This window comes from Paenibacillus sp. EPM92, assembly GCF_016586185.1.
GTDB classification, from domain to species: Bacteria; Bacillota; Bacilli; order Paenibacillales; family NBRC-103111; genus Paenibacillus_G; species Paenibacillus_G validus.
The window spans coordinates 1-52,487 of record NZ_BCPS01000020.1 but is presented as its reverse complement, the minus strand read 5'-3'; the positions used below and the strand labels follow the sequence as shown (position 1 = coordinate 52,487).

Here is a 52,487-nt window from a genome sequence, read left to right as displayed (position 1 = left end):
AGGCGGACGAAGCGTGGCGGGTACAGTTGGAGTGAGCAAGGCGTCAGGGCGATGCTGAGGACGATGATGAGGATTCAAGAAGCGGGCACGGTGGTAAGAACGGTTGAAGGACAAGCGAGTAAGCAGGCAACGCCGCAGCAGCCGATAAACATGCGGCAATTGCTAAAGAACGTGACGCAACCGGTCAAGGGTTGTATCGCTGGAATGATTCGCATGCTGCAAGGACCGAAGCAAAGCAGCACAACGGGTATGGCACTCAAAGCACTTCGCGGATAACGGCAAAAAATTCTGACAAATCACTTGTATTTGATGAAAGAACGAAGCAAAGCGCTTACAAGGAAGAGGTTCCTTCGGGGTTCGCGTTCCAAGCATCTTAAATGACTGCCCACGCTAGCTTGACACTGACCTGTTGTACCGTGAAGTTTTCGAAGGAAGGGCATCCGGGGTATAATGAGTAACGACGAACATCCGGAAATGGAGATAACGACAGCCTATGCAGGAGCTTTATGAGATTGTTGACCGTCTGGTCAGAGAAAACACGCTAATTCAAGCGACATTGAGCCAGCCCCGCCGCAACGAGCCGGACGGCTGCTCGAAGGTGACGGTGAAGCCCGTCATGCTGAAGGGGGAGCTGCATTACCAGTTCAGCGCCTTCTTCGGGCCGAAGGTGAAGCACGAGAACGTATCCCCGGCGGAAACGACCGGCAAGCTCGTCCAGTGGCTGACGGACGACTTCAGGCAAGGGCTGCTGCAAGCGGTCGAGGCGGATTATCAGGCGCTGCTCAGCAAGAAGGGCAAGCTGGCCGTGCTGCGCAAGCCGCCGACCAAGAAGGCCGATACGGCAAGGCCGCCGGAGCATAATCGCAAGAAAAACTACGTGCTCGAAGAGGGAACGCAGATCCCGTTTCTCGTGGAGCTCGGCATTATGAACGCCGAAGGCAAGGTGCTGGCCAAGAAATACGACAAGTTCCGGCAGATCAACCGGTTTCTCGAGATGATCGCCGACGTGCTGCCTCATCTGCCGCAAGGACGAACCTTGAACATCATCGATTTCGGCTGCGGCAAATCGTATTTGACGTTCGCGCTGTACCACTTCCTGCACGAGATGCGGGGAATGGATTTGCGCATCGTCGGCCTGGATCTGAAAGAGGATGTAATCGCGTTCTGCGGCGCATTGGCGGACAAGCTCGGCTTCGACCGGCTCCGCTTCCTGGTGGGCGATATCGCCCAATATGACGAGCTGCGTCAAGTCGATATGGTCGTTACGCTGCATGCGTGCGATACGGCGACCGATGCCGCGCTCGACAAGGCGGTCCGCTGGGGAGCGTCCGTTATTTTGTCGGTACCCTGCTGCCAGCACGAGCTGTTCCGTCAAGTCAAGAGCGAGGCTCTCGCGCCGCTGCTGCAGCACGGCATCCTGAAGGAGCGTTTCGCTGCGCTGGCGACCGATGCGATGCGCGCCAAGCTGCTGGAGCTGGCCGGTTATAAGACGCAGCTGCTGGAGTTCATCGATCTGGAGCACACGCCCAAAAATTTGCTCATCCGCGCCGTCAAGAACGCCGCCGCGCTCTCGCCGGACGAAGGGGCAAAGCTGGCGGCGGAGTATGCCGGTTTTCGGGATTTTCTGCATGCCGATCCGTATTTGGAGCGCGCTTTGGCGTCGGAGCTGCCTGCGTTGACTAGAAATTCCGGACAAGACGGAGCTTTGTAGGCAAGCAGGCGAGGGGATCTTATTCGTCGACTTTGCGGTTACACATCCAAAGTTTGCAGCGAATAGCGAGCGCTCCGCATGCAGGGGAATTTCATACGGTTGGCCGGAGCCTTGGCGGCTCCTTTTTATTGCGGCGGGCGAAGAAAAGCAGCGGGGTGACCGACGTAAATATGCTACAATGAGGCTGTTGCTTAAAGTGGGAAGAGGTGCTATGGCGTGGGATACGTGCTGCTGCTGCTCGCGACGCTGTCGTGGAGCTTCGTCGGTATACTGGTAAAGACGGCCTCGATGATGCTGGATAGCATGACGATTACGTTCATGCGGTTCGCGTTGGGCGTTGTGTTCCTGGGCGGATTTCTGTGGATCAAAAGGCATCCAATCAAAATTCGTTTCGATATGAAGTGGATTTGGCTGGGGGCGGCGGGGAAGTGCTGCAATTATTTTTTTGAAAATATCGCGTTATCTATCGGGTATTCTTACGGAAATATTTTGGTGACGCCGATACAAACCATCATTCTGCTGGTCGTTTCCGCCGTTTGGCTAAAAGAGAAACTGACGGTCCGGGCTTGGGCGGCAGCGCTTCTGTGTATTGCCGGAGTGCTCCTGATCAGCTGGAACGGGCTGCCGCTCGCGCTTCTGCTGCAGGGAGGGGCGTGGACGACGGTGCTTTACGCGATTTCGGGCTTGGGAACGGCGTTTCACGTGTTAAGCCAGCGGATGCTGATCAAGGAGATGGATGCGGGCAACATGAACTTCTCGGTGTTTCTCTGGTGCTCGCTGCTGATGGCGCTTCCGCTTCCGTTCCAGGCATCCTTAACGGGCCCGGTCGGCATGTACCCCATCTTGGCGCTGGCCTTGCTCGGGGTTATTACGGGCCTCAGCTTTTACTGGTTCTCGCAGGCGCTCCGCGTAGTCTCTTTCCCGGTAGCCGTCATCATTAGCAATTGCGGCGTATTGTTTTCGATCTTATGGTCGTATTTATTTTTTCGGGAGCCGATTACGGAGTACATATTGGGCGGCGCTGCGATTTTTGTAGTCGGGCTGCTGGTGCTGAACTTACCGATGCGGCCGGCTAAAGTGCGTCAAGCGGGCGGGCTGGAAGCATCGGATGGACGATAGGCTTGATGCCGGTTGAAACTCGGATGAAATTCAGATGAAAGTCTGTTGAAATCTGTTGAAAGTCCGATGGAAGGAGGGGATTCGGGTGAAGGATTGCGGAGACGGCGAAGCGGAGAGCGGGATCGGGAAACTGTCACCGGCACGCGGCGAAGCCGGGAGCGGGCAGCCGCGGCAAGGCCCCGCCGGGGACGAGCCCGGAGCCATGGACCGGACGCATGCCCAGTTGGGGAGCCCCCGCCTTACCGGGCTGGCGCCCTTCGCCGACGACGCGTCGAGTCTCCTGATCCTTGGCTCGATGCCTGGCGAAGCTTCGCTGCTGGCAGGCCAGTATTACGGGCATCCGCGCAATCATTTTTGGCGGCTCTTGTATGCGCTGCTGGACGGCGGTGAGCCGGATGCGGACTATAAAGCGCGCGTACAGTTCGCGCTATCGCGCGGCGTGGCGCTGTGGGACGTGCTGCGCACCTGCGAGCGCGAGGGCAGTCTGGACGCGGCGATCCGCCGGCCGGAAGCGAACGATTTCGCCGCGATGTTCGGGATGCATCCGCGCATCCGGCATGTGTTTTTTAACGGCAGCGCGGCGGCCGAGCTGTTCCAGCGGCATGTCCGCCCGAAGCTGCCGGCCGGCGACGGCAGGACGTACCGGACGCTGCCGTCGTCCAGCCCGGCCCGGGCGATGAGCTTCGAAGCGAAGCGAGATGCCTGGCAGCCGGTGCGGGACGCCTGGCTGGAGCTCGGGCGCCCCGGCGGCAGCCGGCGGTGAGCCGGCTGCCTGAAGGCGGCCGCGCAGCCAGCGGGCCATGCCTGCCGCCGAGGCCGGCAAGCACGGCGAACAACCGCAAGACGCCATGCCCCGAGGGGCGGCGTTTTGCGGTTGTTTTCGGTGCAGCCGTCAGAACAGCCGGGCGCGGTTATTTCTTTTCCTTTTGCGTCGCGCCGGGTAAATTTTTCGTGGTTTTCACATTTTCTACGGTATCGTTGACGAACTCCAGATCTTGATTCTCGGCGGACATGGAAGCGGTGCCCTCGTAGTTGCCTTGATGCTTCTTGTTCTCGGACATGGCGTGATCCTCCTTTCTCCCCATAGGATCGGTCTTCGATTATTAACGTGCGCAGCCTGCTTGCAAAATATGCTTCCTGACTGCGGGCAAAGGCGGGGCGGGCCGCGGCTCGGAGGCGAATGCCGGATGCCTGGCATGGTATACTAAACCCAAAAGATCCCCAACGCTCGAAACCCGAGGAGGATGATGGCGATGGCCAAGCAAAACGTGAAGGTGCCTTTCGGTTACGAACCCCCGAAGTCGCGGGAATCGGAGCGCGGCAGCTTGTGGGTGTACGACAGCTTCGCGGACTATTCGCTGCAGGAGCTGCAGCCGCTTCTTCGGTTGGCCGAAGAACGGAGCATCGCGAAGCTGGTGTTTTATCCGCTGCATGAAGAGACCGTGCGCCGCATGGAGAAAGAGCCGGTCGAGCCTTACTACCGGCGTGTGGACGCGCTGGAAGCTTTGCTGGATGAGGCTGAATCGGGCGTGGATTGGACGATTGAGCGGTTCGAAGGCAAGCGGAAGAAATATACGCCGATGGACACGGCCTTCCGGTTTCTGGAGGAAAAGTACGCCTCCCCGTACTTCGTGTATGTGAGCGCAGCGATGGCCGGCAGGCTGGCCGGTTACGAGAGCTTCGAGCCGTGGATCAAAAAAGTGCGCATGTTCATAGCCGGTGGCAGCGGCGAATTTTACTCGGCCCATCCGATGCTGCAGAAGCACTCGAACCGGTGGGAGCGGGTGTAGAAGGCGGCGGGGGACGGGCTAAGCGGCGGCCCGTTTGTCTGCGCCGGGGACGCTTGCACAGAAAGTGGAGGGATGGCGCTTGATCGGGCGAGGGGGAAGGCGTCCTGCGGAGAGAATGGAACGATGTTGCCTTATTCGAACGATGTTCGGATGACAGGCCGGAAGAAGATGTGAATAGCGAGCTATAGTTTCGCTATTTGCGGAATAGGCTCGCTGACGGAGTCAAGCCAAGCTGGCGACAAATACGAGAGCCCGCCCGGGAGTCACCGGGCGGGCTCATTCGGGTAGGCGGTGGCGGGAATTAATCGTCGGGCGTACGGTCCACGAACAGCCTGGTGACCGGCGTTGACTCCCCCTGCCGCACCTCTTGTTCCGTTGCCTTCTCCTCCAGCGGATCGTGCGTGTTCATGCCAGGGGCGACGGTAGGTTCATGCGGATGCGCCGCCGGGGCGTCGTCATGCGTCATGCCGTTCGCCTCCTTCCGCGTGTGCATAAGCGATAAGCGTAATCTCATCGCCGGTCAGCTCGGCGAGCTTCGATTCGGCTTGCCGAATGATACGAACGGCTTCGTCGGTTTGCGGCAGCGAAGCAACTTCGTATCGGTTCGTTTCGATTTTCATACGGGGCCTCCCTCGATTCGTTATTCCGTTCCACAGGGAACGCAAATAGGTTTCCCGCCAGGTGACGGGGGCATACCGAAAGCCCCTCGCCGTAAGGGTAAGGGGCTTTCGGTATGCGGGAGGAAGCGCGGCTTAATCGTCATCGTCGTCGTGCTTGCGGTTTTTTTTCTTGTCCTCTTTGCGGTCGTATTTATTCTCGAAAAACCTGTAGTCACGTTTATCCGGCTTTTCTATATCTTCCTCCGACTTTCTCTGTCTTTCACGCTCTTGATCCTCCGCTTGCTTGCGAGCCTGCTCGATGGCGCGCTGCACTTCTTCCGGTACGGGAAAATCTTTCACCGGCACCCCTTGCAAAGCGCGGGTCATCATTTCCTTGAACAGCGTCGCCGGCACGGCCCCTCCCGACGTCGTCAAGTAATGGTTGCGGTCGGTTTGGTCGTACCCGACCCAGACAGCGGCCGCCAATTCGGGTGTAAACCCGACAAACCATGCATCTTTGGCGCCGTTCTGGCCTACCGCGGCGAACTCCTGCGTCGCCGGCAGCTGGGTCGTTCCCGTCTTGCCGGCGGTTGGCCGCCCGTTCAGCAGCGCGGCCTGGCCTGTGCCGGACGTGACGGCTTCCTGCAGCAGCGTTCGCAGCGTATACGCATGGACCGGCGCGGTCACGTCCGTCCGCTGCGGGTGCGCCTCGATCACGGGCTTGCCGTCCTTGGTGGTGATGCGCGTGATGGCATGCGCTTCCTGCATGACGCCCTGGTTGGCGATGGCGGCGTAGGCCTGCGCCATCTGCAGCGGCGAGACGCCTTCGGACAGCCCGCCGAGCGCCAGGCTGAGATGCTTATCGGCAGCCGGCAGCGTGATGCCCGACCGTCTCAAATAATCGAGCCCGGTATTCAGGCCGATTTCGTTCAGCAGCCAGACGGCGGGAATGTTCCACGAGCGGGTGACGGCTTCGCGCAAGGACACTTCTCCGCGGGTTTGGCCGTCCCAGTCCCGCGGCCGGTAGCCGCCGATATCGAGCTCGCCGTCAAAGAGCATGGAGTCGGGCGTATAGCCGTGTTCCAGCGCGGGTCCGTACACGGCCAGCGGCTTGAACGTCGAGCCCGGCTGGCGCTTGAGCTCGGTGGCGCGGTTGAAGCCGCGGTACGTCTGCTCGCCCCGTCCGCCGATCACAGCCCGCACGGCGCCGCTGGCAGGCTCGAGCACAACGGCGGCCGCCTGGACGAGCTTCTGATCCGGGCTTGCCGGGAATAGCTCTTGCCGGGCGAATACGGCTTCCGCCGACTGCTGCACAGTGAGGTCCATCGTCGTATGGATGCGCAGCCCCATCGTCAGCAATTGCTGCTCGGTGAAGCCGTATTTCGTTTCCGCTTCATCCATCACATAATCGACGAACGCCGGAAATTTCCCCTTCAGCGATTCGCCGCTTTCCGCCTTCAGCCGGATCGGTTCGGCAACCGCTTGCCCGTAATCGGCCGCTTCGATCAGCTGCTGCTCTTTCATTAAGGACAATACGAGATTTCGTCGTGTCAATGCTTCCTCGGGATGCTTGACCGGTGAATACCGGGAAGGGGCTTTCGGAAGCCCGGCGAGCAGCGCGGCTTCGGCCAGCGTCACCTTGTTCACCGGCTTCCCGAAATAATGCTGGGCGGCCCCCTCGACGCCCCACTGTCCTTCACCGAAATAAATGCTGTTCAGATACAGCTCGAGAATCTCGTCCTTGCTGTAGGCGAAGTGTATTTTTATGGCGTAGCCGAGCTCTTTTATTTTACGGGTTAGCGTTTTGTCCGAGGACAAGAACATATTTTTGGCCAGCTGTTGGGTGATGGTGCTGCCGCCTTCGTCGAAAGAGCCGGATTGAAGATCGCGCATCAATGCGCGGGCGATCGATCGCAGATCGTAGCCGCGGTGCTCGTAGAAGCGCCGATCCTCGACCGCGACGATCGCGTGCTGCAAATGCTTCGGCATTTGCGCTAGCGGCACCGGCTCGATTTTGGACGACGAGAGCTCGGAAACCGGCTGGCCGCTTGCGTCGAGCACGAAGCTCGCTTCAGGCAGCGGATGCTCCAGCTTGCTGATATCGAGACCGCTGATCCAGGCCGAAGCGAGCCCCAGACCGAGCGCACCAAGCAGCAGGCCGAACAAGACCGCCCACAACCATGGCCGGTACCGGCTGCGTGGGGCGACAGGGATCGGATGGTATGGGCTGGCGAGCGGCCTCTGCCACCCGGCCATGGAAGCGTCGCCCGCCTCGGCCGGGCCGCTGTCGCGAGGCGCGCCCGCATCCGCCCGGGCCGCCTTGCCGCGCTGCGCCCCGGTTGCAGCCTCGGCCTGCGCCGCGGTACCGGCGTCCTTGTCACGGGCGGAGCGCCAGGTCGCCCGCATCGCTCGCGCCGGCGAGTCATTCCGCAATTGGCCCGTGTGGGGCGTTGAGTCGGGTTGCTGGGGTGGTTTCATAGATCTGCCCCCTATATGTGATGCGCCATACTGGCGTAAAATTGAACTGTTCCACGCACGTTTCAGGCGTCTGTTTAATGTATTCGCAAGCTTCGACACTTTTGTGCAGGTGGACGAACTGCAAAAAGAGCCCCCGAAACCGAATTCCATCCGGCGGAGGCCCTTGGCGTGCGTGTACAACAATGCTTATTACTGAATCGGGTCGGGAATCATACCGTTCTCGCGCACTTGGGCGTTTGTCGGCATCTTGGCCATCACATGGCCCAGTCGCTTGACATCTTCCTCATTGCCTGCCATCTGCCCGTTCATGGCGTGTTCAATCGACGTCGACGCCGACTTCTTCTTGACCGGGCCATTCTCCAAATATTGCGCGAGATCGAGCATAATGTCATCAGCTGCGTCCGCCACGGGATCGGGAACATAGCCCCGGGCCGCAAAGGCCGCTTCGTTCAAATTGATGTGCGTCATCCCGTTCTCCAGGGTATGCGCGTAAACGCGAAACGGATATTCCTTCAATGTCACAGGGTCGCGAAACGACAGTTCGTAGACGGTGCCTTCTTTAGCGGACGATTCGGTAAAGCCTACAACAGCGAGCATGCTGTGCACATGGGCAAACGGTTTGGCGATCGACGGCAGCGTTTTTTTACGGGACATACGGAACACTCCTTCGATAGAAACTTCGGCGCCCTCATTTGATCCCTGAGGACCGCTGTGGAACCGAGTACCCTGTATTTACCCGTCATGGACAAGCATGAAACCAGGTTAGGGGAGAAAGGGGCCAAAATACCTGTATTTTTTCCAAAAACCGGGATTATTCGCGAGTCACTCTTCATTTTATTTCCAAAAAAATTGAATAAGATGACGGAGCGGTGACAACAGTATAAGTAGCGGAGGCCGGTCTGGCGCCTCTTCATTCACGAATAGGGGGGACCTATGCTGCTGCAATTCGACGTGATCGTCCAATGGGGGATCGTGTTGCTATCGGTAGCCTTACTGGCTTCGGTTCTCCGTCGGGGTAACTTTCGCAAGGCGGCTGTCGCATTCCTGGCGTACCAAACGCTTTCGTGGGGGATCGACTTTCTGATCGTTCTGTTCAAGCTGGCGGAGTATCCGGTTCACTTTTTTTCCCGGGCGACGGACAACGGCTTTGAATTCAGTTATTTGTTCAGCCCGGCGGCTTTTACCGTTTTTTATATGACTTATCCTCACAAGAGGGAACGAAGCCGCAAATGGATGCACTACGCGATATTCGCGGTAACCATGGGGCTTTTTAAATCGATGCTTTCCCGGTATACGAATACCGTGGAGTTTTTGTCGACCAACGCCCTGACGGTGACGCTAATCGTAGGGCTGGAATATGCGCTCGTCTATCGGTACGTGAATTGGTTTAACGGGAAAATTGAAGCGTTGAGAAGCTAGGTGTCCTATGTATTGGCTGGAACGTTTATTATTAATTACCGTCGTCATGATCTCATTTGGCATCATTTGGCTTATTCCGAAGGAACAGCGATTAAAGGCGAATTTCGTATTTCTATTTGCGGGTCTGCCGGTTTGGATTTTGGGGCTGCTGGTGGTTGAGCTCGGGCTCATCGAATACCCGGTGCGGGAATTGCATCAAGTTAACCGAACGAGCTTTATCTTCGAATACTTGGCGCTGCCGGTCCTGTGCGCGTTGTTTACTGCGCGGTATCCGGAAGGCGCACCGGTCTGGAAGCGAATCGGCTACTATGTGCTGTTCTGTTCCGCATTGACGATAGCCGAATATATGATCCAAAAATATACGCTGTTGATTCGGTACGTCCGTCTGTGGGACTGGTATTGGACCTTTGTCTCCGAAGCGTTCGTGTTCTGGCTTACGCGACGGGCCGCCGTTCTTTTTTTCAAAGACAGGAAACCGGTCAAACCGGTGAAATAAGCTTGGATGTACAGGTACAGGTAAGGCCGCTGCGTCAGCCCGATGGTTCGGTTGCTGCTGCAGCGGCCTCTTTCGGTCAACCGACCGGCCGTCGGTGCTGCGGTCGCGTACGATTGAACGGCGGGCCGGACAGCAGGTATAATGATGATGAACAATCAGATTAAACCGACTTGCTTTAACCCGTGCCAAATGCCGTCTTCGGAACTGGTAGCGGTGACACGGTCGGCGACGGCCTTCACTTCGTCGGAGGCGTTGCCCATGGCGATGCCGGTGCCTACCCAAGCAAGCATTTCCTTATCGTTCAAGCCGTCGCCGAAGGCGTAACATTGGGCTGGCGCAGTGCCGACCGCTTCCAGCAGCTTCTGAATGCCCACTGCTTTCGAGCCGCCTGCGGGCATGACGTCGGCTGCTAACCGGTGCCAGCGGTGATACCGGTATTCGGGGAAGCGGGCCGTATAAAGCGGCTCTTCCTCCACCGGGCAGAACAGGTACGCTTGATATACGGGCGAATGGGTATAAAAGAGCGGATCGACAGGCGGGTATTCCAAGCTGAGCGCCCCGAAGCTGGCGTCGATCAGCGGATGAGCCGCATGGGATGCGCACAGCATCGCATGACTGCTGAACGCCAGACAGTGTCCGCGTTCCTCCGCGAATTCGCACATGTCGCGAAGCCGATCCGGCGGCAACCGGTGGGCGTATATCTCACGGCCTTCGTACACGACGTATTGGCCGTTGGCCGACACGTAGGTGTCGATGTTCAGCTCCTCGCGGATCCACTCGAATTGACTGGGCGTCCGGCCGGTTGCGATAGCGGTTCGGATACCGCTGCGCTGCAGCAGCCCGATGGCCTGTTTGGTCGTTTGGGGCAGACGGTTGCGCTCGTCAAGCAGCGTGCCGTCGATATCGAAAAATACGATGGTCTCGTTCATGGTTTATACACCTCCGGGTGATGGCATTGTGCGGCAGCCGTCCCGCCTGGCCTCGGAAGCGGGCATCCTGAAAATGCTCCCCCATCGTCTATAGGCCGAGCGTTGTCCCGCTGTCCCGCCGCCTGGCGAAGCGCATCCGCGAGCCTGGCGACCGCCCGGAGCGCCCGGCAAGCCGGGCCGCTTTGCGCTTCGAAAATCAGCTTATCTTGTGAAATGCATTTCATGTCAAGCGATTTTTTCGCAGAACGGCTCTGCAGGGGGCTTGGCAATGGCCAACATCAAACAGATCGCCCGCACGGCCGGCGTGTCCGTCACGACCGTACCCGCGGCTGCTGTACGATCGCGTCACCGGCCGCACGGACCAAGCCGAAACACACGGGCTTCTTACCGGCTGATGGAGCGGAGGACGGTGTAGCGGGCGGCCGCCAGCGAGCTCGCCTTATGCGCCATCTGCGGTCCTGACGGGTTCAGACGGGCGAGAGCGATGACGTTCCGTTCGTTTCAAGGCTCTCCACGTCCAGACCGCTCCGCTGAAGTCGATCAGGCTAAGCGCAACGAAAATCGGCTTCAGCCAGCCGAATGACACGAAGACGATCATGAACAACAGGATCGAAGCCCGCGTGTACACGGTCAGGTAGAAGAAGCCGCGCATGTTCTCCCGCGCCGCCTGGAAATAATCGAACGCCAGGTACAGCAGGAACAGGCCGATCAGCCGGAGCCAAATATAGCTCTCCGCCGTATAGCCGAGCAGACCGGACAACAGGCCCGGGGCCAAGAGCAGCGTCAAGCTGAGCGCAAACATGTAAAAGCTGAAGTAAAATACGGTTTTGGCCGGATACGTCATTCCATCATTCCCCCACAACCATGGTATGATAGATAAATAGATCATCGATCGAAAACGGAAAGCGAGAGTACGGTATGCGAATCAATAAATATATTAGCGAAACCGGGCTTTGTTCCAGACGAGAAGTGGACAAGCTGGTCGAGGCCGGGCGCATCACGATCAACGGCGTTAAGGCGGAGCTGGGCAGCCAGGTGGGCGAGGGCGACGATGTGCGCATCGACGGCAGGCCGATCCGTGCTAAGAAGCCGGCCGTGTATATAGCGCTGCACAAGCCGGTAGGCATCACGAGTACGACGGAGCGCCACGTACGCGGCAATATCGTCGATTTTGTCGGACACCGCGAACGGATCTTCCCGATCGGCCGTCTGGACAAGGACTCGGAAGGTCTGATCTTGATGACGAACGACGGCGACATCGTCAACAAAATTTTGCGCGCGGAGAACGAGCACGAGAAGGAATACATCGTCACGGTCGATCGGCCGATTACGGCTTCGTTCCTGCAAGGGATGGCCGGCGGGGTCCATATCTTAGGCACCGTTACCAAGCCGTGCGTCGTTCACCGGATGGACGAGCGGACGTTCCGCATCATCTTGACGCAGGGGCTCAACCGCCAAATTCGCCGCATGTGCGCCGCCTTCGGGTACGAGGTGCGCCGGTTGAAGCGGACGCGCATCATGAACATTAAACTTGGCGGCCTGCCGGTAGGCAAGTGGCGCGATCTGGCGCCGGACGAATTGGCCGAATTACTGCGCCGCATTGATCATGAGCCTTCGCGGTGATTGGCGGCAAGCCGGTCGCCGTAATCCCCGACTGCCGGGCATTCCGCATCAGTGGTTGAATTTGTAGCCGATCCCGCGAACGGTCAAAATATATTGGGGATCGGCCGGATTCGGCTCGATCTTCTTGCGCAGGTTGCTGATATGGACAAGCAGGGTGCGCGTATCGCCGTTGCTGTCGACGCCCCAGGTCATTTTGTACAGCTGCTCCAGCGACAGCACTTTGCCCGGCGTGCGGGCCAGATGCAGGAGCAGGTCGAACTCCTTCGACGAGAGCGGCGCAAGCTGGCCGTTCACGCGGACCGTCCGGCTGAGCAAGTCCATCTCAAGGCCGGGGAACGAGAGAAATTGGGCTTCTTCCTTGTGCTGCTCTAACAGATGGCTGCGGCGCAGGTGCGCCTTCACCCGGGCGACCAATTGACCCGGGCTGAACGGCTTCGTCATGTAATCGTCGCCGCCGATGCTGAAGCCGAGAATGATGTCCATGTCTTCGCTCTTGCAGCTCAGGAACAAAATCGGCGTCGTGTAGTGCTTCCGGATTTGCCGGCATACTTCAATGCCGTCCAGCTCGGGCAGCAAGATGTCGAGGATGACCAGATCGGGCCGGTGCTCCTGCACCATCTCGACCGCTTCCGCTCCGTTCGAAGAGCTTAATACTTCGTAGCCCTCTTTTTCCAAATAAAGTGTAATTAATTCGACAATTTCCGTTTCGTCGTCTACGATTAATATTTTTTCTCCAGACATCGAGTTTCTCCTCCAAATAGCCGTCCGCTGTTGAATTCCCCATTCCCAAAACTTGTGGTTTCATATACGATAATAGACAGAATTGGCAATAACCAACAAGAAAGAAAGTGGTATCGATTTCCAGAAACATCTTTTATTATAAATGGTTTCGGGTGTTTATTTCCATACTTTTGTTTGCCCTGCTCACGTCGGTATCCGGCTATCGGCCTATGGCCGCGTCCAACGAGTATGCGGGACAGGCGAATCGCGGCGAATTATCGCTGAGCGGCTACGACTGGGCAGGCGGGCCGTACGTTCGGCTGGAGGGCGAGTGGGAGTTCTATTGGGGGGCTCTGCTGACGCCTGATCAGCTTCACGCCGGGGAACGGCCGGAGTCTTCTTATATCCGGGTGCCTGGCGCCTGGAACGGTGCAGCCGTGAACGGAGGGAAAGCAAGCGGCAGCGGGTACGGCACGTATAGGCTGATGGTCGCACTGGATGGGCAACCGAGAACGTATGCGTTGAAAATGCCTTATGTCGAAACGGCCTATACCGTATGGGTGAACGGCGAGCTGTTGGGGCAGGTCGGTCAGGTCGGCAAGGATGCGAACGGCTCGCAGCCAAAGTTTTCGCCGCGGACGCTGCTGATCGGCTCCCCGGGTCCGACGCTGGAGCTGGTCGTACAGGTGTCCAATTTCCATTGCTTCAGCGGGGGCATGCAGGATTCCCCTATATTAGGGCTTCCTGAGCGGATCGATGCGGAGCTGCAGACGAATTTGTCGATTGAGACGATCATGGTCGGCGGGCTGCTCGCCATGGGCATTCACTACATGGTGTTGTATCTGCTGCGAAGGAAGGAAAGGGAATCGTTTTATTTCGGATTGTTTTGCCTGCTTGTAGGCATTCGAGCGCCATTCCTGGAGGCAGGCGTCATTTATTACTGGATGCCGAATCTGGATTGGCTCGTCGGGAAGAAGATCGAATCGGTTTGCTTTTTCCTCAGCATTCCGGCGATCGTCATGTTCGTGCACCTGCTCTATCCGCAGGAAGTGAAACGCGCCGCCGTTCGGCTGATGTTCGGACTCGGCATGACGTGCACGGTACTTGTCATCGTACTGCCCGTCCCTTGGATGACCTATATGGTGCCGTATTTCGAGTTGGCGACGATGGTCTCCGGCGTGTATATCGTCTTCTGCTTAGCTGTAGCGCTCTATCGCGGGCGGGAAGGGGCGACCTTCGTTATCCTCGGTACCGCCGCATATATCGCGGCGGTGTCCGTCAAAAAGTGGTTCGATCCTCAATACCTCCATACCGGGGAAGTGGCGTTCATCGGCTTATTCGCCGGCGCGATGCTGGCTTCGTTCGTGCTTAGCGTCCGGTCGACGAAGGCTATCGCCTCGGTGGAGTCGTTGTCCCGGCAGATGCGCGAGATGAACGTGGGCCTGGAGCAGAAGATTCGCGACCGCACGGCTGAGCTGGAACGGATCAACCGCAGCCTGGGGCAGGTGAACGAGGATTTGGCCCGGATGGAGACATCCCGGCGGCATCTGCTCAGCAACATCTCGCACGACCTCGGCACTCCGATGACGCTCATTCAAGGATATGTCGAAGCGTTGATGGACGGTGTCGTACAGCAGGAGCAGCAGCAGAAATATTTGAAGCTGATCCACAACCGCATTACCGGATTGAATCGGCTGATCCAGGATTTGTTCCAGCTGTCGAAGCTTGAAGCGCGTCAGATGGAATTCGACATTCATACGGTCAGCACGGACGAGCTGTTCCGCTTTTTCGACGAGCGGTACGAGCTGGAGTTGGCCGGAGGCGGGCTTCGCTTCGAGACCGCTTCGTATATCCTGCACCCGGGAGACGGCCGGCCGGCACTTGTCAAGGTCGACACCAACCGGATCGATCAGGTGCTGACCAACATCATCTACAACGCGGTGAAGCATACGCCGCAGGGCGGGCTGATCCAGCTGCATTTTATCGTGGACGAGCATTCGCTCGTGGTGCAGGTGCAGGATAACGGAACGGGCATTGCGCCCGAGGATTTGCCGTACATCTTCGACCGTTTCTATAAAAAGGACAAGTCGCGCAATACGTCCGGCGGCGGCAGCGGTCTCGGTCTTGCGATCGCCAAGGAAATCGTCGATTTCCACGGCGGACGCATCTGGGCTCAAAGCCGGCTCGGTCAAGGGGCGTGCATCGCTTTCATGCTGCCGCTGGTCAAGTGAACCGCTTGATCGGCGGCTGCTTCGCGCGGAGGCCCCGGGCGCGCTGATCGGCAGGAAGCGCAGATGTCCGCGATGATCCGGGCCGCCGACTAAAGGAGCGAGCGGCGGTACTCGGAAGGAGACGTCTGGTACTGGCGCTTGAACTGTTTAGAGAAGTGAAGCGGATCTTGGAAGCCTACCGAGGAGGCGATTTGCTCTACGGTGAGCTCGGGCCGCTCGCGCAGCAGGCGGCGCGCTTTGTCAAGCCGCAGACGGAGCAGGAACGTGACGGGGCTGACGCCGGTATGCTCCTTGAACAAGGTGGACAAGTAGGCCCGATTGTAGCCGAGCGTCTCGGCCATCAGCTCGATGGTAATCGGCTCCGCGTATTGGGCCGACAAGTACTGCAGCGCCTGCCGCACCGTTCGTTCGCCGCCTGTCGCCGTGTCCGGGAGACGCGGCTCCGCGGGCTGCAGCGTCTCGGCGAATTCGGCCAGCAGCAGATGCAGGCAGCCCGTGGCTTTCAGTCCAGCCCCGGGGGTCCGCGCCTGGAACGCTTCCTGCGCTTGCTGGAACAAGGCCGCGATGCCGCGGTTGCCGCCCGTCCGCACAATCGGCTGCAGCGAGCTGAGGCCGATCCCGGCAAGCATCCGCGCCGCTTCCGGGCCATCGAAGGCCATCCAGCGATAATGCCACGGGCGATCGTAGTCTGCCATATATTGGATCAGTGTCCCGGGCTCGATCAGGAACGTGTCGCCTGCGCCGAGTTCATGTGTTTGCCCCGCGCACATATATGTTCCGCGCCCGGACAGCACGTGATGAAACAAATAGTAATCGACGACCTTCGGCCCGGGCCTGTGCCCGGGCTTTGTCTGGCTGTTGCCGGCGAATAGGACGACGAGACCGCCGTGTTCCTGAGACGCATTCGGGTTGGATACGACGTAGTAGCTATCGGCGCGTTTGTCGTAAGCGGCCACCGCGATCCCTCCTTCAGGGTAGTCGGACAAGGGCCGACTTCCGATGTCGCCGTAAGTATACCATGGGAATCTAACATTTTTCCATATCCAGCTGACATCATTCCATAGTTTCCCGCGTCCGGCCTGGCTATACTAAAAGCAATGAATGCAAGATTGTATGCCGCGATTCGGCGAAATTTGCACAGCAACCCTATTCTAATCGCCTGAGGTGAGCCGCGATGGCCGATATTGAAGCGTTAAAAGAACGGTTTGTAGCTTTATACGGGGCGGAAAATCCGCACCCGATCCGTGTGTTTCACGCGCCGGGGCGCGTTAATTTGATCGGGGAGCACACCGATTATAACGGAGGGTACGTGTTTCCGGCGGCGCTGACGTTCGGCACGACGATGCTGCTCCGCAAACGGGACGACGAGCTTGTCGGATTCGCCTCGACCAACTTTGAACGACACCAACATATTTCCATTCAATCGCTGGAGAACAACCCGGAGGACGGCTGGATGAACTACCCGAAAGGCGTGATCCGGGAGCTGCAGCAGCGCGGCGTTGCGGTCGGCGGCTACGACATCCTGTTCAGCGGAGCGATTCCGAACGGGGCCGGTCTTTCCTCCTCGGCTTCGATCGAGGTCGTCACGGCTTTCGGTCTGCTGACGATGGAGGGGCAGCCGACGGATCAGGTACAGATCGCCCGGCTCGCTCAGAAGGCGGAGAACGACTTCATCGGCGTGAAGTGCGGCATTATGGACCAATTCGCGGTAGCGATGGGGAAGAAGGATCATGCGGTGCTGTTGATGTGCGATACGCTGGAATATAAGCACGTTCCTTTCCAAAGCGGTGCGTATAGGCTGGTGATCGGCAATACGAATAAAAAGCGCGGGTTGGTCGATTCGGCCTACAACGAGCGCCGTTCGCAGTGCGAGCAAGCGGTGCGCGACCTGCAGGCGAGGTATCCCGAGCTCACGCTGCTCGGACAGCTCACGCTCGCGCAGTTCAACGAAGCGCAGCACTTGATTGCGGACGAAGTTGTGAAGAGGCGCGCCCGCCACGTGGCGGAAGAGATCGATCGCGTGCTGCAATCGATCGAAGTGCTGGAGCGTGGGGATTTGGCGGCGTTCGGCCGACTGATGAACGGTTCCCACGAATCGCTGCGCGATTTGTATGAAGTGACAGGCTTCGAGCTCGACTCGATGGTCGAGGCGGCTTGGCAGGTGCCCGGCGTGCTTGGCGCACGGATGACCGGCGCGGGCTTCGGCGGCTGCACGGTATCGCTGGTCCACGAGGACAGCATTGACCGGTTTATCGATGAAGTAGGCCGTGTGTATGAAGACAAGACCGGTTTGAAAGCCAGCTTTTACGTAGGTGACATCGGGGACGGCGTGAAAGAAATCGAATAAGCAGGAGGCAAAGGGGACCATGGCTGTATTGGTGACAGGCGGCGCGGGCTACATCGGTTCGCATACGGTGGCAGAGCTGCTGGCGAAGAACGAGGAGGTTGTGATCGTCGACAACCTGGAACAGGGCCATCGCGAGGCGGTGCTCGGAGGTAAGCTGTACGTCGGGGATATCCGGGATAAAGACTTCTTGGACACGGTGTTCCGGGAGAACGCGATCGACGCGGTCATTCATTTTGCGGCGAACTCGCTCGTTGGGGAAAGTATGCAGAACCCGGCCAAGTATTATCACAATAACGTATACGGCACTTTGTGTCTGCTGGAGAAGATGAACGAGCACGGCGTGAACAAAATCGTTTTCTCCTCTACGGCGGCGGCCTACGGCGAGCCGGAGAACATTCCGATTCTCGAGACGGACCGCACGCTGCCGACGAACGCTTACGGCGAAACGAAGCTGGCGATGGAGAACATGATGAAGTGGTTTGACGCCGCACACGGCATCAAGTACGTATCGCTGCGTTATTTTAACGCGGCCGGCGCGCATGAAAGCGGGCGGATCGGGGAAGATCACGATCCCGAGACGCATCTGGTGCCGATCATCCTTCAGGTGGCGCTCGGCCAGCGCCCGCACATCTCGGTGTTCGGCGAAGATTACGCGACGCCGGACGGCACGTGCATCCGTGATTATATCCACGTGTCCGATCTTGCAGACGCGCATATCTTGGCGGTGAAGAAGCTGCTCAGGGGCGGCGAGAGCCGCATATACAACCTCGGCAACGGCATAGGCTTCTCGGTCAAGGAAGTGATTGAGATTGCCCGGCAGGTGACCGGCCATCCGATCCCGGCGGTCGTGGAGGCGCGCCGCGCCGGAGATCCGGCGGTGCTTGTGGCCTCGTCCGAACGGACGCGCGAGGAGCTCGGCTGGCGGCCAAAGCGCGACCGGCTGGAGCGCATCATCGCTTCGGCGTGGGCATGGCACCAAAGCCGCCCGACCGGCTACGAGGCGTAGACGTCCGGACGCGGGGAGCGCTGGAAATGCGCCCGGGGGCGGGCAAGCTGTAAACCCGGAAATACCGTGCCGTGCCGGAGTTAATCGGAGCTCCGCTATTTCGCCAGGAGGCCGTGAAGCGATGGGCTTTAAGACTTTACCTAGGGGTGTAGAGCACATGCAAAACGAACGCGAACAAGAGATCGAAGCGCTGCGCCGGAAGGCATCCTGCGATGTGGAACGGCTTCTGCAGTTCGGCCTCCGGCGCAAGCTGCTGGAGCCGCCGGACTTGTATGCGGCGCGCAACGGGCTGCTCGACTTGCTGCGTCTTGACGAGCCGTATGCGGGGGAGCTGCCGGCTGCGCCCGGCGAAGACGTCAGCGAGCTGCTGGAGCCGCTGCTCGACTACGCAGCCGCAGCCGGTATGCTCGAGGACGACAACACGACGCTGCGCGATTTGCTGGACGCCCGCATCATGGGCGTTATCATGCCGCGCCCGTCCGAGCTGATTCATCGCTTCTGGGCAACGGCCGAGCGGGACGGAATCGAGCGCGCGACGGCCGATTTCTACCGGCTGAGCATCGACTCGAACTATATTCGTATGGACCGCATTCGCAGGAATCTGTACTGGCTCGCCTCGACCGATTTCGGCAGCCTGGAAATTACGGTAAACTTGTCCAAGCCGGAGAAGGACCCGAAGGAAATCGCAATGCTCAAAAATGCGAAGCAAAGCCGCTATCCGAAGTGCTTGCTCTGTGTCGAGAACATCGGGTATGCCGGCCGGCTCAATCACCCCGCTCGGCAAAACCTGCGCGTCATTCCGCTTGAGCTGACCGGGGAACCATGGTGTTTTCAATATTCGCCTTACGTCTACTACAACGAACACAGCATCATTTTCGATAAAGAGCATCGTCCGATGATCATCTCGAGGCATACGTTCGAGCGGCTGCTCGATTTCGTGGAGCGGTTCCCGCATTATTTTGTCGGGTCCAATGCGGATTTGCCGATCGTCGGCGGGTCGATCTTGAGCCACGATCACTTTCAGGGCGGGCGGCACCGGTTTCCGATGGAGTTGGCCCCGGTGGAAGAGCGGTTCCGGCATCCGTCCTACGGCGGGGTGAAGCTTGGCGTGGTGAAGTGGCCGATGTCGGTCCTCCGCATATCAAGCCGTGACCGGGTGCAGCTGCTGGAACTGGCCGGTGCGATTCTGGACGCATGGCGCGTTTACAGCGATCCGGACTGTGACATTCTCGCTTTCAGCGATGCGCCGGACGGGACGCGGGTGCCGCACAACACGATTACGCCGATCGCGCGCAACAACGAAGCGGGGGAGTACGAGCTGGACTTGGTGCTTCGCAATAACCGGACCAGCGAAGCGCATCCTGACGGCATTTTCCATCCGCATCGGGAGCTGCACCATATCAAGAAGGAGAACATCGGGCTGATCGAAGTGATGGGGCTCGCCGTACTGCCGGGACGCCTCAAGGACGAGCTTGAGCAAGCGGCGGCTCTATTCACCGGCGAAGCGGAGCTGGATGAGCGGATCCTGGGGGATGAAAGCCATCCGCTGCATAAGCATGCGCCGTGGCTGGCCGAATTGGCGGCGAAATACGGGAAAGGCCTGTCCCGCGGGCAAGCGGAGCAGGCGCTGCGCGAGGAAGTCGGCCGCAAGTTCGAGGCTGTGCTTCGCGACGCGGGCGTGTACAAGTACGGCGAACGGGGCCGGGAAGGGTTCCGACGATTTATTCGGCACCTCGGCTTTGAGGCTTAAACAGCGAAAACAAACAGGGAACAGGACTTGGTCGTGCACGGCAACATGCACCGCCGGGTCCTGTTCTTTGTATGCAGCGGGCTCTTGGTTCCAAGGCACTATGCGTGTAGGGGCGGCAGAGTCAAAGGTCTGGGTAGGGGGGAGAAAACACAAAATTTTATGTATAAATTTCACATATAATGCGACGAAAGTTATATTATTTATGTTATGATATATGACATAAAGAGAAAAGCATTCTAGTTGAGGATTTGGAGGGTGCATATGTTTGATTGGCTTGGTTTTCAAAAAGGGCTTCCGCTTTGGTGGTCGTATCGTCTGAATCGCGGGTTAAAGAAAGATGTCGAGGACATTTTCGAGGGCATCGCTTCTACCCGCAAAGAGTTGTTGATTGATTGGGCTAATGAATATTGGGGACATTTGGACCGCTTGCTTGCTTTGCTGCAGGGTTCCGCAGCGTCGGAGACGCCGCTGTGGCGGCAGCCGGAGCCGGAGCAATGGGAAGGTCACTGCACCTCGATGCGTCAGCGGGCTCCGGATTTTTCTGAAATTTTTCTGTTAAATGATCAAAATGAAGTGGTCTTCTCCACGTATCCGGCACATCGTACCACGGTCTATGGCGAGCAAAGCGTGATTGGTCTGGGGCTCAGTTATGCCGGATCCGGAGTGGAAGGGCGCAAATGCTTATTCGGCCCTTACAGCGACCCGACGACGCTGAAGATCGGACCGAGCACCTCGTCGTTTCACGATGCCATGACCCTGCTGTTTATCGTGCCGATCGTCGAGTCGGGCGTATGGCGAGGCGCCTTGTGCGGACGCGTGCCTAACGACGTGATCGGCGATTTGATTCAACGCGAATCCGGGCACGTGTACCCCGACTCGGGCGATAACTATTTGTTCATGGCTTCCGCCGGGCTGCAGACGCACATCGCTCCCGGCACGGCGCTTTCGCGCAGCCGGTTCGAGGACCGGACGTTTACGCACGGGGAAAATTTGAAGGACGGCGTCACCACGGATTGGGGCCAAGTGACGGTGAAGGAGCATACCGAGCTGGAGCTGCGGTTTACCGATCCGGCGACCGGCGATCTTCATCCCGGCGTAGCGAACACGATTAAGAACGGCAGCAATTTATTCGTTGAATTTCCCGGTTATTCGGACTATCGGCACATTCCGGTTATCGGTAAAGGCGTCACGTTCCGGCTGCCGCATTGCCCGGACCTCTGGGGGATGATGTGCGAAGGCGATTTGGAGGAAGTATACCGGGTTCGGGGCACGAACTGGCGGATGTTCCGTCTTCAACTGCCTTGGATCGTGTCGGGCTGTGTGGCCGCCGCAGGGCTGATCGGTTGGCTGGCGGCAAGCGCGGACGTCCCGTACTGGCTTGCGGGAGCGGCCGCAGGGCTTCTGCAGCTGGCGATCGGTTTGGTGACGGCCTGGGTGATCTATGGCAAAGGAAGCGCGCCGCTTGCGAGGCATTTACATCAGATTCAGCGGTTTATCCGCATGAACGCCGAAGGGAAGGGCGACTTGACGCAGCGTCTGAAGCCGGAGATGTTCCAAGGCGACGAATCCCGGGAGCTGGCCAAGTGGATCAACAACATGATCGACTCGCTCGAGGGGGTCATGCTTCAAGTGAAACGGGCGGCGGCCGACGTGCTGTCGAGCCAGCGGCTGCTGAACGAATCGACGGATACGACGGCGGAATCGACGGATCGAATGAGCGGCAAGATTAATGATATGATCGGCAGCCTTCGCAAGCAGCTGCGCGATATCGACCAAGCAAAAGATGCGGTTGAAGAGATGAAGGAGACGCTGCGCGTCATCGAGGCTAACGCTTCGGGTCAAATCGCCGTCGCGCAGAACGAGGTCGAGCGGATCGGGGACAAGATGGCGCACATTTCCGCCAAGGTCGAAGAGACGAATCGGACGATCTCGACGTTCATGGAAACGACCCAGCAAATTAAAAACGTACTGCAGGTTATTGAGGAAATTTCATCCAGGACGAACCTGCTGGCGTTGAACGCCGCCATTGAAGCCGCCCGCGTCGGCGAGCACGGCAAAGGTTTTGCCGTCGTCGCTACCGAGATCCGCAAGCTGGCCGACTTGACCCGGCGTTCAACGGAAGAAATCCATGAGACGGTACAGCATATTTACACCAATGCGGAGCAGGCGTTTATTTCGATGGGGGAAGGCACCAAGGTGGTGGAAGAAGGGAGTCTGCTCGTGGCGGCCGCTTCCGAGCTGCTGAACAGCGCCTCCAGCAACGATTCGTTGAAAACGCAGGTTATCGACGAAGTGGTGAAGCTGATGGAGCGGATCGCCGAAATCAGCAAAGACAACCGCGTCATCTCCCGGGAAGTCGAGGGGAATGTCCAGGAGCTGATTACGGACACGGTGCAGGTGAAGCTGACGTCCAAACGTGTCGAAGCGATTACGGCGTTCTTGGAGCACCTCGTCAATCAGTTCCGGCTTAACGATACGCGCATCCGCTAGCGCGAAGACATTTACGGCAGCACTAGGCAAAGGCGTCCGGCTCTTATGAGCCGGACGCCTTTTTTGGGGGGGGTCAATCGAGCGCTGCGCAGTAGAGCTCCGTACATCTTCCTGACCGTTGTTGTGGCCGATTAGGTAGAAGGCCCGAGGCCTGTGACGGCCCGAACCGCATTTATCAATATAAAAACGCGCGGCTGACGATGACCAGCAGAATGAAGAGTACCAGAATTACGCCCGTGGAAGTGAAACCGTGACCTACATGTGACATTGTTGTTTCCTCCTTAAGGTGGTTTTGTGCTTTCACACCATACATCTTATGTCGGGGGTGCAGGAGCGGATTGGGCCAATGTCACCGTCCCTGATTTTTCAGCGGATGCCTATAGCGGTTCTAAAAACTGGGGAAATATCGCATATTAGAGGCATATCGATGAAAGGGAGGGATGAGCTGTGAGTTTTCTTGGGAGCTTGCTTCGCGCGGCCGTCTGCGTCTGGCTGTTGGGCGCACAGCCCGCAGCCGGAAGCATGGCGGCCGGCCGCTCAGGCGAGCTTTGGGAGGCTGCGGGGCCGGTTGGGGCTGCGGGCCCGAATGCGCATTCTGCTGCACCCGGATCTCTCACGCCGCCCGCGGCCGGCCGCTCATCGCCGCTGACCTTCGCGGTGCTAAGCGACATTCACGTGCAGAGCTGGGATCGCCAGGCGATCCGGAAATTTGAGCGGGCGCTCGACGACTTGCACGGTGCGGCGCCTGAAGCAGAGGCGCTCGTGCTGAACGGTGATTTGGGCGACGGCGACCCGGAGGACTATAGGACGCTGCAGCGGCTGTTATCCGAACGTCCGCATCCGGGCGAAATTCACTTCACGCTCGGCAATCACGAGTTTTACCGGATGTGGCACGGGGCCAATCGGCAATGGCGGCCGAAAGGATTCCCGAACGGAGAGACGGAAGCGGCGGCCATCGGACGGTTTCTGCGCTTCACCGGCCAACCGAAGGTGTACCGGGAACGGAGCCTGCACGATCGCTTGTTTCTATTCCTGGGTTCGGAGCGATACCGGCTATCCGATCCGTCTTACGGTGAAGATGCGTTCCTTAGCGAGGAGCAGCTTCGTTGGCTGGAGCGGCGGCTGCAGGCGGAGGAGCCTTCCGGACAGCCGATCTTCGTGTTTCTGCATCAACCGCTGCCGAATACGGTAGCCGGAAGCGGACGCGGGCGCGGTGTCGTGCAGCACCGCGAGCTTCGGGACATACTGTCGCGGCATCCGCGGGTGATTGTGTTCTCCGGCCATACGCATGCGGGGCTTGGGCAGTCCGGGACTGTCGTCGCGGACCGGCTATTGTCCGTAGCCGGGTCATCGGTCAGCCGCCCGGAATATGAGGGACCGGCTGAAGCTTCCGGAGGCGCCGACGACCGAAGCGAGGGGCTGGTCGTACGTGTGGAGCAGGACCACGTTGTCATTCGCGGCCGCGATTTCCGGCAGGGGCGTTGGATAACCCGGACGGAGTGCCGCTTTGAGCGAGGCATGTGGCGAGCCGCCGCACCGGACATGCCCAAATAGACGGTACGAACATGCGTACCGTCTATTTGACCTGCGCGTCAAACCGTGCCTTGCTTCAGCGTCGGTTCAATCTGGATATGATCGCTGCCTGTCGTAATCGATTCAATCTCGATGCCGCTCTGGGCCAGCCGGGTGCGAATAAGGCTTTCGTCCTGCGGCGGGAAAATATATGCCGGGCGGCGATCGTTATGAAACATGAGATGCTCGGCGACCTGAAGCAGTTTATTTACGGTAAACGGCTTGCGCAAATATTTCTCCGAATCCTTCTCGTAATAGTCGTGCGGCGGCTCGAGCGCCGTGGAGACGATAACCGGCGTGCGGTGAAACTTGGGATGCCTGTACAGCTCGGTCAGGAAATCCCACCCCGATTGGGGCCCCTTTAAATGAATGTCCACGATGCACAGCCGCGGCGGATATTGATCGACGCGTTCCAGCGCAAGAAGCCCTTCTTCGGCGGAGCGCACGTGAATCGTCGGGATTTGCAGCTTCATCAAAGCGACTTGAATCAGCTTGGCGGCATTGTCATCGTCTTCCAGCAGCAGAATACTGCCTTCGGCATTTCCGACCTGATAAGCGTTCAAGGTAACGGTGAACACGCTGCCCTCTCCCATCGTCGACTCGAAATGGATGGAGCCTTGATGGGCGTCCATAATCTCGCGGACGATAGACAGACCGAGGCCGGTACCGCCGATCTGCCGCCGGTCGGAGTTATCTACGCGGAAAAATTTGGTAAACATGCTGCCCTTCGCTTCTTCCGGTATGCCAAGCCCGTAGTCCTGTACCTCGAAGCTGACGGTACTCCCGTTCTCGCGTATCGTGATGTCAACACGGTTCGCTTGGGGAGAATACTTGACGGCGTTGCTGATCAGATTGTGCGCCACCTGCATCAGCCGGTCGGCGTCGCCCCGCACCCACACCTCCCGTTCGGGTCTGTGCAGCCGGATTTCATGCGTTTGCTCCGCCTTCCATGGCTCGGCGACCTCCCGCAGCAGCGCGCCCAATTCGACGGGAACGAAATGATAGGCCTGTTTGCCGGATTCCATCCGCTGCAAATCCAGGAAGTCGTTAATAAGCGTGGACAAACGGCCCGCTTCCTTGTACACGGTTTGCAAATATTTGCGCTGCTTCTCCGGCGTCAGCTGGCGATGCAGCATAATTTCGATGAAGCCCAGCACGCTGGAAAGCGGCGTTCGCAGTTCATGCGAGACGGTGCTTATAAATTCGTTCTTCATCTCGTCGATTTTCTCTTCCTCCGTACGATCGCGTACGACGAAGAGGAAGCCGGAGTCGGGCCGTTTGGACGAATCGCCCATCTTCGTGGCGTACAATTCGACGTGGCGCATCTGGCCATCGTCGGTCGTATAGAAGAAGCGTTCTGTAATATTATCCGTTCTGCCCCTCAGCAATCCTTCCACGGAAGACAAGATTTGGCCGCTCGTCGGGGTGTCGTTCCAAATTCGAATGGCCGTGACGATGGATTCCCCGACCTCATGCGAGATGTCGAGGAAGTTTTTCATGCGCTGATTAAGAAATAGGATATGACCATGCCTGTCGCACATGATCATGCCTTCGTGCGCGGATTCCAAAATGTTCTCGATCAAGTCGCGCTGCTCCTCGATCATCCGCTTCTCTTGCTGCAGCTGTTCGTTTAATTGCTCCAGCTTCACACTCTGCCGCCGGCGCGCCTCATTCGTTTGCTGCGCCATAAAGGCGAGCCCGAACTGGCGGATTAAGCCCTGAGCGAGGCGTACCTTCTGGTTGGAGGAGGACGTAAGGTAGCCGGTCAACAGCAGAAATCCGAGGCTTTCCTGCCGGTCGTTCAGGAGCGGGAAATAATAATCGGCAGCTTGCCGAATGCCAAGGTGGAACCCGCGTTCCTGCTCGGACACGTTGCGGACCGATTCCAGCATCCGCTTCTCCAGCAGAACGCGCCGAGCGGTGCCGTATAATTCGCTTTGACGCGAAGCGGGAAGGCTGGACGGATAGCCGATGGCGTAAATCGTTTCAAATAAAGGATTGCCCGCCGTATCGCTAGGATTATCGCTGTCGCTGTGGCCGCCTCGAGCTTCGTCCAAAGCCGCTTTATTGACGACGAGCATGGCGGCATCGAGCTGCAGCGTTTCGAGCAGGGCGGGCACGGAGGTGTTCAGGAACGCGTCCAAATGTGTAGCTCCGGTCAGCTTTTCCTGATATCCGGTAATGGCTTCCAGCTCGCGTTCGCGCTCGGACAGCTTCTCCAGCGTCGACTCTTGCTCTTCCTGCTGCGCGATGATTTCCTCGTTCTGCGTCTCCAGGCTCTCCGCCATGAAGCGGTACGTCTCCTCGCTGTGGCGCAGCGCCTTCTCGGCCCGGGCGGCGCGTCTGAAGATAATGACGGAGAGGATGACGGCAATAGCGTCGGCCGCGCCTCCGATCACAAGGATAATGCGCGCCAGACGTTTGGCGTTATGGGCCGATTGATGCGCGTCGAGGGCGATTTGATCGATTTCGTCCATCACCTTACCATGTGCGGCCCGAAACCGGTCCATATACGTCTTGCCGATCGATACGCTCTGTAGAGCGGTGTCTCTCCGGCCGTCTCTTATCAAATCAAGTTGCCCGGCGTAATAATCTTGCAGCTGCCGGATCGACGGAAGCGCCTCGACGGTCATCACAGTATCGAGACGATCGTATTGTTGTTGATAATCGGACAGCGCGCGGAGATCGAGCTCAAGTTGCGCCTTACCGGCATGATAAGGCTCCAAGAACTTGTCGTCGCCCGATATTTCGTACCCGCGCAAGCCCGTCTCCATATGAATGAAGTCGACCAGCAGATGTTCAGCCAGATTGTTCAGGGGAATGACTCCGCTGACGAGGTTCTCCAGCTTGGCTTCGGTATTGGCGGAGGCAATGAAGCTGGATACGCTGACCATCGTAACGAGGCAGACGATGATAGCCGAATAAACAATAGGCATCTTGGAGCGGAGTATATTCATTGCATAACCACCCCTGAGGTAAAATAAAAAGTCATCTCCCATTATTCGACAATTGTACAGCGAATTCCTCTCGGGTAGCGATTGCTTCATTTTGGAGCAACGCGCAGCTCCTGATTGCACGACGGCCGCCGCTGCTTTAGAATTAGTAATCATCATTGCATGTTATATTCTCTATCATAATTTGGTGAAATAAAATAACACATTCAGAGGGTGATGGAGGATGAAGAGTATGATCGACCCGGATCTGCGAGCAACGTTACCTCCTGCTGCCGAAACGTTTCCTTATTTCCAGCCGGTCTTGTCTTTACAGACGCAGCGCATTATCGGATATGAGGCGCTCGGGCGCCGGGTCAGTCCCGGCATAGTACGCAGCCTGGGCCCCTTTTTTCAGAACACGTCGTACAGTGAAGCCGAGCATTTGCGGATCGATCGGATTATTCGGTCGCGGGCTATCGGGCGCATGGCGAATGCGGATTCCGATGCCAAGCTGTTTATCAATCTTAAGCCGTCCTGGATCCATCGCATATACCGGGAGAAGCGAGAGCTGCCGACCTTGCAGATGATGAGGCGTCACGGGCTGGATCCTTCGCGCATCGTGATCGAAATTACGGAGGAGGATTTCACGGGCGGACTCGACGAGCTGTCGGAGATGATCGGGCAGTACCGCGAGGCCGGCTGTCTGATTGCAGTCGATGACATCGGCAGCGGTTACAGCAATTACGATCGGATCGCCAGTGTGAAGCCGCACATTCTGAAAATCGATTTAAAATTGTTGAAAAAAAGCGCCGTAGACCACGGATACAACGCCGTCTTGAACTCATTCTCCATTCTGGCCGCGCAAATGGGCGCTTCGCTGCTCGTGGAGGGGGTGGAAACGAAGGGAGATTTGAATCATGCCCTGCAGGTGGGGGCGCGCTACGTGCAAGGGTATCTGTTCTCGCAGGCTGAGGCGGACCTGCAGCAGGAAGATGCTTACGAAGGGCTGCTTCGGGAGAGTATCGCCGTGTTTACGCATAGCGAGCTGGACCGCCAGCACCGCTTGTTCGCGGCAACGGAAAGGTTGAGCGGCCTGGTGCCGTCTTCCGTAGAAATCCGTTCATCGGCAGACGCCGATGCGCTGATCGGCAAGCTGCTGCCGCACGTCGGTGCGAACGTGGTCCGTATATACATCTGCAAGGAAGAGGGGTTTCAGGTGTCCTCGAACTTCTCGCGCGAAGCGGACGGGAGCTGGAGCCGAGATGTTCGTTATCAAGAATCCAACTGGATCTGGCGGCCGTACTTCATCCCTACCGTGCTGCAAATGAAACACCAACGGCAGGGATGTCTGTCACAGCCTTATACCGATCTTGACAGCTCTCTGACCATGCAGACCTATTCGTGTCCGCTGGGCGGAGCCTGTTATTTGTTTTTTGATTTGACGATTTAACTGGGCGCACCAGGCGAAGGTACAGTCCCGTGCCCGGTCGCTGCCATTTTAATCGACCCATTCGCTCCGCAAAGCGAACAGCTCCTTCAGATCATCCGTCGACAGCTCGGTAATCCACTGCTCGCCGGTGCCTACGATTTGCTGGCTTAACCCGAGCTTCTTGTCGATCATCTCGTCGATCCGCTCCTCCAGCGTGCCCAGCGTTACAAATTTGTGCACCTGCACGTGGCGGGTTTGGCCAATCCGGAACGCCCGGTCGGTCGCCTGATTCTCGACGGCGGGGTTCCACCACCGGTCAAAATGAAAGACGTGATTGGCTGCAGTCAAGTTCAGCCCCGTCCCGCCCGCCTTCAGCGAAAGCAGGAAGATTCCCGCGTCGTCCGGATGGTCCGCCTCGCTCTCTTGGAACGCCTCGATCATCCGATCACGGTCGGCTTTGGCGGTACCGCCGTGCAGGAACGGAATCGGCCGCCCGAATTCTTCCCCAAGCGCCTGCTGCAGCAAGTACCCCGTTTCGACAAACTGTGTAAAAAATCAAACATTTATCGCCTTCCTGCCTCAGCTCGTGCACCATCTCGATCAACCGCTCGACCTTGTTCGAACGGTGTCTCCATGACAAGCGGGCCGCTTTCCCCGATTCGATCAGCCCGGGATGGTTGCAAATTTGCTTCAGCTTCGTCAAGGCGGCCAAGATCAGCCCCCGGCGTTCCATGGCCGTCAGCTTGTCGAGCCGCTCGAACATGTCGCGGATGTAGTTCTCGTAAACGCTCGCTTGCTCCGTCGTCAACGATACGTACGACTTGTATTCGTATTTATCCGGCAGATCGAGCTGGATGGATGGATCCTTCTTGACCCTGCGCAGCAGGAACGGACGAATAAGCCGCTGCACTTTAGCGATCAGCTCGGCGTCCTGCGTCCGCTCGATGGCGTTCACGTACCGATGGGTGAATTCCCGAAGCGTGCCGAGATAACCGGGGTTCAAAAAGTCGAATATCGACCACAGCTCGGTCAACCGGTTCTCGATCGGCGTCCCGGTTAACGCGATCCGGTGCCGCCCTTGCAGCGTACGGATGGAGGACGCCTGCTTCGTGTAGGCGTTCTTGATGTTCTGGGCTTCATCCAGGCAAATCGATTCCCATTCGATGGCGGCAAGCTCCGTTTCATCCAGGTGTGACAAGGTATACGTCGTCAGCACGATGTCGCAATCCAGGCACGCCTCCATGAACGCGTCGCCCTTGGCGCGGTTCGGACCGTAGTGCAGGTGAACCCGCAGGTCCGGCGCAAAGCGCTGCAGCTCTTTCTGCCAATTCCCGAGCACCGAGGTAGGACAGATGAGCAGGGTGGGCGTCGTGGCCGCTGCCGGCGTATGGCCGTTCGCTTCGGCGGCGATGCGCTGCTCGCGCAGATGGAGCAGGTACGTGATCATTTGGATCGTTTTCCCGAGCCCCATATCGTCGGCCAGGCAGCCGCCAAGGCCGCATTGCCGCAGGAAGAGCAGCCAGGAGATGCCTTCGATCTGATAAGGCCGCAGCGTGCCGCGAAACGAAAGCGGCGGTTCTTGCAGCGGCGGGCGCTTCGTATGATTCAGCAGATCGACCAGCTCCTGCAGCTGCTCGTTGAGCTCCACTTCCATATTCAGCGAGCGATGAAAATCGAGGTCCTCTTCGCCTTCGGAGGACCCTAGCAGATGCAGTTCCAGCACGTCCCGCAGAGAGAGGCCCTGCTTCTTCTGCACCTGATTCATGACCTGCTGCAGCTGCGCCAGATGAACCGGGTCAAGCTGCACCCATTGCCCGTTAATTTGCACGAGCTTGCGGTTTTGAGCGAGCAGCTCGCGGAATTCGTCCTCGGTCAGTTCGAGATCCCCCAGCGCGATTTTCCAGTCGAACTGCATGAGCTGGTTCAACCCGAGCATCGATTGCGGGCCGCTGCCGACCGACGATTTGATCTTCGCCTTGAGGCGCGGACGCCATTTGCGAATCCGGTCCCACCAGGCCGGCAGGAAGACGGAATAACCGGCTTCCATCAAGCGCAGGCTGCCTTGTGACAGCAGCTCCCACGCCTCGTCCGGCGTCAGCGTGCTGCGCAGCGTCTGGCCTTCTGCGGCCAGCCACGGCACCATCCGCGTCCACTTGGACGCATCGCGCACGGCGCGGCCGATATGCGGCCGCCACGCCTCCGGCAGCGCGCTTGCCGCCGCATCGGTTGGCGGCCACGCAGCCGCCCGGGCGGGCTCGGCCGCTGCTGCGCTTGCGGACGCGCCGTCAGTCGCGCCTGCCGTCGCGGCGGTGTCTGCGGCTGCGCTTGCGGCCGTCCAGGTATGGATCGCGCTCGGCTCGAGCTCGATCACGTTCTCCTTGGCGCCGCGATCCTGCAGCACGACGCGCAGCGGCCAGTCGCCGCCCGCCTTGGCCGGCTCCTCAAGCTTCAGGCACGTGCGGAACGGCGTGCCGTCCGACTGCCAGCCGATGGACACGAGCCAGTCTTCTTCGTCCATCCAGACGTCGACGGACTCTTGGCCCCGCCGGAACAGCGGGAACGAACGTTCGAGGCGGTTGAGATGCTCGCGCATGACGCCGTCGGCTTCGATCCAGAGCGGAATGAGCCGTTCCATCCAATGCTGGGCGAGCGGAGAGGCCGCCCAAGCGGCGGCGTGTTCCGGCAGCTCGAGCTTCCAGCCGAGCTCGCCGCTCTTCCATTTGGCGAAATCCGGCATAAAGCGTCCGGCGCGGAGCGCGTCCTTGACATAAGGAGCGAGCTTGGACAGCTCCGACAGCTCGGGGGTAAACGTTAGCCGCTGGTGCTGCACCACAGCCGGCGCGGCCAAATAGTCGAGCGCCTCTAAGGCGGGCAGCAGCAGGCCTTCCATTTGGGCCGACTCCGTCACCTCGATGAAGGTACCGTAGAATGATGGCTCATGCCAGGCGAAGAGCCAATCCCGCAAGTCGTAAGCATCGTAGATGCCGCCGTTGTAACGCGTGCCCCAGATGAAGAAATCGTCCTGCTGCGCCCAACGTATATGTACGCGGATCTCGGTCGTGTCGGTCATGGGATCCATTTTCCTTTCCGCAGTTCTTCCTGCAGCGCCCGCAGCCGCGAGTATTTCACGGCCAGGCGATAAATATATTCCTCCCAGACCGCGGGTCGCTCCAGTTTTTTATAGAGGGCGTTCAATTTTTTCAGCAGCCTCATGGCGTTCTGGTAGGCCGTTCGATTTTTCTCTGCGATACAACGCTCGACCGCCTGATGATAAAGCGGCAGCACAAGCGCCGGATCGTGATTCTCCACCGTTTGCAGGTCGGGCGAGTACAAGTTGAGCGGCGATACCCGGTTGGCCAGCTGCAGGTCGATCCATGCCCGATAGCGCCCGGCTTTCATCAGATAGGTCGTGTAGAACGTGTAGGTTCGCGGCAGAAGCGCCACCATCACGTGCACCCACTCGGCGTCGTTCGTCTGCCGCTGCACGGCCTCGATCCAGTAGTGGCAAAACTGCCGCAAGTCCTCCTGCTGCGCCTTCTGCATGACAGGCAGGAGCCAGCGCAGCCAAGCGAGCATCCGCTCCCAGGCTTCCTCTTGATAACAAGCGTGCAGGTACATGAAGAAGTCGCGCGGTTCCCGGCGGACGAGCCGATCCATCCGTTCGCGCGCGGCCCCGTCTCCTTCTTCCATGAGGGTAAAATGAGCCTCCGCCAGCACCAGCGCATCTTTGCGGCGTGCCGGCAGATCGGAGGCGGTGAGCAGCTTCTGCAGCCGTGCCCGTTCCTCCCGCAGCCACTCGCGCTCATCGGCCATCCGCCACCAGAGGCCGCGATAGACCGTCGACCACGACAACGGCGAATCTTTGCCGGTCAGCGCGGCCTCGGCGATCATCGCAAGCGTCTCTTTCCAGTAGGCCGGATATTTCTTGGCGATCCCGGCGATGTCCATCTCCGGAATAAGCTGCTGCATGTCCTCGTGGCATTGGCGCGCTACGGCTTTACAGCCGGTCTCGATATAGTAGGAGAGATAGGATGTCTTGGTATCCATATAAAATTGCTCGATCTTCCGCATGATGAACACAATCAGATGAAGCGCGTACAGCTCCCGAAGCGGACGTTCCCAGGACTTCCCGTATGGCCTGAGCGATTCTTTCGCCGCGCTGTGAAACAACTCGATCGATTGCTGCTGGTTCAGCGAAAATCCGTAAAATTGCTGGTCGAAAAACCGCTGCCAGTACCCCGGCGGTTGGTCCGGAGTCGGCGGATCGAGCCGATCCTGCCGCTTCTCGGCGGCCCGGGCGTTCGTTTGCTGTTTGGATTGCTGCTGCCTTGTGCGAACGTGAATCGCCTGCTTCAATTGCTGCAGCAGCAGCTCCGGGCGGCCGTGAGGCGCGAACAGCGCAAAGACGACCGCGGCTATATGCTTGCAATGATCGCCATCCGAGCAGCTGCACTCGCTTTTGTCGATCGCCTCGAGGTTTAAAATCACTTCATGCGCCTTCGTCTCGCGCACCAGCGCATGAATTTCGATGCCGTGTTTAAGTTCCGCATCCTCGACGCGGCGCTTGTGGAAATCTTCCCAGCCGCCGTCGAGCCGCTCGACGGTAAAATGATCGCGCAGATACCGGGCCAACGCGTTTATTCGATTTTTCGGAATCTGCAGCTTGAGCATCTGTTGCCCTCCGCTCGTTTTGTCTATCCTTATAGTGTACCAGATTTTGCATGCAAATGCGCGGGGGCCGCCTTTTCTCGGGAAGGGCGCATTCGGTTCTCGCCCGTTGCGGCGATATCCGCTTTACAGGTACAATATGTACAAGGAGTCCGCGGAATCGTCTGCGGTTCGGCAAGGAAAGGATGAAGCGGCATGGGAGTTAAGTTCGGCAGAGAATACAAGGATATCATCACTGATTTTACGGATGCGCTGCAGTCGGCCTCCGGCTGTCACGATTTTCTCGAGATGTCGGCGGAGGATTGGGGAGAACTGGAGGCGGAGGAACGCGAGGCTTGCATGAAAACGCTTGCCGACGATTTGTTCTACGGTCTTGGCACGGAGGGTTCCATGCATGTCGGCAATTGTGTCGTCACTCACGATGCGAAGCGGCATATCATTCGCGTCGCTACCGGCGATTCGTTTACGCGTATTATTCATTTGGTGTGAGGGGGCGAAGGATGATGAAGCCGAAGCTTGCGGATGAGGCCTTTGTGAAAGCGCGGCTTGGCGAACTGCCCGGCTGGGGGCTGGAGGAGACGAAGTGGATCGTGAAGCGGTACCGGTTCCGGGCTTTCCTGGACGGGATCGCGTTCGTGCAGGAGGTGGCGCGGATCGCCGAGGAGGCGAATCATCATCCGCTGATCGCCATCGATTATAAAGTCGTCACGCTCAAGCTGACGACGTGGAGCGCCGGCGGTTTGACCGAGCTCGACCTGGAGTCGGCCGGTCGCTTCGATGCGGCATATGCGGCCGTACGCGGCGAGGCGCAAGAGGGAGAGTAGGGCGGCTGTTGCCTGCTCTTTTTTTATATGCTGCCCTTTCCATGAACGATGGATAATGGGCATAGGAACGCCGAATTTGCTCGGGCCGGAGCGGGGGCTCCGGGACTTTCGGGCCGAAGAGTGGGACAGCCGGGCAAGGGAGTGGAGACGGTGGAGCTGGAGCGCGCCGAGTCTGAGCTGATCCCTGTCTGTGCCGCCAAACACGTCCTCCGCCGCAAGCGGCGTTGGCAGAGCCTCCCCCTCATCCCCGGTCTAGAACGCGAGCGATCCGCTCGCGTACGGGCATCGGCAGCTCCCGGCTTAACGCCTGGCGCAGTCGATGAGGGCGGAGACGGCCCTCTTGAAGCCAATGCTGCTCGATGCGATCGGCCTTGGGGCTTTTGCCCGGAATCAGCAAGTAGACGACGAACCATTCCTCCAGAGGCGTAAGCGGAATGGGGGAGGAGACCTCGGGGAGGCTGATGCTGCGGTCATCCTCGTTCCTGCGCCAATCGAGGCGGTACGTGCCGCTCTCATGCCGGATGCCGAACAGCCCCATCACGTCGACTTCGGCGCCGCAGATCGTGTAGTGGTAAAAGTACGTCGTGCAGAACGGCTCCTTCGGCGCGAACGCCGCGAAGCTGCCCTGCTGCCGAAGCAGTTCATGCGCCCGCTCGGCATCGTTCGCGGCTACGAGCAGGTCAATGTCGTTCGGCCGCTCGTCCAAGCCGCAGACGGCCAGTAAGGAGGAGCCGCCGAGACCCCATTCGATGCGGTGTTCGTTCAGAACACCGGCGATCCGGTTTAACGCTTCCGTGTGCAAGATCAGCCCTCCCTTTCGTCAGCGTTCGTGCCAAACCATGCAGTAAAAGGCAGCCGGGCCGTTCGGCGTCATACGCTCATACGTGTCTGTAATTTCAAAACCGGCGCTTCGATAAGCGCGAATCGCCCGCTCGTTCCACGTGAGCACCTCCAGATCGATCTCGTGCTCCGGTTGAAGACGTCGCGCTTCTTCGGCGATCGCCCTGACGAATGCCGCCCCGTTGCCGCCGCCGCATCGGTCCGGATGCAAGCCCAGACCTAGACGCGTAACCCCGACGATGGGGAACAATTGAGCGAACCCGCACAGCTCTCCTTCCCGGTCCAGCACAGCGCGGTATTGTTCGTCGCGCAGCCGGAGGTCGGCGAACTCTTCCTGCAGCGAAACCATCAGCTCCCACGGCCGCCATTCGTAGATGTCGTAAGGGGCGGGATACCGCCAGGTGCAGATTTCGCGGCAATGTTCCGGCAGCAGGGGGGCGATCCGGTATAGGGGTTCAGACATGGCAAACAGCCGGCCTCCTTCGTACGAAACGGCGGTCTGCCGGTTTCCGCTATCGGCTTGTTCGGCCGCAAGATCGGCGCTTCGCAGCCCGTTCCGCTTTCGCCGGAGATCCGTTCCGTTGTATACTGATATCATACAGGAAATCATCCCTATAAAGGAAGTGATTGGCATGCAGCATGTGGTGAGCCAGGAGTGGTTGTTCGAACACGGTACAGACGATCAAGTGGTTATTGTGGATTGCCGATTCATATTGGGGAATCCGGAGGCCGGACGCAAAGCCTATGCGGCCGATCATATTCCCGGGGCCTTTTATTTGGATTTGGAGCAGGATTTATCGGGGCCGAAAGACGTACACGGCGGGCGGCATCCGCTGCCGGACCCGGATCAATTGGCAGTCAAGCTCGGCCAAATCGGGATCGACCGGAACACCCTCGTTATCGCTTACGACGATCAAGGAGGGGCGATGGCATCGCGGTTATGGTGGCTGCTCACCTACTTGGGGCATGACCGGGTGAGCCTGCTGGATGGCGGTTATACGCGGTGGAAGGAAGCGGGCTATCCGGTTACGGATGAGCCGCCGGTAGAGCATCCGACAGTATTCGAGCCGCAGCTTCGCCCGGAGCTGGTGCTGTCGATGGAGCAGGTGAAGGAGCGGATCGGACGTCCCGGCACCGTGCTGATCGATTCCCGCGAAAGCAGGCGGTATGAAGGAATCGAGGAAACGATCGATCCGGTGGCCGGCCATATTCCGGGCGCGAAGCAGCGCTTCTGGAAAGACAGCCTGGACTCCGCCGGACTGTGGAAGTCGGAGGCTGAGCAGGCGGAACGTTTCAGTGACCTGCGCGAAGCGCAGGAAGTGGTTGTGTACTGCGGCTCCGGCGTAACGGCGTGCCCGAACATCATTGCGCTGCAGCAGGCGGGCATCAAGAATGTGAAGCTGTACGCGGGCAGCTGGAGCGATTGGTGCTCGTACCCGGACAATCCGGTTGCGACGGGGAGAGAGTAGGAACGGAGAGGCCGCGCTGGATGCGGATTTGGGGGCTGTGACAGGTGGTGAACGAGTGACCTGTTGCGGCCCTTTTTGGAGCTTTCCGTTCAACAGCTTGCAAACAAGAACCCGAAGAAAGCAGTTGCAAGAACCCCGGAGCCAGCCACAGCAGGGCGGTCGAGTCAGGTGGCTGTTGAATGAGTGGAAAGATCAAAAGCATGATCCAGCCACAATCCCGGTAGGATGGTGCAAGGTGATAGCAGCGGGAGTCAGTCGCAGGCGTGCTGCTGTTAACATACAAATCGCTCCTCTCAAAATGGGTGCAAAAAAGCCGCCAAAGCTGAACTGGTCAAGTCTTTGTAGACAGAGATATTAAAGCCGCTAAGCGCACTCATTCCTGTAGGAATGGGTGCGTTGTTTTTTAATCTAGATTGAGGCCTTTCGTTATTGTGAAAGAGCGCATGAACATACACAGCCTCCCGTAGTTCCTCTGGACTCCTAGGGCGGTAGTCTACGTACAGCTCATTCTTAAACCAACCAAAGAAGCTTTCGACGGGGGCATTATCTAAAGGAGTCCCTTTACGAGACATACTCTGTGTAATTCCATGTTGCTCGAGCAAGCGCCCGTAGGCTATAAAAGTGTATTGATTTCCTTGGTATGATTGCGTCAGGGGCCAAATCGCTCTTTTTGGTGGAAAGCAGTCTTTGGAGTGGACGTATGACAAGCTCAAGATCGTTCCTGTCGCTGACTTCAAGTTCCAAAATCTCATTGTTGTAGAGATCAAGGAAGACAGACAAGTATTGAACGGTACCGCGACTATACAAGTATGTAACATCGGTAACGATCTTTTCCATGGGGCGTGTAGCAGTAAAGTTCCGATTCAGGACATTACCGACGGAATGATGCTCCGTTCCTACTCTGTGGTTTTGCTTTTTTCGAAGCCTTGCCTGAATTCCTAGCCGCTGCATGGCCTTGAGTACACGTTATTTACTTGTCCACCAGCCATCCTTGCGAAGTCGATCCGTGACACGCCTGTAGCCAAAGCTTGGTCGGATGGAGTGAACCGCCTCGATTCTTTTCATAAGCGACTGCTCCTCCACCTGCCAACGATTTGGTTTTCCCCTTCGAGCAAGCCACTTGTAATAACCCGACTTGGAGACACACGCCATGTTACAAAGCATGTTTATGCTCAATTCGGAGGACAGTTCCCGGATGGATTCATACGCAATTCTTGTGATGACTTGAACTGGAACTAGACATCCCCCCTTAGATAATTTTGGAGCTTTTTTAATTGTGCGATCTCCAATTTTAGTTTCGCGTTCTCGTACTGTAATCGTTCCATCTCGGAAGTGAAGGTCGTTTTAGGTCTGCCAATAGCAGGCGTTCCCTTGGGTCTGCCCTTCGCTTTAGGCTGTAAGCCGCTCGCACCATGCTCGATATAGATTGTCCTCCAATTACGGATAAGCCTTGGTTCTAATTGGTGCTGGACAGCCAGTATTTCTATGGATATGCCTTCTTTAAGATGCTGCTCCACAAGGCTTACTTTAAACTCCTGCGAATGTTTACGATGGATGGATCCTTTTTTGGACATGAAAAAACAACCCCCTATGTAGACTTTTTCGGCTTTTTAATGCCATGTCTACGTAGAGGGTAGCAGTTCAAGCTAGGCGGCTGTTAATTCTGTGCATTTATAATAATTATAAATTTGGGTAATCCAAGCGGACAAGGTAATCTACGTATTGTTTGAAGAAAGGTACTAAGCTATACGGGTGGGAGAATGGATGATGTCTTTGTAAGAAGGAAGGTCTGAATTATGGCAACAACAGCATTGTTATTGAAAATCGTTGGAGCAATTATTCAAGTGAGCAGCATTGTCTATACGATCACTGCAATATCGAAAAAGAGGGGAAAACATATCTGGATCGGCGTTGCTTTGTTCATTGTCACATGTCTGTTATTGACTCAGGCTACGCACATGGAAGACCGTATTCGCGGAGGATACGGATACTGAAGTTACCGAAAGAAACATCGCGGCGGAGAGGATGAACCTGTTCTTTCCGCTTTTGTCTGCATTTAAGGACTTAGCCGGGAGGCAGGATATACATTGGATAAGCTCATCGAATTGTTTTTAGGGGAAGCATTAAAAGCGGGATTGCATAAGTTGTTCGGTCATAAGCCTGAGCGGCCCAAGGATACTGCCGGAAGTATCGGATGTCTGATCATTATCTTGATGATTGCTCTCTATCCTATCGGTATCTATTGGCTGAAGCCACGGCTGGAGGTCGGATCGTTTTGGTAAGAACACATCTATACATGGCCGCTGTACATCATTGGCTTATGGATCGGATACCACCTTCTTAGGTTTGTTCTCTACTGTCTAAAGGAAATTCCGTTCCTCACTATAATGCTTGCCGGAATCATCTTGTTCGGATGGTATGCACATAAAAGAGGATGGTTGTAGATAGTTGTAGATGATTCTGAATGTTAGCTGCCAGTTCTTTGATTCGGCTTGTTATATTCATGCTACGTTACAATTCTTCTATTTTTTAACGATATATAGAATATTGACTTGCCAGTATAAGGGCATCATCAGTATAAAGCAGGGGTTCCCGACTGATTTATCGGGAATTATGCCAGTATTAAATGGTACCGAGCCGGAGAACGGACATTTAATTAAATTCACTCCCAATTCACGTTACATTTTGAAATTGCATTCTATAATATAACTACGAAGCCAACCTGAGTATATCAGGCTGGCTTGTCTTGAAAAGGGACTTATAATAATGCAATTCCAATCTTCAGCAAGGTATCAATGTCATTACTCGTAACTTCTTTGTTCTCCAGATTAACTGACTTATATTCAGTGCTAACATGGTTAACCCCAAAAAGAAATTTCAATTTTTCGCAAAACTCGCTTTCTCTATTTGCAATGACGACCAGAACAGTATTGTCGCTTCTTAATCCAACGACCATTAAGTCATTCTCTTGAGCGAAAATAATAGCATTAGATTCAGTATAGTATAAGCGGTGTTCTGTTCTGTAAGGGTCATATTCCCTCGCATCATACCAAGTTAAACTTCCTGTATCCTGAATCATTTTTCCCTGTTTGTCTACATAAATGAATCTCGCATTAAAATACTGTCTTTTTAACCCGAAGATATTTTTAAAACTCTAACCCCATGAAACTCATGCTGATTGCTATTCCACTTATTGATTTCAACGGAATTTAGTATTTTTGCGGCAACACCTTTGAAATACAGAGATAAAAAGTCCATTTAATAGCCCCCTTGCTAACCGATAGTAATCTGGTTTTGTTTTTCGTATAACTCTATCTGCCAGCCAGTTTTTCTTGGAAGTGTGCTTATTATATATATTCGGTTCAAAATTCCAGAATTTTGATACTGAACAAGGTGAAAAGTCATGTTTATCCTGTTGCAAGAAGGTCTTAAGACCTGCGTTCAAAATATAGTTTGCGAAAATGTGTTCGTTTATGATATTCTTATGTCAAAAACGTTCCCCCTGGGAATATTTTTGACAGGGAGGCCTATTAAATTATGAAAACATTCAAGGATACGGAATTTGCTTACATAAGAGAGAAGACAGGATTCTCAGTAAAGGAAGTTTCTGAATTACTCGGAAAAAGTGAACGAACAATTTATCGCTGGGAGAAGGGTGAGTCACTGCCTGATGAAAATCTGCTTAGAGAACTAAAAAGCATCTATAATGTACGTTCAGGACGTCAGCCGGATAATGATTTCAACTTCAGATTTATTGATCTGTTTGCAGGTATTGGCGGTTTGCGAAAGGCTTTTGAATCAATCGGTGGCAAGTGTGTATTTACCAGTGAGTGGGACTTGGCATGCAGAAAAACCTATCAAGCCAACTACAACTGCGATCATCCGATAAATGGTGATATTCGCGATGTTGACCTGGACAACATGCCCCAATATGACGTGCTCGTTGCAGGGTTCCCGTGTCAACCTTTCTCCATTGCCGGAGTGTCAAAGAAAAAGTCTTTGGGTCGTCCTCACGGGTTTCATGATGCTACACAGGGTACGCTTTTTTTTGACGTAGCACAAATGATAGAACGCCACAGACCCAAGGCATTTCTGCTTGAGAATGTAAAGAATCTGGTTAGCCATGACAAGGGTAATACCTTCAAGGTAATCATGGCTACATTAAAAGAAGAACTTGGATATCATGTAGACTTTCGGGTGATCGATGCGAAACATTTTGTTCCCCAGCATCGGGAACGTATCTTTATTGTAGGATTTCGGGATGATGTCGGGTTTGCTTTTGATAACATGAAGCTCCCTCAATCGGGGCCAAAACTCGGCTCGATTTTGCATAAGGAAAACGGATCAGAGGCACCTGAATCTCCGTATACTGAAGCTCCTGAAGGCAGGGTTGCTGACAAGTATACGCTGAGTGACAGGCTGTGGGAATATCTTCAGAACTATGCGGAGAAGCACAGAGCAAAAGGAAATGGCTTTGGATATGGATTATTCGGTCCAGATGACGTAGCCCGCACCCTGTCTGCACGTTATTACAAGGACGGTTCGGAAATACTGATCAGACAGGAAGGCAAGAATCCGCGGCGGTTAACTCCCCGCGAATGTGCAAGGTTGATGGGATTTGACAAACCGGGTCATAAACCATTTGTAATCCCTGTTTCGGACACACAGTCATACAAGCAATTCGGCAACTCTGTTGCAGTGCCCGTTGTTGAGGCTGTGGCTTCGCATATGCTTCCGTACATCTTTAAAGCAATGAGAACAACCAAGGATGCAGATCAGGTTCAAATGCTTTTTGAAAAGGTCGAAGCATATGTCTGACATCGTTTCACCTGAAACCAGAAGCCGGATGATGGCCGGGATCAAGAGTAAGGATACGAAGCCGGAAATGATTCTGAGAAAAGGACTTCACAAGCTGGGATTCAGATATCGACTTCATGACCGAAGCTTGCCGGGGAAGCCAGACATGGTCTTTCCCCGGTACAAGGCGGTCATTTTTGCTAACGGCTGTTTCTGGCACGGCCATTCCTGTCATCTGTTCAAGTGGCCATCATCAAATGAGGAGTTCTGGCACAACAAGATCAAACGAAACATGGAAGTGGACAGGGAGAACTTGGCTCGGCTTCGGGAGATGGGCTGGAGAGTCGGAATTGTATGGGAATGTTCATTAAAAGGAAAATACTGCATCAATAGCGAAGAAGTAATAGAACTATGTGCCCAGTGGTTGCAGACGACGGATATGACATCTATAGAGATTGGTGGGCAATGCTGACAAACCATGATTTGTGAGGGTGTTATCGAATGAAGAGAGGCTTTCTTTCGCAATATTTTGAAGGGGTGGCAATAAAGCGGCTCACTGCCGTAGAGGCCAATCGTTCCAAATCCAACCAGCATGAGTTCAACGGTGTCAGGCTTTTGAGGAATCTGTTGGGTGATGGGGAAAGAACGAGCACGGCCCGATTTTTGTGGTTATCCGGTGAAAACGAGGGTATTACTTCTGAAGGAAGAGTAACATGGTACGATTCAAGAAAGAGGCAAACACATCGATCTGCCGAGTACAGGCTTTATTTTAATAGCAACCCTGTAATGGATGTGGCCAAAGAAGGCGACCTTCTTATTGTTGCTAAAAGACCCGATGACGAGATTTATATAATTGTAGTACCTGAAGAGAGCACATTCGAGAATCAATTGTTGTGGCTATTCGACGTTCAATTGATAGACAAACAATTCACGTATCAATCCTTTGAAGAGGATAATGACCCAGAAGTTGATTTTGTTGTTCGCTATATCTTAGAGGAACTGGGTATTGAAGTTTCAGACCCGGATGGTAGTTATCTGGACAGTATAATTGAACCGTTCATAGATTCAGGGTTCCCAAGCACATCAGTATTCTCGACGCTGGCTCGAAAGACGCTCAAGGATGTCTCCCCGATTGAGGAGCCAGATCAAACATTATTAAAGTGGATTGAACAGGAAGAAAAGCTTTTTAAGCGTCTTGAACGGCATATGGTCGCAAGGCGGCTCGAAGCCGGATTTCGGGATGATGGTACTACTGATGTTGAGGGCTTTATCCAATTTTCCCTCAGTGTTCATAACCGGAGAAAATCCCGGGTTGGTTATGCACTTGAAAACCACTTGGAGGAGATTTTCAAGGCCCATAATCTCACTTACTCACGAACACAGGTGACGGAATATAAATCCAAGCCGGATTTCTTGTTCCCGCATATAGATTACTACCGCGACCTGACGTTTCCCGAGTCCAGATTAACCATGCTGGGAGTCAAGTCAACATGTAAAGACAGATGGCGTCAGGTTCTGGCTGAAGCTCATCGGATTCAAAACAAGCATCTCTTTACGCTCGAACCCGGCATCAGCGAAAACCAGACAGACGAGATGCAGGCCAATCACTTGCAACTGGTGTTGCCGAAGCGTTTACACGACACATATAAACCTCGTCAGCAAAGCTGGCTGATGGATTTGAGCTCGTTTATACAATTGGCGAAGGAACGGCAATAATAAATTAAAAGTGGGTACTCAACATGAAGTTAGTTTGAGTACCCACTTTCTGTTTGTATTGAGTTTGAATTAGAACTCATAGAGAATTTTACTGACGTTGACTTGTTTCATAATTTTAATGTCGAATACTTTTGGATCAAAAACAACAATATTGTACCCGTCATCATTCACAGAACTACTGTACTTAATCCCGGCGATCCCTTTATTTTTAATATACTCAGCAATAATTTGAGTAAGGAGATAATCTGACTCAGAAGTATTTGGATTAATTGGTTTTGAAAATTCGTTATCAAGCGTTGTTCTATAGTCCATATCGGAGTTTTCAAGTTTTTCATTTCTGCGTGTGAAATCAAGCAAGGTCAGCTCTGTTTTAGCCTTGCATTCGGCTATTGTCACAATAGTTTGCCATGGCCTGACCTCCGCCACTGCTGTTTTAATCTCACTGGCCGCGTACAGATAAGAGAAGCCTTTAGGATGAAACCTGCCGAAGTGATTTTTTTCTTTTGGAGCGGCATGCAAATCTTTAACCTCTTTGTAATCTCCGACCCTAGCCCTATAAAAGCAATCCTCCTGATTTATAGTCGCTGTGTATAGGCCATCAATATATTTGAAAATTTCCAGTTCCGGATTAATGAAGAAACGTTTATTATTCAGAGTATCTTGGAGCTTATCAAGCTGGCTTGAAAATCCTGTAGGTGTCGTTACATAAATGCTTCCTGCTGTATCGGAATTCATTTGTTGTTGCCTCCCAAGTTTAAATGATTTTACAGATTACTTGTGATAAGGATGGTTATTAATTATTCGATAGGCCCGATAAATCTGCTCAAACACAATTAAGGTTTGTAGTCCAAAATCCATCTCCATTTGGCTGAAAGTAAGAGATTCATTACATTTTGGTCGGGTTGCACCGATAAGAACAGAAACATCAGACAACCCTGAGGACGCCCAATGATCTATTGTTGATGCAAGTTCTTCAGAAGTAATAGTTTCTCCAGCGATGGAGACAAAGATCACCTAGGAACTTGGATTGAGTTTCTTTTGAAGTTGATCTTCTTTCTTCAAATAAATCAGTTCAATATTGCAGTATCGGCTCAACCGTTTCTCATATTCTTTAATAGCTTCGAGATAAAACTTTTCCAATTTCTCACCAATGGCGTACACTTTGATTTTCATTGGTATACCTCAATATTCAAGATAAAAGCAATAAAAGAGTGAGCCAGCTTTTGACTGGCTCTCAATATTTTAAAGTATATCATGGGAGACAAGACAATGAAAAATTGAAACAAAAGATACCGTCTAACTACCTCGGCTTTGCTTGTTACTCTGAAGATACAACGGATTCATCAGAGTTTACCCTATCAATAGATACGGTGAACCGTATCATAAGTAACGGCTAAAGACCCCCTCGATAAAGAGGCCACTGAAAAAGTCCATCTTTTAGAAAAGGGTACAGACCTTCAAGAAAATTGAAGAGGCTGTGCCTTTTTTGCCGTATAATGGAGTCATCACGAAAAGCAGGTGAGTGCGGATGATTCGACAACAACAAACTTTAGTTCTGAGTCCTTATGCGGCGCTGTATGACATTGTCGTGCCGAAGAACAATATGCTCCGTCAAATAACGATCTGGTGGATTTCACCTTCATATACGAGGAACTGGAAGCAAAATATTGTTTGAACAATGGACGGAACGCAATTGACCCAGTTCGCATGTTTAAGTATTTGTTGCTGAAGGCCATTTTTGAGCTATCTGACGTAGATATTGTCGAGCGTTCTAAGTACGACTTGTCGTTTAAATATTTCCTCGGCATGGCGCCGGAAGATCCGGTAATCGATCCGAGTTCCCTGACGAAATTCCGTAAGCTTCGGTTAAAGGACATTAGCCTATTGGACATGCTTATTGGCAAGACGGTGGAACTCGCCATCGAAAAGAACATCTTGAAGAGCACATCCATTATTGTGGATGCCACGCATACGAAAGCACGTTACAACCAGAAGTCGCCGCGAGAGATCCTGCAAGATCAAGCGCGTAAACTGCGGAAAGCCGTTTACTCCATAAACGAAACGGTCAAAGCTACAATGCCGGCAAAGAACACAAACGACACGCTCGAGGACGAGATCACGTATTGCCAGAAGCTCATCGCATTCATCGAGACGGAGTCCGGAATCGCACAAGTGCCGAAAGTATTGGAGCCGCTTAACCTGCTGAAGGAAACGGTCGAGGATGACGTCGAGCAGCTTCGTTTAACGTCCGATCCGGATGCACAACTAGGACACAAAAGTGCAGACTCTGCCTTCTTTGGATACAAGACGCATCTGGCCATGACCGAGGAACGTATCATAACGGCAGCCGTGATCACCACAGGTGAGAAAAATGACGGCAAGCAATTGCAGACTCTAATCGAGAAAAGCCAGGCGGCCGGCATGCAAGTCCAAACAGTCATCGGCGATACCGCCTATTCCGAAAAAGATAATCTCGCATACGCGAAAAAGAATGAAATTGAGCTTGTAGCGAAACTCAACCCACTCATTACGCAAGGCAACCGGAAGAAAGAAGACGAATTTCTATTCAACAAGGATGCAGGCATGTACGTGTGTAAGGCGGGTCATATGGCTATCCGAAAAGCCCGTCAGGGAAAGAAGGGCGAAGGTAAGAACCAGCAAGATACCTACTATTTTGATGTAGAGAAATGCAAGCATTGCCCGCTTAAAGAAGGCTGCTACAAAGAGGGAGCCAAAACCAGGACCTACTCCGTGACCATTAAATCCGAAGAACACTCGGAACAAATGTTATTCCAGGAAACGGAGTATTTCAAGGCAAAATCCAAGGAACGGTACAAAATTGAAGCGAAGAACAGTGAACTCAAACATGGACACGGGTATGATGTCGCCACATCCTCGGGTCTGCTTGGAATGCAGTTGCAAGGTGCGATGGCCATATTTGCCGTGAACCTAAAACGAATATTGAAGATAGCTGAGTAAAGATAAAGGGGAACATAATCGAATAACTTTTTGATTGGATCTTTCCGGCCATTTGAAAAAAACACAAGTTCTTCAGTGGCCTCTCGATAAAGGGGGTCGTTGTGCTTGGATGGCATTTAGGAATTGAATCAGAATGAGTTGATGCGCAGCAAAATTCTTCCGCGGCCATGTCTTGCTTCGCTTTTCTCTAGTGGTTTGTTAGTTTGGCTTAGCGGGAATATGGAATCGATCTCTGCTTTGATCGTACCGTCTGCAATCAATTGTGCTATTGTCTGCAGATTCTCGTAAGTTGGGAACTTGGTGTTGAATTTAGCTGTAATGCCATGCTTTTGAGCGTTCTCTTGGGACGGAGGCTGCGTCAAAGAAACGAGAATCCCGCCTTGTTTCAGAACGGCCCATGACCTGTTCTCGGTATCTCCTCCAACGGAATTGACGACCAGATCTACTTCTTTGACGACATCTTCGAAAGCCGTTGTGGTATAATCGATGACTTGATCCGCTCCCAAAGACTTGACGAAATCCAGGTTAGCGGTTGAAGCAGTACCAATTACATTGGCTCCCTTCCATTTGGCCAACTGAACGGCGAATTGTCCCACGCCGCCAGCGGCGGCATGAATGAGGACAGTTTGACCGGCTTCCAGCTCTCCTTCGGTAAACAAGGCTTTCCACGCTGTATCCGCGCCGGCCCTGATCGAGGCTGCATCCTCGAAAGACAGACCGTCCGGCATTTTCACCAGTTCATTCACCGGTGCAATGCCATACTCCGCATAGGCTCCATTTACGATTCCGAAGACGCGAGCGCCAACAGTAAATTCAGTCACTCCCGGGCCTGCCGATTCGACAATTCCGAATGCGTAAAACCCTGGAATGTAGGGAATTGACTTTGGGAATACGTCCTGCATCCATCCGTTGCGAATTTTCCAGTCAAGAGGGATGACAGCTGCATAATGGATTTTGACAAGAACTTCTCTTGCCAATGGGTTAGGGCGGTCGACTTCTTCGAGTTTCAATACATCCGGACCGCCATATTCATGAACAACAATTGCTTGCATCCTAGATTCGGACACCTTATTCGCCTCCATCATATTTCATCGTCTCGTGCGTTACTTTGTTCAACAACTCTATCAGCAACGTTTTTTCGTGTTGTGTGAGGGCATTCGACGTAATGCTCTCCAGCTTGTTCCAGGCGTCTAACACGCGGGACTCTAGTTCGCGTCCGTCTTCGGGTGAGCGGCTGCGAGCGACCAAACCCGTGTCTTCCAGTCGCTTAACCGATTTGGCGATAGTCGAGTGATCCAGACGCAAGTTTTGGGAGAGACGGTTCTGTGACTGCCGATCCTGCTTCCACAGTTGCATAAGTATGAGTTCTTGCCCAGGGAATAGGTCTATCTCACGAAGCAACTGTGCCGCCAATGCGCGGTGCGAACGCGCAAGAGCGAAAATTGAAAAGCTAAGTGGGAATTGTTTTTGGGTTGCGTTATGGTCGTCCTCGTGAATTTCGGTACCTGAAGTGCTGTTCACTCGCTCCATGTCATAACCTCGGCTTTATGTGTTTTTATTACCGAATATAGCGTAATCCGTGTAACCTCTGCTATCTCCTCCAAAGATCAAATCAAATGAAAGATTTTCGCCCCGCCCGAAAAACTTATGACGGAGGGCGGGCCGGGAGGAGCGGCGGAGCTCATATGCCCATCGCCAGTCAGGCATTGTAGGAGTCGGGATTGTCATTCAAGGCTATTACAATATAAGAACGGATGCCGTGGATTACAGCGCAAACTTGCAGGAATGGATTGATTTTCCGTTACTGAGTGAGCTTACGAAACAGATTCCTGATATTCCGATTTATATTAACCCTGCGCCATATGCCGGAGCTTTGGGAGAAGTTCATTTCGGACGTTCCAAATCGGTGGACCATTTGGTTTACGTGACCAGCTCGTGGGGCTTGTCCGTTGGCGTATACAACAATGGAGAGCTGTTTACTGGAACGACTGGCACCGCGGGAAGACTAGGACATTCCACCATCCATATGAACGGTAAAAAGTGCTCCTGCGGCAGCAGAGGATGTTGGGAAATGTATGCTTCTATTAAAGCGCTATACGACTTGCTGGAATCAACCCCCCAGCAGTTGTCTTTCACTGAAATTGTTGATTCCCTCCATGCCGGGGATTCCAAAGTAACGAGCGCCGTCCACGAGCTTGGCCATTATCAAGGCATCGGTCTAGCCAATGTCATCAATGCTTATAATCCAAGGGTGATCTGTATCGGTGGACTTCTTGCTCTGCTTGGTCCTAAGCTTATCAACTCGATATGGAATACGCTGAATGAAATGATTCCAGAGCGTTTTTTGAGAAATGTGGAAATTTACTGCTCGGATTTGGGGGAGCTCGGAGTTGCCCACGGTGGAGTTTCGATGGTGATTGGCCAGCTTTCGAATACGATTATCCATTATTCCTTACTGGAGTAATATCGTTGTCCTTTAGAAAGAATTCTGGGCTATTTAATGAATGTAAGGGTTGTGGCAGGTCGCCGGCGGGCGCCCTGTCACAACCCTCTTTGTTTTGCAGCAGCATTGCCCCAATTGCACAATTCCAGTTTTAGCGCTCCGTTCAGGAGCTTTTGAGATTCGTCAACAGGCAAGGTACTACACAAAGTTAGTACTCCCCGAAGGCCGGATTCCTTTTTATAATCAATTCATGGAAAGGTTACGAATAAAAGGAGGGCCGTCATGACGCCGGGGGCTGCCATTGCTTATTTGCTGCTCAGCTACGGCCTGGGCGGCGTGTTAACGGGATATTGGATCGCACGTCTGAAGGACGGAGGCGATTTGCGGTCGCTCGGCAGCGGGAATCCGGGCGCGCGAAATGCCGGTCGCATTTACGGGAAGGGGGCCTTTATCGCCACCTTCGCCGGAGATGCGCTCAAGGGAGCGTGGGTGGTCGGCTGCGCGAAGTGGATCGAACCGTCAAGCGTGTTCATCCTTGCGGCGCTGCTGGCCGTGGTGCTTGGGCATATGTACCCGGTGTGGTTGTCCTTTCGCGGAGGGAAGGGGATGTCGGTCTTTTGCGGAGGGGCCGTGCTGCTTGATTGGAGAATTTGGCTCGTGATGCTTGCAGTGGCGGCCGTGCTGGTCGTTGTCCTGCGTTCCTGGACGCCAGCCGGTCTTATTGGAGTAAGCGCGTTTCCTTTATTATGGCTGCTCTTCCACTGGGAGACGGGACCGATGCTGCTCGGAGCGGCGGTTGCGGCAGTCATCGTGAACGCCCATCGGGACAATGTGAGACAACTATGGATGAAACGGAGCTGATCCGGATGCCGATCCTTTATAAAATCGCGGAAACGGAACGAGAGCGGGAGCTTGTCGCTCATCTCAACTATAGAACGTTCGTGGAAGAAATTCCGCAGCATGAAGCCAACGAGGCGCGACGATTAATCGACAGATACGATGCAGAGAATACGTATCTTCTCGCAATGGACGGAGAACGGTTGGCCGGGATGCTGGCGGTGCGGGACCGGAGACCCTTCTCGATGGATGCGAAAATCGAGCGGTTCGAACGGTTTTTGCCCGTTCAGCCGAAGCGGATGGTCGAGATCCGGCTGTTGGCCGTCGACCCGGCATATCGACGCAGCCGGGTGTTGTTCGGCCTGATCCGCTTCTTAGACCGCTACTTGGAGCGGGGGGACTACGATATGGGCATCATCTCGGGAACGACCCGCGAGCTGCACTTGTACCGGCATCTCGGCTTCCTGCCGTTCGCCGAGCTGGTAGGGCGGGAGGGCGCTTGGTACCAGCCTATGTATTTGACCAGGGCGTCCTATGAGGCGTCGCGGGCTTACAGGTATATGAAGCGGGACGTCCAGTTTCTGGCCGGTCCCGTCGAGGTGGCGCCGGAGGTAGAGCGGGCGATGCAGGCCAGGCCGTTGTCTCACCGCTCGCAGGCGTTCATGCGTATGCACGGGGAGGTGCGCCGCAAGCTGTGCGCCATGTCGAACGCCGCATCCGTGCACCTGATGCTCGGCAGCGGGACGCTGGCGAACGATGCGGTCGCCGGGCAGCTGAAGCGGTACGGCGGCCGCGGGCTGGTGCTCGTCAACGGCGAATTCGGCCGGCGTCTCACCGTGCATGCGCGCCGGTGGGCGCTGCCGTTCGATACGCTGGAGAGCGAGTATGGACAGCCGCTTCATTATGAAGGCGTGCGCGCTGCGGCGGCTGGCGGGAAGTACGCGTGGCTGTGGGCGGTGCACGGCGAAACATCGACCGGCGTGTTGAATGACTTAGCGCAGCTGAAGCAGGTTTGCCGGGAGTACGGAATGCGTCTGGCGGTGGACGGCGTCAGCAGCCTGGGCGCGGTGCCGACCGACTTGTCGGGTGTGAGCTGGGCCAGCGGAGTGAGCGGGAAAGCGCTGGGTGCTTATACGGGACTATGTTTTGTTTTCCAGGGGGATGAACCGCGGGTCTCCGGCGATGCCCAGGATCTGCTGCCTGTGTATATGGATGTGGCCGCGTACGAGCAGAGCGCAGGCATCCCGTTCTCACAGTCATCGAACCTGCTGGCCGCGCTGGACGCAGCGCTCCGCGCCTTCGAAACGGACGCGCCTTATGCGCATACGGCAAGTCGGTACCGCTTGATCCGTTCCGCCGTCGAGGAGATGGGGTTACGTGTGCTCACCCCGAGGGAGCATCAGGCGCCCTACATTCTGACGATAGCGCTGCCCAAGGAGTTGTCGTCCAGGGAGCTCGGGCAGCGGATGCTCGATCAAGGCTTCGCGCTGCAGTTCGAAAGCGGCTATCTGTTGGAGCGTAATTGGCTGCAGATCGCTTCGCTCGGCCATTTGAAGGAGAAGGACATCGTACGGATGCTGGACGTGCTGCGCCTATTCGTTGAGACGATGGGCAAGCGCCGGCAGCTGCCGCTTACGAAGGAAGCCGGGCCGCAGGCCGTAGCGGCGAACCGATAACGCAGGTACAAGCTCTCCGCAGCTCAGCTCGAGCGGCCGGGGGGCTTTTCCTGTTAGGGAACCGCGGTTGCAGCATGTTCTACTGTAACTTTTATACAACAGAAAGCGTTAATTGATTAAAGTAGAAGTTATGCCTTTCGTCGATCGAAAGTAGGTGCCGATTTGAAGAGGAGGAACAGCTTCTTATTGTGGCTGCTCGCCGTTCTGGCAACCGCCTGCGTATGGGTGGGCAATTATGGGTACTATTTGGCGCATAAGCTGCCGGATATCGTTTTTTTGAACCATTATTATGCGTTCACGCCTTCTCCAGGGCGGCCTATGGACTTATACTACGTCACGCATCGCGCTTCGCGCAGGCAATTGGTGACCGTGCAAATCTCGGAACAAGTCCATTGGTATGTTCGCGGCACATCGACCTACGGGGATTACGGACCTTACCGGCTGCATAAGGCCAGTCTCGAGCTCATCCCGCAGGAAGGCCAACTGCCGACCGAAGCGCTTGGAACGTTCCGTGAATTTCGCGTCTGGTATAGCGACGGACCGAGTGAAACGGTGCCGATCGGGGAAATTACATTTACGCCTGCCGAGGATCTTCAAGGTCTCCCGCTCGAAACGGTGCAGGCGTCCTCCAGCAGCACGGGCGAGCATCACCATACGCTCGCAGCGAAGCAGGATGTGCGGCTGCAGTCCGTGGCCTTCAGCTTACATTCGAGAATCGCCGACGCATTTGACATGTCGGTGCATCGGACGATGCACGAAGAGGTAACGGTTCCGTTTGAGCTGAAGACCGGGGAGACGGTTACCATTGACGGATGGTTCCGCTTCGAGCCGAATGATCCCCGGCGGATGGAGGCGTATATGCCTGAGATGAGGTTGGGGCTGGAACCCGCGGAAGGCTCGGCATCATCCGGCATCCGTTACTGGACGCAGACGTTCTACAAGGCGCCTGAACCCGATAAGCAGGGGATCCGCCGTCTGATCGAAGACCGGAAGGGGGCTGAGCGTCTTGGCGAATAGCTTTCGCAAGCTGTCATGGGGATTGCTGCTTGTGCTGCTGGATATCCGCATCGCCTACTTCGATGTATGGCCCGATGTGATCGGGTATGGAATGATGTACTTCGCCTTGCAGCGGTTGGGCGCGGTGCGCCCCGCTTATGGCAAAGCCGCCGGTTGGGCCGCTGCGATGGCTGTCGTTTCGTTGGCCGAGATTTGGCCGGGCCCGTCCGGATTTCACGCCGATGCCCCGCCCTCCCCGGGCTGGATCGCGTTCGGCGGTATGCTGCTGCTGCTGAAGCTGCTGTTCATGCATCAAACCTTCGCGGTCATGGAAAGACATGCCTTCGATGGCGCCCTTCCTGCAGAAGCGCACGTCTTGCGTTTCCGCAGGCGGCTGTATACGGGCGGACAGTGGCTGATGCTGCTCGCGCTTCCTTTCGCTCTGAACGCCCCCGATGAATCCCGGATGTTCGCCTTTGTCGCGGTGATCCCGATGTTCTTGCTGGAGCTGATGGCGGTGTTTACGTTCCGCAGGGCGGCCCATTGGCAGGGCCGGCTGTCCTCTTAATTACAGGTTCCCTCTTGCAGAGGGAGCCTTTC

General features: G+C 55.5%; 48 protein-coding genes and 6 pseudogenes. 31 read left to right on the top strand and 23 right to left on the bottom strand.

What is annotated here, in order from left to right; genetic code table 11:
- The 4 genes and pseudogenes from JMF85_RS03475 to JMF85_RS03460 form a co-directional block, all read left to right on the top strand.
- Window positions 1-276, top strand: a pseudogene (locus JMF85_RS03475) (ISLre2 family transposase); the annotation flags it as partial.
- 217 nt (window positions 277-493) lie between these two features.
- Window positions 494-1,711 (top strand): class I SAM-dependent methyltransferase, encoded by a 1,218-nt coding sequence (locus JMF85_RS03470; RefSeq protein ID WP_127605106.1) that lies wholly within the window; start codon window positions 494-496, stop codon window positions 1,709-1,711.
- Between the two features lie 216 nt (window positions 1,712-1,927).
- On the top strand, window positions 1,928-2,830 hold the full coding sequence (locus JMF85_RS03465) for a DMT family transporter (protein WP_201317728.1): 903 nt from the start codon (window positions 1,928-1,930) through the stop codon (window positions 2,828-2,830).
- 85 nt (window positions 2,831-2,915) lie between these two features.
- Complete coding sequence (locus JMF85_RS03460; protein ID WP_236595720.1) at window positions 2,916-3,593, top strand: DNA-deoxyinosine glycosylase; 678 nt, start codon at window positions 2,916-2,918, stop codon at window positions 3,591-3,593.
- A gap of 148 nt (window positions 3,594-3,741) precedes the next feature.
- On the opposite strand, the gene JMF85_RS03455 is transcribed toward JMF85_RS03460, so the two are convergent.
- Window positions 3,742-3,891, bottom strand: coding sequence for a hypothetical protein (locus JMF85_RS03455; RefSeq protein WP_164751720.1), 150 nt, complete (start codon window positions 3,889-3,891; stop codon window positions 3,742-3,744).
- Window positions 3,892-4,083: 192 nt separating this feature from the next.
- Here JMF85_RS03455 and JMF85_RS03450 point away from each other — a divergent pair, with 192 nt between their 5' ends.
- Entirely contained in the window at window positions 4,084-4,620 is a 537-nt protein-coding gene (locus tag JMF85_RS03450; RefSeq protein WP_127605102.1) for a hypothetical protein, read from the top strand.
- A 301-nt stretch (window positions 4,621-4,921) separates the two neighbouring features.
- Here the strand turns inward: JMF85_RS03450 and JMF85_RS03445 are convergent, their stop codons facing one another.
- From JMF85_RS03445 to JMF85_RS03430, 4 genes are all read right to left on the bottom strand, one after another.
- Window positions 4,922-5,086, bottom strand: a complete 165-nt coding sequence (locus tag JMF85_RS03445; protein ID WP_164751719.1) for a hypothetical protein — start codon at window positions 5,084-5,086, stop codon at window positions 4,922-4,924.
- Complete coding sequence (locus JMF85_RS03440; protein ID WP_164751718.1) at window positions 5,076-5,240, bottom strand: hypothetical protein; 165 nt, start codon at window positions 5,238-5,240, stop codon at window positions 5,076-5,078. The genes JMF85_RS03445 and JMF85_RS03440 overlap by 11 nt, the downstream gene beginning before the upstream one ends.
- A 132-nt stretch (window positions 5,241-5,372) precedes the next feature.
- Window positions 5,373-7,697, bottom strand: coding sequence for a transglycosylase domain-containing protein (locus JMF85_RS03435; protein WP_236595719.1), 2,325 nt, complete (start codon window positions 7,695-7,697; stop codon window positions 5,373-5,375).
- A gap of 189 nt (window positions 7,698-7,886) precedes the next feature.
- Window positions 7,887-8,351, bottom strand: a complete 465-nt coding sequence (locus tag JMF85_RS03430) for a hypothetical protein (RefSeq protein ID WP_141336669.1) — start codon at window positions 8,349-8,351, stop codon at window positions 7,887-7,889.
- A 279-nt stretch (window positions 8,352-8,630) separates the two neighbouring features.
- On the opposite strand from JMF85_RS03430, the gene JMF85_RS03425 reads away from it, so the two are divergent.
- Together JMF85_RS03425 and JMF85_RS03420 are read left to right on the top strand one after the other, a co-directional pair.
- Window positions 8,631-9,116: a CBO0543 family protein gene (locus JMF85_RS03425; RefSeq protein WP_141336668.1), complete on the top strand. Its 486-nt coding sequence runs from the start codon at window positions 8,631-8,633 to the stop codon at window positions 9,114-9,116.
- Between the two features lie 7 nt (window positions 9,117-9,123).
- The gene (locus JMF85_RS03420; protein ID WP_141336667.1) at window positions 9,124-9,612 is read left to right on the top strand and encodes a CBO0543 family protein; all 489 of its coding nucleotides are present in this window, start codon (window positions 9,124-9,126) and stop codon (window positions 9,610-9,612) included.
- 155 nt (window positions 9,613-9,767) lie between these two features.
- On the opposite strand, the gene JMF85_RS03415 is transcribed toward JMF85_RS03420, so the two are convergent.
- Window positions 9,768-10,541, bottom strand: a complete 774-nt coding sequence (locus tag JMF85_RS03415; protein ID WP_201317726.1) for a Cof-type HAD-IIB family hydrolase — start codon at window positions 10,539-10,541, stop codon at window positions 9,768-9,770.
- 268 nt (window positions 10,542-10,809) lie between these two features.
- Here JMF85_RS03415 and JMF85_RS03410 point away from each other — a divergent pair, with 268 nt between their 5' ends.
- Complete coding sequence (locus JMF85_RS03410) at window positions 10,810-10,956, top strand: hypothetical protein (protein ID WP_201317725.1); 147 nt, start codon at window positions 10,810-10,812, stop codon at window positions 10,954-10,956.
- A gap of 24 nt (window positions 10,957-10,980) precedes the next feature.
- Here the strand turns inward: JMF85_RS03410 and JMF85_RS03405 are convergent, their stop codons facing one another.
- Window positions 10,981-11,385: a hypothetical protein gene (locus JMF85_RS03405; protein WP_054798122.1), complete on the bottom strand. Its 405-nt coding sequence runs from the start codon at window positions 11,383-11,385 to the stop codon at window positions 10,981-10,983.
- Window positions 11,386-11,459: 74 nt separating this feature from the next.
- Here JMF85_RS03405 and rluF point away from each other — a divergent pair, with 74 nt between their 5' ends.
- Window positions 11,460-12,164, top strand: coding sequence for a 23S rRNA pseudouridine(2604) synthase RluF (gene rluF / locus JMF85_RS03400; protein WP_054798123.1), 705 nt, complete (start codon window positions 11,460-11,462; stop codon window positions 12,162-12,164).
- 48 nt (window positions 12,165-12,212) lie between these two features.
- On the opposite strand, the gene JMF85_RS03395 is transcribed toward rluF, so the two are convergent.
- Window positions 12,213-12,905, bottom strand: a complete 693-nt coding sequence (locus JMF85_RS03395; RefSeq protein WP_054800277.1) for a response regulator transcription factor — start codon at window positions 12,903-12,905, stop codon at window positions 12,213-12,215.
- 209 nt (window positions 12,906-13,114) lie between these two features.
- Here JMF85_RS03395 and JMF85_RS03390 point away from each other — a divergent pair.
- Both JMF85_RS03390 and JMF85_RS28605 read left to right on the top strand, forming a co-directional pair.
- Window positions 13,115-14,605: pseudogene (locus JMF85_RS03390) on the top strand (7TM diverse intracellular signaling domain-containing protein); the annotation flags it as partial.
- Window positions 14,606-14,623: 18 nt separating this feature from the next.
- Complete coding sequence (locus JMF85_RS28605; RefSeq protein WP_372814200.1) at window positions 14,624-15,115, top strand: sensor histidine kinase; 492 nt, start codon at window positions 14,624-14,626, stop codon at window positions 15,113-15,115.
- Between the two features lie 89 nt (window positions 15,116-15,204).
- On the opposite strand, the gene JMF85_RS03385 is transcribed toward JMF85_RS28605, so the two are convergent.
- Entirely contained in the window at window positions 15,205-16,071 is an 867-nt protein-coding gene (locus JMF85_RS03385; protein WP_054800279.1) for an AraC family transcriptional regulator, read from the bottom strand.
- Window positions 16,072-16,289: 218 nt separating this feature from the next.
- On the opposite strand from JMF85_RS03385, the gene JMF85_RS03380 reads away from it, so the two are divergent.
- From JMF85_RS03380 to JMF85_RS03365, 4 genes are all read left to right on the top strand, one after another.
- Complete coding sequence (locus JMF85_RS03380) at window positions 16,290-17,462, top strand: galactokinase (protein WP_201317724.1); 1,173 nt, start codon at window positions 16,290-16,292, stop codon at window positions 17,460-17,462.
- A gap of 19 nt (window positions 17,463-17,481) precedes the next feature.
- Window positions 17,482-18,468 (top strand): UDP-glucose 4-epimerase GalE, encoded by a 987-nt coding sequence (gene galE / locus JMF85_RS03375; RefSeq protein WP_127605086.1) that lies wholly within the window; start codon window positions 17,482-17,484, stop codon window positions 18,466-18,468.
- 157 nt (window positions 18,469-18,625) lie between these two features.
- Entirely contained in the window at window positions 18,626-20,218 is a 1,593-nt protein-coding gene (locus JMF85_RS03370) for a UDP-glucose--hexose-1-phosphate uridylyltransferase (protein WP_155614945.1), read from the top strand.
- 261 nt (window positions 20,219-20,479) lie between these two features.
- Window positions 20,480-22,708, top strand: coding sequence for a methyl-accepting chemotaxis protein (locus JMF85_RS03365; protein WP_201317723.1), 2,229 nt, complete (start codon window positions 20,480-20,482; stop codon window positions 22,706-22,708).
- Window positions 22,709-22,883: 175 nt separating this feature from the next.
- Here JMF85_RS03365 and JMF85_RS03360 read toward each other — a convergent pair whose 3' ends face one another.
- Window positions 22,884-22,976, bottom strand: coding sequence for a sporulation protein YjcZ (locus JMF85_RS03360; protein WP_201317722.1), 93 nt, complete (start codon window positions 22,974-22,976; stop codon window positions 22,884-22,886).
- A gap of 179 nt (window positions 22,977-23,155) precedes the next feature.
- Between JMF85_RS03360 and JMF85_RS03355 the strand changes: the two genes are divergently transcribed.
- Window positions 23,156-24,262 (top strand): metallophosphoesterase family protein, encoded by a 1,107-nt coding sequence (locus tag JMF85_RS03355; protein ID WP_201317721.1) that lies wholly within the window; start codon window positions 23,156-23,158, stop codon window positions 24,260-24,262.
- A 38-nt stretch (window positions 24,263-24,300) separates the two neighbouring features.
- Here JMF85_RS03355 and JMF85_RS03350 read toward each other — a convergent pair whose 3' ends face one another.
- Window positions 24,301-27,237, bottom strand: a complete 2,937-nt coding sequence (locus JMF85_RS03350) for an ATP-binding protein (RefSeq protein WP_201317720.1) — start codon at window positions 27,235-27,237, stop codon at window positions 24,301-24,303.
- A 229-nt stretch (window positions 27,238-27,466) separates the two neighbouring features.
- On the opposite strand from JMF85_RS03350, the gene JMF85_RS03345 reads away from it, so the two are divergent.
- Window positions 27,467-28,663 carry an EAL domain-containing protein gene (locus tag JMF85_RS03345; protein WP_201317719.1) on the top strand — a complete coding sequence of 399 codons (1,197 nt, stop codon included), beginning with the start codon at window positions 27,467-27,469 and terminating at the stop codon, window positions 28,661-28,663.
- 48 nt (window positions 28,664-28,711) lie between these two features.
- Here JMF85_RS03345 and JMF85_RS03340 read toward each other — a convergent pair.
- Both JMF85_RS03340 and JMF85_RS03335 read right to left on the bottom strand, forming a co-directional pair.
- A pseudogene (locus JMF85_RS03340) lies at window positions 28,712-31,721 on the bottom strand (DEAD/DEAH box helicase).
- Window positions 31,709-33,313 carry an SWIM zinc finger family protein gene (locus tag JMF85_RS03335; RefSeq protein ID WP_127610244.1) on the bottom strand — a complete coding sequence of 535 codons (1,605 nt, stop codon included), beginning with the start codon at window positions 33,311-33,313 and terminating at the stop codon, window positions 31,709-31,711. Before JMF85_RS03335 ends, JMF85_RS03340 begins: the two are co-directional and overlap by 13 nt.
- A gap of 192 nt (window positions 33,314-33,505) precedes the next feature.
- Between JMF85_RS03335 and JMF85_RS03330 the strand changes: the two genes are divergently transcribed.
- Both JMF85_RS03330 and JMF85_RS03325 read left to right on the top strand, forming a co-directional pair.
- Complete coding sequence (locus tag JMF85_RS03330; protein WP_054798637.1) at window positions 33,506-33,799, top strand: hypothetical protein; 294 nt, start codon at window positions 33,506-33,508, stop codon at window positions 33,797-33,799.
- Window positions 33,800-33,810: 11 nt separating this feature from the next.
- Entirely contained in the window at window positions 33,811-34,134 is a 324-nt protein-coding gene (locus tag JMF85_RS03325; RefSeq protein ID WP_306439401.1) for a 4a-hydroxytetrahydrobiopterin dehydratase, read from the top strand.
- A 241-nt stretch (window positions 34,135-34,375) separates the two neighbouring features.
- Here the strand turns inward: JMF85_RS03325 and JMF85_RS03320 are convergent, their stop codons facing one another.
- Complete coding sequence (locus tag JMF85_RS03320) at window positions 34,376-34,936, bottom strand: nucleotidyltransferase family protein (RefSeq protein WP_127610242.1); 561 nt, start codon at window positions 34,934-34,936, stop codon at window positions 34,376-34,378.
- A gap of 18 nt (window positions 34,937-34,954) precedes the next feature.
- Window positions 34,955-35,437, bottom strand: a complete 483-nt coding sequence (locus JMF85_RS03315; RefSeq protein WP_201317731.1) for a GNAT family N-acetyltransferase — start codon at window positions 35,435-35,437, stop codon at window positions 34,955-34,957.
- Between the two features lie 169 nt (window positions 35,438-35,606).
- Here JMF85_RS03315 and JMF85_RS03310 point away from each other — a divergent pair, with 169 nt between their 5' ends.
- Complete coding sequence (locus JMF85_RS03310) at window positions 35,607-36,443, top strand: sulfurtransferase (protein ID WP_127610240.1); 837 nt, start codon at window positions 35,607-35,609, stop codon at window positions 36,441-36,443.
- A gap of 293 nt (window positions 36,444-36,736) precedes the next feature.
- Here JMF85_RS03310 and JMF85_RS28600 read toward each other — a convergent pair whose 3' ends face one another.
- Window positions 36,737-37,195 (bottom strand): integrase core domain-containing protein, encoded by a 459-nt coding sequence (locus JMF85_RS28600; RefSeq protein ID WP_397375604.1) that lies wholly within the window; start codon window positions 37,193-37,195, stop codon window positions 36,737-36,739.
- A gap of 483 nt (window positions 37,196-37,678) precedes the next feature.
- Window positions 37,679-38,017, bottom strand: a complete 339-nt coding sequence (locus JMF85_RS03300; RefSeq protein WP_201317717.1) for a transposase — start codon at window positions 38,015-38,017, stop codon at window positions 37,679-37,681.
- A gap of 222 nt (window positions 38,018-38,239) precedes the next feature.
- Here JMF85_RS03300 and JMF85_RS03295 point away from each other — a divergent pair, with 222 nt between their 5' ends.
- Together JMF85_RS03295 and JMF85_RS03290 are read left to right on the top strand one after the other, a co-directional pair.
- Window positions 38,240-38,437, top strand: coding sequence for a hypothetical protein (locus JMF85_RS03295; RefSeq protein ID WP_201317716.1), 198 nt, complete (start codon window positions 38,240-38,242; stop codon window positions 38,435-38,437).
- A gap of 93 nt (window positions 38,438-38,530) precedes the next feature.
- Complete coding sequence (locus JMF85_RS03290; RefSeq protein WP_201317715.1) at window positions 38,531-38,725, top strand: hypothetical protein; 195 nt, start codon at window positions 38,531-38,533, stop codon at window positions 38,723-38,725.
- Between the two features lie 476 nt (window positions 38,726-39,201).
- Here the strand turns inward: JMF85_RS03290 and JMF85_RS03285 are convergent, their stop codons facing one another.
- Together JMF85_RS03285 and JMF85_RS28345 are read right to left on the bottom strand one after the other, a co-directional pair.
- Window positions 39,202-39,522 (bottom strand): hypothetical protein, encoded by a 321-nt coding sequence (locus JMF85_RS03285; protein WP_201317714.1) that lies wholly within the window; start codon window positions 39,520-39,522, stop codon window positions 39,202-39,204.
- Window positions 39,523-39,572: 50 nt separating this feature from the next.
- The gene (locus JMF85_RS28345) at window positions 39,573-39,701 is read right to left on the bottom strand and encodes a hypothetical protein (RefSeq protein WP_269103182.1); all 129 of its coding nucleotides are present in this window, start codon (window positions 39,699-39,701) and stop codon (window positions 39,573-39,575) included.
- A 279-nt stretch (window positions 39,702-39,980) separates the two neighbouring features.
- On the opposite strand from JMF85_RS28345, the gene dcm reads away from it, so the two are divergent.
- The 3 genes from dcm to JMF85_RS03270 are packed head-to-tail and all read left to right on the top strand — an operon-like array spanning window position 39,981 to window position 42,956.
- Window positions 39,981-41,261: a DNA (cytosine-5-)-methyltransferase gene (gene dcm, locus JMF85_RS03280; protein WP_201317713.1), complete on the top strand. Its 1,281-nt coding sequence runs from the start codon at window positions 39,981-39,983 to the stop codon at window positions 41,259-41,261.
- The gene (locus tag JMF85_RS03275) at window positions 41,254-41,712 is read left to right on the top strand and encodes a very short patch repair endonuclease (protein WP_201317712.1); all 459 of its coding nucleotides are present in this window, start codon (window positions 41,254-41,256) and stop codon (window positions 41,710-41,712) included. The genes dcm and JMF85_RS03275 overlap by 8 nt, the downstream gene beginning before the upstream one ends.
- A gap of 29 nt (window positions 41,713-41,741) precedes the next feature.
- Window positions 41,742-42,956 carry a type II restriction endonuclease gene (locus JMF85_RS03270; RefSeq protein WP_201317711.1) on the top strand — a complete coding sequence of 405 codons (1,215 nt, stop codon included), beginning with the start codon at window positions 41,742-41,744 and terminating at the stop codon, window positions 42,954-42,956.
- A 69-nt stretch (window positions 42,957-43,025) separates the two neighbouring features.
- Here JMF85_RS03270 and JMF85_RS03265 read toward each other — a convergent pair whose 3' ends face one another.
- Together JMF85_RS03265 and JMF85_RS03260 are read right to left on the bottom strand one after the other, a co-directional pair.
- Window positions 43,026-43,691 carry an RES family NAD+ phosphorylase gene (locus tag JMF85_RS03265; RefSeq protein WP_201317710.1) on the bottom strand — a complete coding sequence of 222 codons (666 nt, stop codon included), beginning with the start codon at window positions 43,689-43,691 and terminating at the stop codon, window positions 43,026-43,028.
- A 36-nt stretch (window positions 43,692-43,727) separates the two neighbouring features.
- Window positions 43,728-44,129 (bottom strand): annotated as a pseudogene (locus tag JMF85_RS03260) (23S rRNA (pseudouridine(1915)-N(3))-methyltransferase RlmH).
- 355 nt (window positions 44,130-44,484) lie between these two features.
- Here JMF85_RS03260 and JMF85_RS03255 point away from each other — a divergent pair.
- Window positions 44,485-45,935: pseudogene (locus JMF85_RS03255) on the top strand (IS1182 family transposase).
- Between the two features lie 128 nt (window positions 45,936-46,063).
- On the opposite strand, the gene JMF85_RS03250 reads toward JMF85_RS03255, so the two are convergent.
- Both JMF85_RS03250 and JMF85_RS03245 read right to left on the bottom strand, forming a co-directional pair.
- Window positions 46,064-47,020 carry an NADP-dependent oxidoreductase gene (locus JMF85_RS03250; protein ID WP_236595717.1) on the bottom strand — a complete coding sequence of 319 codons (957 nt, stop codon included), beginning with the start codon at window positions 47,018-47,020 and terminating at the stop codon, window positions 46,064-46,066.
- Window positions 47,004-47,465 (bottom strand): MarR family winged helix-turn-helix transcriptional regulator, encoded by a 462-nt coding sequence (locus tag JMF85_RS03245; RefSeq protein ID WP_201317709.1) that lies wholly within the window; start codon window positions 47,463-47,465, stop codon window positions 47,004-47,006. Before JMF85_RS03245 ends, JMF85_RS03250 begins: the two co-directional genes overlap by 17 nt.
- 166 nt (window positions 47,466-47,631) lie before the next feature.
- Here JMF85_RS03245 and JMF85_RS03240 point away from each other — a divergent pair.
- The 5 genes and pseudogenes from JMF85_RS03240 to JMF85_RS03220 form a co-directional block, all read left to right on the top strand.
- Window positions 47,632-48,399 (top strand): annotated as a pseudogene (locus tag JMF85_RS03240) (ROK family protein); the annotation flags it as partial.
- 261 nt (window positions 48,400-48,660) lie between these two features.
- Window positions 48,661-49,239, top strand: a complete 579-nt coding sequence (locus JMF85_RS03235; protein ID WP_054800350.1) for a glycerol-3-phosphate acyltransferase — start codon at window positions 48,661-48,663, stop codon at window positions 49,237-49,239.
- Window positions 49,221-50,891 carry an aminotransferase class V-fold PLP-dependent enzyme gene (locus JMF85_RS03230; protein WP_201317708.1) on the top strand — a complete coding sequence of 557 codons (1,671 nt, stop codon included), beginning with the start codon at window positions 49,221-49,223 and terminating at the stop codon, window positions 50,889-50,891. The genes JMF85_RS03235 and JMF85_RS03230 overlap by 19 nt, the downstream gene beginning before the upstream one ends.
- 162 nt (window positions 50,892-51,053) lie before the next feature.
- On the top strand, window positions 51,054-51,908 hold the full coding sequence (locus JMF85_RS03225; protein WP_155615734.1) for a hypothetical protein: 855 nt from the start codon (window positions 51,054-51,056) through the stop codon (window positions 51,906-51,908).
- Complete coding sequence (locus tag JMF85_RS03220; protein ID WP_127610218.1) at window positions 51,898-52,455, top strand: hypothetical protein; 558 nt, start codon at window positions 51,898-51,900, stop codon at window positions 52,453-52,455. Before JMF85_RS03225 ends, JMF85_RS03220 begins: the two co-directional genes overlap by 11 nt.
- Window positions 52,456-52,487: the final 32 nt, after the last annotated feature.

What these genes read in the sequence shown, in the direction of transcription:
- JMF85_RS03470 (WP_127605106.1), top strand. Translation starts at nt 494, where the DNA reads ATGCAGGAGCTTTATGAGATTGTTGACCGTCTGGTCAGAGAAAACACG.
- JMF85_RS03455 (WP_164751720.1), bottom strand. Translation starts at nt 3,891, where the DNA reads ATGTCCGAGAACAAGAAGCATCAAGGCAACTACGAGGGCACCGCTTCC.
- JMF85_RS03450 (WP_127605102.1), top strand. Translation starts at nt 4,084, where the DNA reads ATGGCCAAGCAAAACGTGAAGGTGCCTTTCGGTTACGAACCCCCGAAG.
- JMF85_RS03445 (WP_164751719.1), bottom strand. Translation starts at nt 5,086, where the DNA reads ATGACGCATGACGACGCCCCGGCGGCGCATCCGCATGAACCTACCGTC.
- JMF85_RS03440 (WP_164751718.1), bottom strand. Translation starts at nt 5,240, where the DNA reads ATGAAAATCGAAACGAACCGATACGAAGTTGCTTCGCTGCCGCAAACC.
- JMF85_RS03435 (WP_236595719.1), bottom strand. Translation starts at nt 7,697, where the DNA reads ATGAAACCACCCCAGCAACCCGACTCAACGCCCCACACGGGCCAATTG.
- JMF85_RS03430 (WP_141336669.1), bottom strand. Translation starts at nt 8,351, where the DNA reads ATGTCCCGTAAAAAAACGCTGCCGTCGATCGCCAAACCGTTTGCCCAT.
- JMF85_RS03425 (WP_141336668.1), top strand. Translation starts at nt 8,631, where the DNA reads ATGCTGCTGCAATTCGACGTGATCGTCCAATGGGGGATCGTGTTGCTA.
- JMF85_RS03420 (WP_141336667.1), top strand. Translation starts at nt 9,124, where the DNA reads ATGTATTGGCTGGAACGTTTATTATTAATTACCGTCGTCATGATCTCA.
- JMF85_RS03415 (WP_201317726.1), bottom strand. Translation starts at nt 10,541, where the DNA reads ATGAACGAGACCATCGTATTTTTCGATATCGACGGCACGCTGCTTGAC.
- JMF85_RS03410 (WP_201317725.1), top strand. Translation starts at nt 10,810, where the DNA reads ATGGCCAACATCAAACAGATCGCCCGCACGGCCGGCGTGTCCGTCACG.
- JMF85_RS03405 (WP_054798122.1), bottom strand. Translation starts at nt 11,385, where the DNA reads ATGACGTATCCGGCCAAAACCGTATTTTACTTCAGCTTTTACATGTTT.
- rluF (WP_054798123.1), top strand. Translation starts at nt 11,460, where the DNA reads ATGCGAATCAATAAATATATTAGCGAAACCGGGCTTTGTTCCAGACGA.
- JMF85_RS03395 (WP_054800277.1), bottom strand. Translation starts at nt 12,905, where the DNA reads ATGTCTGGAGAAAAAATATTAATCGTAGACGACGAAACGGAAATTGTC.
- JMF85_RS28605 (WP_372814200.1), top strand. Translation starts at nt 14,624, where the DNA reads ATGGAATTCGACATTCATACGGTCAGCACGGACGAGCTGTTCCGCTTT.
- JMF85_RS03380 (WP_201317724.1), top strand. Translation starts at nt 16,290, where the DNA reads ATGGCCGATATTGAAGCGTTAAAAGAACGGTTTGTAGCTTTATACGGG.
- galE (WP_127605086.1), top strand. Translation starts at nt 17,482, where the DNA reads ATGGCTGTATTGGTGACAGGCGGCGCGGGCTACATCGGTTCGCATACG.
- JMF85_RS03370 (WP_155614945.1), top strand. Translation starts at nt 18,626, where the DNA reads ATGCAAAACGAACGCGAACAAGAGATCGAAGCGCTGCGCCGGAAGGCA.
- JMF85_RS03365 (WP_201317723.1), top strand. Translation starts at nt 20,480, where the DNA reads ATGTTTGATTGGCTTGGTTTTCAAAAAGGGCTTCCGCTTTGGTGGTCG.
- JMF85_RS03360 (WP_201317722.1), bottom strand. Translation starts at nt 22,976, where the DNA reads ATGTCACATGTAGGTCACGGTTTCACTTCCACGGGCGTAATTCTGGTA.
- JMF85_RS03350 (WP_201317720.1), bottom strand. Translation starts at nt 27,237, where the DNA reads ATGAATATACTCCGCTCCAAGATGCCTATTGTTTATTCGGCTATCATC.
- JMF85_RS03345 (WP_201317719.1), top strand. Translation starts at nt 27,467, where the DNA reads ATGATCGACCCGGATCTGCGAGCAACGTTACCTCCTGCTGCCGAAACG.
- JMF85_RS03335 (WP_127610244.1), bottom strand. Translation starts at nt 33,313, where the DNA reads ATGCTCAAGCTGCAGATTCCGAAAAATCGAATAAACGCGTTGGCCCGG.
- JMF85_RS03330 (WP_054798637.1), top strand. Translation starts at nt 33,506, where the DNA reads ATGGGAGTTAAGTTCGGCAGAGAATACAAGGATATCATCACTGATTTT.
- JMF85_RS03325 (WP_306439401.1), top strand. Translation starts at nt 33,811, where the DNA reads ATGATGAAGCCGAAGCTTGCGGATGAGGCCTTTGTGAAAGCGCGGCTT.
- JMF85_RS03315 (WP_201317731.1), bottom strand. Translation starts at nt 35,437, where the DNA reads ATGTCTGAACCCCTATACCGGATCGCCCCCCTGCTGCCGGAACATTGC.
- JMF85_RS03310 (WP_127610240.1), top strand. Translation starts at nt 35,607, where the DNA reads ATGCAGCATGTGGTGAGCCAGGAGTGGTTGTTCGAACACGGTACAGAC.
- JMF85_RS28600 (WP_397375604.1), bottom strand. Translation starts at nt 37,195, where the DNA reads ATGAGATTTTGGAACTTGAAGTCAGCGACAGGAACGATCTTGAGCTTG.
- JMF85_RS03300 (WP_201317717.1), bottom strand. Translation starts at nt 38,017, where the DNA reads ATGTCCAAAAAAGGATCCATCCATCGTAAACATTCGCAGGAGTTTAAA.
- JMF85_RS03295 (WP_201317716.1), top strand. Translation starts at nt 38,240, where the DNA reads ATGGCAACAACAGCATTGTTATTGAAAATCGTTGGAGCAATTATTCAA.
- JMF85_RS03285 (WP_201317714.1), bottom strand. Translation starts at nt 39,522, where the DNA reads ATGATTCAGGATACAGGAAGTTTAACTTGGTATGATGCGAGGGAATAT.
- JMF85_RS28345 (WP_269103182.1), bottom strand. Translation starts at nt 39,701, where the DNA reads ATGGACTTTTTATCTCTGTATTTCAAAGGTGTTGCCGCAAAAATACTA.
- dcm (WP_201317713.1), top strand. Translation starts at nt 39,981, where the DNA reads ATGAAAACATTCAAGGATACGGAATTTGCTTACATAAGAGAGAAGACA.
- JMF85_RS03275 (WP_201317712.1), top strand. Translation starts at nt 41,254, where the DNA reads ATGTCTGACATCGTTTCACCTGAAACCAGAAGCCGGATGATGGCCGGG.
- JMF85_RS03270 (WP_201317711.1), top strand. Translation starts at nt 41,742, where the DNA reads ATGAAGAGAGGCTTTCTTTCGCAATATTTTGAAGGGGTGGCAATAAAG.
- JMF85_RS03265 (WP_201317710.1), bottom strand. Translation starts at nt 43,691, where the DNA reads ATGAATTCCGATACAGCAGGAAGCATTTATGTAACGACACCTACAGGA.
- JMF85_RS03250 (WP_236595717.1), bottom strand. Translation starts at nt 47,020, where the DNA reads ATGATGGAGGCGAATAAGGTGTCCGAATCTAGGATGCAAGCAATTGTT.
- JMF85_RS03245 (WP_201317709.1), bottom strand. Translation starts at nt 47,465, where the DNA reads ATGGAGCGAGTGAACAGCACTTCAGGTACCGAAATTCACGAGGACGAC.
- JMF85_RS03235 (WP_054800350.1), top strand. Translation starts at nt 48,661, where the DNA reads ATGACGCCGGGGGCTGCCATTGCTTATTTGCTGCTCAGCTACGGCCTG.
- JMF85_RS03230 (WP_201317708.1), top strand. Translation starts at nt 49,221, where the DNA reads ATGGATGAAACGGAGCTGATCCGGATGCCGATCCTTTATAAAATCGCG.